Origin of the sequence: Rhodanobacter sp. A1T4 (assembly GCF_014207185.1) — a bacterium.
In the GTDB taxonomy this organism is placed as follows: domain Bacteria; phylum Pseudomonadota; class Gammaproteobacteria; order Xanthomonadales; family Rhodanobacteraceae; genus Rhodanobacter.
This window is the reverse complement of sequence record NZ_JACHCP010000009.1, coordinates 115344-173014: the sequence shown is the minus strand read 5'-3', so window position 1 is coordinate 173014 and position 57671 is coordinate 115344. Positions and strand designations below refer to the sequence as shown.

Sequence of the window (57671 nt, the reverse complement as noted above, 5' to 3'; positions counted from 1 at the left end):
GGCTGCCTTCGGTGTGATTCTGGCGTTGGCGCGCTCGGGCTTCGAATGCGAGGAAATCTCCGATCTGAAGGGACTCAATCAGAAGTCACCGTGGATGGCTTTCCTGATGCTGCTGGCGATGTTCTCGTTGGCCGGTGTGCCACCGTTGTTTGGTTTCTGGGCCAAGGTACTGGTGCTGGAGTCGGCGATCCACGCCAACATGCTGTGGCTGGCTATCGTCGGCGTCGTGTTCGCGATCATCGGCCTTTACTACTACTTGCATGTGATCAAGGTCGTGTACTTCGACAAGCCGGCTGAGGGTAGCGTGCTGGCAGCAAAGCCGGATATCTCGCTGCGGGTGGTGCTATCGCTGAATGCGCTGGCACTGCTCGCTCTGGGACTTTACTGGGGGCCGTTGCTGAGTTGGTGTCGCAGTGCCTTCGGGCTCTGATACCTCAGATTCGCAGTAACTCTGATTTCGTTCTGTGCATGTTTATGACTTTTTTTACCAGCGATCGCTTGCAAGAAACCGGCCAGACCGTTAAACTCCTCGGACTCTGATGCGGGGTGGAGCAGTCTGGCAGCTCGTCGGGCTCATAACCCGAAGGTCGCAGGTTCGAATCCTGCCCCCGCTACCAGATCTTTCTTGATGCAAAGAAAGCCTCCTCGTGAGGCTTTTTTGTTGGGCGCTAGGATGCGCCGTGCCGGAATGAAGTTGGTCATCGGCGCCTGAAAGAGCTGTAGAGCAGATACATCGGCGAGGTAAAGGAATGGGCCGTTGGAGCCCATTTTTTGTTTCTGCGGTTCTGAATTTAGTGATTTGATCAAAGGCGGTCTGGGAGACAAACCCATGGATACACAGGCACTGGCACAACGTTTCAACGAAGTTCTGGCCGATCTGAGGCTGGAATGCATCGGCGTGGAGTTCACCCCGTCACACGGGCAGAGTACCCTTCGGGTTTACTTGGACTTACTCGACAAGAGCGAACCCGGTGAGGCTGGCGCAGACGGTGATCGTCGCGAGGTCGGTATCGAGGATTGCGAGACGGCCAGCCGCGAGTTGTCGGCTCTGCTCGATGTAGAGGATCCGATTCCCGGTAACTACGTGCTGGAAGTTTCCTCGCCAGGTCTGGATCGACCGCTATTTACCGCCGTGCAGTTTGCGAAGGTCGTTGGTCAGGAAATAAAGCTGTTGTTGAAGGCGCCGCTGGAAGGTCGTCGTCGCCTGCGCGGCAAGCTGGTGTCGGTACAGGACGAGCAGATCACGCTGGAAGCGGAAGGCAAGACGTTCGCGTTCGAGCATTCGCTGGTGGATACCGCTCGCGTCGTGCCGGACTGGGTGGCACTGGGATATGCGCCCCAGCCGAAGCGTGGCGGCAAGCCGGCGGCCTCCAAGGCACCCAAAGATTAAACACGACAAACCAAGTACGTATTGAAAAAGCACAAAACAATCAATCAGAACGATGGGACGCCGCTGGGCGCCTATGGAGTTGCTGCAATGAGCAAAGAACTTTTGCTGGTCGTTGATGCCGTCGCCAATGAAAAGGGCGTGCCGCGCGAAGTCATTTTCGAAGCCATGGAGGCCGCGCTGGCTTCGGCGGCGAAGAAACGCTACCCGGACGAAGAACCCGACATTCGCGTGTCGATCAACAATGACACCGGCGAATACGAAACCTTCCGTCGCTGGGAAATCATTGCCGACGATGGCGAGATGGAATCGCCCTCCTACCAGCTGCGTTTGATGGATGCGATCGACGAGCGCGAAGGCGCCGAGGTCGGCGAATTCATCGAGCAGCAGGTCGAGAACGCCGAGTTTGGCCGCATCGCCGCACAAGCTGCCAAGCAGGTGATCGTGCAGCGCGTGCGCGAAGCCGAGCGCCAGCAGGTCGTCGACGCCTTCGCCGATCGCGTGGGCGAGCTGGTCACCGGTATCGTCAAGCGCGTCGAGCGCGGCAATATCTACCTCGATCTGGGCAGCAACGCCGAGGCGTTCATTCCGCGCGACAAGACGATTCCACGCGAATCGGCCCGCGTCGGTGATCGCGTTCGCGGCTATCTGTACGAAGTGAAGTCCGAAGTGCGTGGTCCGCAGCTGTTCGTTTCGCGCGCCGCACCGGAATTCATGATCGAGCTGTTCAAGCTGGAGGTGCCGGAAGTCGGCCAGGGCCTGGTCGAAATCAAGGGCTGCGCCCGCGATCCGGGCGATCGCGCCAAGATCGCCGTGCTGGCCCACGACAGCCGCACCGATCCGATCGGCGCCTGCATCGGCATGCGTGGTTCGCGCGTGCAGGCGGTGTCGAACGATCTCAACGGCGAGCGCGTCGACATCATCCTGTGGCACGAAAACCAGGCGCAGTTTGTCATCAATGCGATGGCGCCGGCCGAAGTGCAGTCCATCATCATGGACGAGGAAAAGCACTCGATGGATATCGCGGTAGCCGAGGACAAACTGTCCCAGGCGATCGGTCGCGGTGGCCAGAACGTACGTCTGGCCAGCAAGCTCACCGGCTGGCAGCTCAATGTGATGACTCAGGATCAGGTCACCGCCAAGAGTGAGTCCGAGCAGGAGGCCGCGCGCCAGCTGTTCATGGACAAGCTTGAAGTGGATCAGGAAATCGCCATTATCCTGGTACAGGAAGGCTTCTCCAGCGTCGAGGAAATTGCCTACGTACCTAGCGCCGAGCTGCTGGCGGTCGAAGGCTTCGACGAGGACATCGTCGAAGAACTCCGTGCCCGTGCCCGTGACGCACTGCTCACCGAGGCACTGGCAGCGGAGGAGGGTGTGGGTGACCATCAGCCTTCCGACGAGCTGCTGGCGCTCAAGGGCATGGACGAAGCGACGGCCTATGCACTGGCTGCGCGCGAAGTCAGCACGGTTGACGACCTCGCGGATCTGGCTGTTGATGACCTGATCGATATCGAAGGCATGGACGAAGCGCGGGCTGCCGCACTGATCATGGCTGCACGAGCGCCGATGATCGAGCGACTGGAGAAAGGCGGCTAACCCGCGGACAAGGCTGCGCCCTGGATGGGCGCGCCGAGAAAGGTTTCCTTCGGGGCCTTTCACCATGGATGGCGGTGGCGGTGCAACTTATCGCGGCACAGTCGATAAGGACCGATGAGGTCCGAGGGCCGAAGAAGGCCCAAGCGCGGAAACGGCGGAGCAACAAAACGATGTCGGACACGATCAAACAACTCGCCCATACACTGGGCATGCCCGTCGACCGGCTGCTCAAGCAGCTTGGTGAAGCCGGCATGGAATTCTCCGACCAGGAGCAGACCATCAGCAGCACCGAAAAGGTGAAGCTGCTCGGATTCCTGCGTCGCACACACGGCAAGAACGAAGTGACTGCCGAGGCCGATGACAGTGCACCGCGCCAGATCACTCTCAAGCGCCGTACCGTTGGCGAACTGAAGATCGCCACGCCTGGCGCCCGCGGCACGGTGGGCACAGCCAAGACAGTCAACGTCGAAGTCCGCGCCAAGCGTACCTACGTCAAGCGTAGCGTGATTGCTGAAGACGCCAGCGTCGACGGCGAGCGCGAAGATGCCGTACGCAAACTGCAGGAATCCCAGCAGCAGCGTGATGCCGAGGAACAAGAGCGTGCCGACGCCGAACAGCGCCGCCAGCACGAAGCGCAGCAGCGCGCCCTGGAAGAGCAGCAGCGCCAGCAGGAGCATGCGCAGCGTCAGGCTGACGCCGCCGCTATCGCCGCCGAGCCGGTGGTCGCCAGCGAAGATCAGGCTGAGGCTGAGCAGGCATCATCGCCTGTCGTCGAGGTGCCGTCGACGCCGAGCGCTGATGAACCGTTTGTCACCCAGCGTATGGATACGCGCGAACTCGGCATGATCCTGCCGCGTATCCACGAACCGCGCAAACGCGAAAAGCTGGTCAAGCCGGTGCCCGCACCTGCGCCGGCACCAGCACCAGCACCAACGCCAGCTGCTGCTCCGGCAGCCGCACGGGTGAGCCCTGCCGGCACTCCCGCATCGCCAGCCGCTGCCCCTGCGGGCGGTGATGCCAGCCGCAAGCCCAAGCATGCGCGCGAGCGCAACGAGAATCCCGGCAGCGGAAAGGAAGAGCGCGATGGCAGCAAGCGCTTTGCCGGTGGCCAGATGCATTTGAGCGAGGCCGATCGCGCCCGCCGTTCGTCGTCCAGCAACAAGCGTGGCGGCAAGGCTGGTCGTACTTCAGGTCGCGAGATGTCGCGCGGCAGCAGCAGTGCGCCGACTGGTCCGCACGGCTTCTCCCGCCCGACCGCGCCAGTGGTACGTGAAGTGGTGGTGGCCGAGACCAATAGCGTGACCGATCTGGCCCAGAAAATGGCTGTCAAGGGTTCGGAGGTGGTCAAGGCACTGTTCAAGATGGGCGTCATGGCGACCATCAACCAGACCGTCGATCACGACACGGCCGTACTGGTCGTTGAAGAGCTGGGTCATACGGTAGTGGCTGACAATCAGAGCAACGCCGAAGACACGTTGGCCGCGCACACCCAGAACGTCGAGCTGGAAGGCGACAAGATCACCCGTCCGCCGGTGGTGACCATCATGGGTCACGTCGATCATGGCAAGACCTCGCTGCTCGACTACATCCGTCGCACCAAGGTGGCCTCGGGCGAAGCGGGTGGCATCACGCAGCATATCGGCGCGTATCACGTCGAAACCTCGCGTGGCGTCATCACCTTTCTCGACACGCCCGGCCATGCTGCGTTTACCTCGATGCGTGCTCGTGGCGCGCAGTCGACCGATATCGTGGTGCTGGTGGTGGCAGCCGATGACGGCGTCATGCCACAGACTGTCGAAGCGGTGAAGCACGCGCGCGCCGCCAAGGTGCCGCTGATCGTCGCGGTCAACAAGATGGATAAGGACGGCGCCAACCCGGAGAACGTCAAACAGGGTCTGGTGCAGTACGAAGTCGTGCCGGAAGACTGGGGCGGCGACGTCCAGTTCATCCCGGTTTCGGCCAAGACCGGTACCGGTGTCGATGATCTGCTCGATGCGATCTCGATCCAGGCCGAAGTGATGGAGTTGAAGGCCGTGGCCGATGGCCGCGCCTCCGGCGTGGTGATCGAATCCAGCCTCGATCGTGGCCGTGGTCCGGTCGCGACCGTGCTGGTGCAGCAGGGCACGTTGAAGAAGGGCGACTTCATTGTCTGCGGCGTTGAATACGGCCGCATGCGCGCGCTGATCGACGAAACCGGCAAACAGGTGCAGGAAGCGGGTCCCTCGATTCCGGTGCAGGTGCTTGGCTTGTCCGGTGTGCCGGAGACCGGCGACGACTTCGTCTGTGTCGATGACGAGCGTCTGGCGCGTGAAGTGGCTCAGGAGCGCGAGCTCAAGCGCCGTGAAACGCGCATGGTCAGCAAGAGCAATCGTCTCGAGGACATCATCGCGAAGATGGGGCAGGGCGTGGAGCAGCAGACGCTCAATATCCTGGTCAAGGGCGATGTGCAGGGTTCGGTCGAGGCATTGCGCGAGTCACTGACGCAGATCGGCAACGAGCGCGTGCGCGTCAATGTGGTTTCGTCGGGCGTTGGCGGTATCAACGAATCCGATGCCACACTAGCCGTCGCGTCCAAAGCCCTGGTTATCGGCTTCAACGTTCGAGCGGACGCCTCGGCGCGCAAAGTCATCGAAACCGCCGGTCTGGACGTGCGTTATTTCTCGATCATCTACGACGTTATCGATCAGGTCACTCAGGCGGCAACCGGCCTGCTCGGCATGGAAGTGCGCGAGGACGTCATCGGTATCGCTCAGGTTCGCGACGTGTTCCGCAGTTCCAAGTTCGGCGCCGTCGCAGGCTGCATGGTGACTGAGGGTTCGGTGAAGCGCAGCAAACCGATCCGCGTGCTGCGCGACAACGTGGTGATTTTCGAAGGTGAACTCGAATCGCTGCGCCGCTTCAAGGAACTGGTCGACGAAGTGCGTAACGGCATGGAGTGCGGTATTGCCGTCAAGCAGTACAACGACGTCAAGCCGGGCGACCAGATCGAGTGCTTCGAGCGTACGGAAGTCGCGCGGACGCTTTGACTTATGAACTCCCTCTCCCCTGCGGGGAGAGGGTTGAGGTGAGGGGCCAAGGCCTGGCATAAGCTTCCTTTGTTCGAGCTTTTCGCAACGCCAGCCCCTCACCCGTACCTCTCCCCAGTAGGGAGAGGGGACAAGGTCATCGCCGCTATGCGGCGCTGTACCTTTATTTGATTGGAGTCTCTTATGCCATCCCGTGATTTCAAACGTACCGACCGTATCGGTGCCGAGCTGCGCCGCGAACTGGGTTTGCTGGTGCACGCGGCGGTGCGCGATCACGGCTTGCCGTCGGTCAGCGTGTCCGATGTGGAGATCACTCGTGATCTGGATTGGGCCACGGTGTGGGTGACTGCGTTGATGCCTGAGCAGGGTCTGCCGGCGGTCAAGGCGCTGAACGAGATCGGCCACGAAATCCGTCATTCGCTGGCGCACAGCGGCATGCGCATGCGGCGGGTGCCGGAGCTCAAGTTCAAATATGACGATTCGGTCGACAAGGGCGAGCGCATCGAGTCATTGCTGCGCGATCAGGCGCGTGATCTGTTGCCGCCTGCTGGCGACAAGAAAGACTGAAACATCAACGTGGTGACACTGAATTGATGAGTCGTCTGAATCGTCCACCGCGGATTCAAAACCGCGATCTGCACGGCATCCTGTTGCTCGACAAACCTCTGGGCCTGAGTTCCAACCAGGCGCTGCAAGCGGTACGCCGCCTGTTGTGCGCGGCCAAGGGCGGCCACACTGGCGCCCTCGATCCGCTGGCCACTGGCCTGCTGCCTTTGTGTTTCGGCGAGGCAACCAAACTGGCCGGGAGCCTGCTGGGTTCGCGCAAGGCCTATGTTGCCGAATGCCAACTCGGCGTTACCACGGATACGGCGGACAAGGAGGGCGAGGTTTTGCTGAGCCGCCCCGTGCCCGCACTGGACGAGGCTGTCATCGAAAAGGCACTGGCCAAACGGCGTGGTCGCATCCTGCAGGTGCCGCCGGTGTATTCGGCGCTCAAGCAGGACGGCGAGCGGCTGTACGTCAAGGCGCGTCGGGGCGAAGCCGTCGATGTGCCACCGCGCGAGGTCGACGTTTATCGTCTCGATCTGCTCTCCCGGACCGCCGACACGCTGACTCTGCACATCGAATGCGGTTCGGGTACCTATGTCCGCTCGCTGGCGGTGGATATCGGCGAGGATTTGGGCTGCGGTGCACATGTCACCGTGCTCCGGCGCCTTTGGGTCGAACCATTCCGCGAGCCACAGATGGTGACGATCGAGGCGCTGCAGCTGGCTGCTGAACAAGGTGACGAGGAACTGCTGAAATGGCTGCTTCCGGTGTCGGCTGGCTTGTCCGACCTGCCTGTCGCCCACCTTGATGATGCGCAAAGCATGGCCATTTCACGTGGCCAGAAAATCCAGCTGAATCCCGTTCCGCCGGTCGGTCAATGTGCCGCTTATGCCAGCGATGGCGCCTTGCTTGCGTTACTTGAGGTCGATATCGACGGATTTACCCGTATCGTGCGCGGTTTCAACCTGCCGCCGGGCTAGCGGATTTATCGTGATAATCCGCTGCGCACTTGTTGTAACACCACTCCGGTCAGTAGAATAGACAGGTTATTTAAACGCTTTCATTCATTAGGCGAAGCTTACGCAACGTCATTCGTGGTGACGTTGCGTAAGCTTCGCATCGCTTTTCAAGGAATACATACTCATGTCTCTCACCGTAGAACAAACCGGCAAGATCATTGCTGATTTCGGCCGCGTCCCCAACGACACCGGTTCGTCGGAAGTCCAGGTTGCGCTGCTGTCAGCTCGTATCGACCATCTCACCAGCCACTTCAAAGAGCACAAGCAGGATCACCATTCCCGCCGTGGCCTGCTGAAGCTGGTCAACCAGCGCAAGCGTCTGCTCAGCTATCTGAAAGATCGCGATCTTGCGCGTTATCAGACCCTGATCGAACGCCTCGGCCTGCGTAGGTAATTCGTGCGTTCGTCATGAACGCAAAGATCAAGAGGCGCTCATCCATGAGCGCACTTCTCAATCAGATCAGGACAAATCAACGTGGCAAAAGTAACCAAGTCATTCCAGTACGGTAGTCACGAAGTCACTCTGGAGACGGGCGAAATTGCCCGCCAGGCGTCCGGCGCGGTGATGGTCAGCATGGGCGGTACGGTGGTGCTGGTCACTGCCGTCGCCGCAACCAAGCAGAAAGAAGGTCAGGATTTCTTCCCGCTGACGGTGGATTACGTCGAGAAGTTCTATTCCGCCGGTCGTATCCCCGGCGGTTTCTTCAAGCGCGAAGGTCGCCCGACCGAGAAGGAGACGCTGACCTCGCGTCTGATCGATCGTCCGGTGCGTCCGCTGTTCCCGGAAGAATTCAAGAACGAAGTGCAGGTCATTGCGCAGGTCGTGTCGCTGAACCCGGAAGTCGACGGCGACATCGCCGCGCTGCTCGGTGCTTCTGCAGCATTGAGCCTGGCCGGTATCCCGTTCAAGGGTCCGATCGGCGCTGCGCGCGTGGGTTATGCCAACGGCCAGTACCTGCTCAACCCGACCCACACTGAGTTGAAGACGTCCGACCTCGACCTCGTCGTTGCCGGCACCAGCGGTGCGGTGCTGATGGTGGAGTCCGAGGCCAAGCTGCTTTCGGAAGACGTGATGCTGGGTGCGGTGATGTTCGGTCACCAGCAGATGCAGGTGGCTATCCGTGCCATTGCCGAGCTGGCTTCTGAAGCCGCCAAGCCGTCCTGGGACTGGAAGGCACCGGCACAGAACGAGTCGCTGATCGCTGCCGTCAAGGGCGCCGTCGGCAGCAAGCTGGAAGAGGCTTTCCAGGTGCGTGACAAGCTGCAGCGCCGCGACGCGATCTCCGCGATCAAGGCCGAGGCTCTGGCGTCGATCAAGGGTCAGGCCGAAGAAAGTGCATGGCATCCCGCCGAGCTGTCGAAGGAATTCGCCGAGCTCGAGTACCACACCATGCGCGACAGCGTGCTCAAGACCAAGGTGCGTATCGACGGCCGTCAGCTCGATGACGTGCGACCGATTACCTGCCGCGTGGGCGTGTTGCCACGTACGCACGGTTCGGCGCTGTTCACCCGCGGCGAAACCCAGGCGCTGGTGATTGCCACGCTCGGCACCACCCGCGATGCACAGATCATCGATGCGCCGGAAGGCGAGTCGAAGGACCCGTTCCTGTTTCACTACAACTTCCCTCCGTTCTCGGTGGGCGAGGCCGGCCGCTTCGGTGCGCCGAAGCGTCGTGAGATCGGCCACGGCCGTCTCGCCAAGCGCGGCGTGCAGGCTGTCAAGCCCAGCATCGAGGAATTCCCGTACGTGGTGCGCGTGGTCTCGGAAATTACCGAGTCGAACGGTTCCTCGTCGATGGCGTCGGTGTGCGGTTCCTCACTGGCGATGATGGACGCTGGCGTGCCGTTGAAGGCGCCGGTGGCTGGTATCGCGATGGGTCTGGTGAAGGAAGGCAACGACTTTGTCGTGCTGTCCGACATCCTCGGTGACGAAGATCATCTCGGCGACATGGATTTCAAGGTGGCCGGTAGCGCCAACGGTATCTCCGCGCTGCAGATGGACATCAAGATCGACGGCATCACCGAAGAGATCATGAAGGTGGCGCTGGAGCAGGCCAAGCGTGGTCGTCTGCATATCCTCGGCGAAATGGCCAAGGTCATCACCACGGCTCGTCTCGAGATGAGCGAGTACGCGCCGCGCCTGATCACCATCAAGATCCACCCGGACAAGATCCGCGAAGTGATCGGCAAGGGTGGCGCGACCATCCGTTCGATCACCGAGGAGACCGGTGCCACGATCGATATCAATGATGACGGCACCGTCATCATCGCGTCGGTCAACCGCGAAGCGGGCGATGCAGCGAAGAAGCGCATCGAGCAGATCGTTTCCGACGTCGAGCCGGGCCGCATCTACGAAGGCAAGGTCGCCAAGCTGATGGACTTCGGTGCATTCGTGACGATCATGCCGGGCAAGGATGGTCTGGTGCATGTGTCGCAGATCTCCAGCGAGCGCGTCGAGAAGGTTTCCGACAAGCTGAAGGAAGGCGACATCGTCAAGGTGAAGGTGCTCGAAGTGGACAAGCAGGGCCGTATCCGCCTGTCGATGAAAGCCGTCACCGAAGACGAAGCCGCCGCCGGCGCCTGAGTCCAAGGTTCAGCGTGACATAGCGAGGCCCGGCTTTTATGCCGGGCCTCTTGCTTTTGCGATGGACGTTTTTCTGCGGGACGCTTTTGCTAGGATGAAGCGACATGAGTGACGAGAAATAGCGCGTGAACAAGCAAGCAGATGATTTTTTCAAAGCCGATGCCATGAAGGCCGATCTTATTAAGGATTATCAGGAGCTGGCTCGCCAGTCCTGGGAAACTTTTGCTGCCCAGATGCAAAAGCAGTTCGGCACGGCAGGTGCGGAGGGTTTTTCCAGATCGTCCTCCGCAAAAAACTCGTCAGCCAATGTCACGGTTGACCATGCATTGGCCGGTTTGAAGAGCTATGCGGACTGGTTGCAGGGTGCCGCAGCGAGCGTTTCAACGCCGCAAAGCGACTGGCGCCAGCAAATGCAGCAGCTTTTCGGAGGAGCCAGCCAGCCGTTCTCTCACGGCTTCGGAGGTACCGACAGTTCGGGCGCCAAGGCGTTTGTCGAACAATGGCAGGCGTGGCTGAATTCCAATCAAAAAACGGGTGCTTCCGGAGCGCAGCCGCAAGAGCAAGGATCAACGACTGGATTTGGCTTTGGCCATGAGCAGCACGCACAGCATCAGGCTCTCGCGGATGCGATCGCCCAGCATCTGGAGGCTTCACAGCGTTATCAGGTACTGATGCAGCGTTCCAATGCCCAAGCCATCGAAAAGATGCAGGCAAAATTATCGAAGCTCGCCAAGCCGGGTCAGCAGATCGAATCGCTGAAGGTTTTGTATGACCTGTGGGTCGACTGTGCTGAAGAAGCGTATGCCGAGACCGCGCTTTCGGAGGAATTCCGAGAAGCTTATGGCGAGATGGTCAATACGCAGATACGCGTGCGCGAGTTGCAGCAGGAACAAACCGAATATATCTGTCAGCAGCTCGGCATACCGACGCGCAGCGATGTGTCGAGCCTTGGCGAACGACTGCAGTCGCTGCGGCGCGAGGTGCGCAATAGCAAGACGTCGTCTGCTGCCAGCCATGCCGAAGAGATCGAAGCCTTGCGTCGTGATGTTGCTGCGCTCAAAGAGCAGTTGCTGGCCAGCAAGGCGTCACGATCCGTCGTCAGGAAAAGCCACGCAGCCAAGGCAGCCGTGGCCAAGGCTCCACGTTCGGCCGTAAAGAAGTCCGTTACCAAGGCGTCATCGGCAAAATCACCCAAGACCGCTGCCAAGAAAACGGCGGCTTCCACATCGCGCGAAAAGCCCGCTGCGCTGGCCAAGACACGCAAGCGCAAGTAAGGAGAGGTAGTGGTGCCGCACTCGCCGTTTCGGATGGACCCCGCCAAAATCATGGACGAAGTCAGCGCCTTCCAGCGCAAGCTGGCATCAGGCATGGGCCAGCTGCGGGGCGCGCGCCAGCCCGGATACGCGAATACGCCACGCGAACTCGTTTATAGCGAAGACAAATTGAAGGTCTGGCACTTCAAGGGCGAGAAAAAGCCTACTTCGAAGACGCCGTTGCTGATCGCCTATGCGCTGGTCAATACCGTCTGGATGACTGATCTGCAGGCCGATCGCTCAATGGTTCGCAACCTGCTGGAGCAGGGTGAGGACGTCTATCTGATCGACTGGGGTTATCCTGACGCTGTCGACCGTTGGCTGACGCTGGACGACTACATCAACGGCTATCTCGATCGCTGCGTCGACGCGGTGCTTCAGCGCTGTAAGCTCGATGCGATTGATCTGCTGGGTATCTGCCAGGGCGGTGTGTTTTCGTTGTGCTACACGGCGCTACATCCACACAAGATCCGGAACCTGATCACCATGGTCACGCCGGTCGACTTTCAAACGCCGGACAATATGTTGTCGCACTGGGCGCGCCTGCTCGACGTCGACCGGTTTGTCGATACCGTAGGCAATATCCCCGCCGCGTTGATGAATTACGTTTATCTTTCGCTCAAACCAGTGCGCTTGAATCAGCAGAAGTATGTGGGGTTGGTCGATATTCTCGACAGCCCGATCGAGCTGGAGAACTTTCTGCGGATGGAGCGCTGGATCTTCGATTCACCCGATCAGGCCGGCGAAGCGTTCCGTGAGTTCATCAAGAAGTTTTACCAGGACAATGGACTCGTCAACGACTCACTGGAGATCGGTGGTCGGCGTGTGCATCTTGGTGCGATTAAGCATCCTGTGTTAAATATTTTTGCGGAGCAGGATCATCTGGTGCCCCCGGATGCTTCGCGCGCAATGGGCAGGCACCTGGGCACCAAGGACTATACCCAGCTGGCGTTCAAAGGTGGCCACATCGGCATTTATGTATCCGGCCGCGCGCAACGTGAGGTGCCACCGGCGATCCATCAGTGGCTGCGTGCGCGCGACTGACTACTTTCAAGATGGGAGAGCTTGATGAATACAGAAAAGCGGTTGTATCGGTCGCGTACCAACAGGACTCTTGCTGGCGTTTGTGCGGGGATTGCTGATTATTTCGGATGGGATCCGACGCTTGTGCGCATTGCATGGATTCTCCTGACCTTGCTTGGCGGCTCCGGCATTCTGATTTACGTGATCCTCTGGCTGGTGGTGCCCGAGGCCTCTTGAAAATCACGCATTCGCTGCGTGCCGGGCGGATAGGTGCAGTTGGAATAGTTCGCTTTGAAGTTGAGCTGGATGTCGTCGCCGGGCGGTGGCTTCGGCGATAATGTGGGAATGACAACATCCGACAAAAACCTCGACTCCATCCGTGCCGTGCAGTGGCAGGGCGACCATCTGCGATTGCTTGATCAACGGTTGCTGCCATCGGAAGAGCGCTGGATCGATTGCCGCGATGCCGGACAGGTAACACAGGCAATCCGCGATCTGGCCGTACGCGGTGCGCCGGCCATCGGTATTGCCGCGGCCTGGGGCGTGGCCATGGCCGCACAGCAGAAAATCGATCTTGATGACGTGCTGTCTACGCTTCGGGCGGCGCGGCCAACCGCAGTCAACCTGATGTGGGCGCTCGACCGGATGAAAAAGCGCATTGCCGCCGGTGCGGATGCCGATGCCTTGCTGCGCGAAGCACAAGCCATCCAGGATGAGGATCTGGCAGCCAATCGCCGGATGGGTGAGCTCGGTGCCTCGTTGATTACCGCGCATTCTGGCGTGTTGACCCACTGCAATACCGGTTCGTTGGCCACCGCCGGTTACGGCACGGCGCTCGGCGTGATACGCGCCGGCGTGGCGGGCGGCCAGATCGATCACGTCTACGCTGGCGAAACGCGGCCGTGGCAGCAGGGCGCACGGCTGACCATGTGGGAGTTGGTGCGCGACGGTATTCCCGCGAAATTGATCGCCGATTCGGCTGCCTCACATCTGATGAAATCCGGCGCCGTGCAGTGGGTGATCGTCGGCGCCGATCGTATCGCCGCCAACGGTGATACCGCCAACAAGATCGGCACCTATCAATTGGCGATTGCAGCGAAATATCACGGGGTGAAATTCATGGTGGTAGCTCCCTCGTCCACCGTTGATATGGCGACGGGCACCGGTGAGGAAATCGAGATCGAGCTGCGTGATGCAACCGAGCTGCTCAGTACGGCAGGGCAGCGCACCGTGGTGGAAGGCGCGCAGGCTTGGAACCCGGTATTCGACGTCACCCCGGCCGAACTGATCGATGCGATCGTGACCGAGCGTGGCGTCATCGAGCGGCCTAACAGCATTGCCATGCAGGCGATGTTCGGATGGTAAAGCTGTCGCGGGAAATTTTTCTGTTCGCCGTGGGCGGTGTCGGCGGCCTGATTATCGACGCTGGCATCGTGCAGTTGCTGGTGAGTCTTGCGGGCTGGAATCCCTATCTGGCGCGCGTGCTTTCGTTTGTCACCGCAGCCACATTTACATGGTGGTGGAGTCGTCATTACACGTTTGCTTCGCGTCAAAGTAATCGCTCTGCTCATGCCGAATGGCTGCACTGGATGGGGCTGATGAGCATTGGTGCGGTGATCAATTACGGGGTATATGCGCTGCTGCTGCTGAACTTTTCGATCCTGTACCGCTGGCCGGCAATCGGCGCAGCAGCAGGTTCAGCGGTTGCAGCATTTGTCAATTTTGTAGCCGCCCGCAAGCTGCTTTTCAAAAGCCCTAAGGCATCAACATAAGTCATTGATTAATAAGATCTAAATCTTATCTTTTTGATGCCGTTCGTGTTACACTTTTAAGGTTGAATTCGGGTCATCTGCGGACGTGCTTGAGGCACGTCATCGCCGACCTTTTTTGTCCCCCAGGAAAGCTAATTCATGGCAGAGCTCGCCAAAGAAATCATTCGCGTCAACATCGAAGATGAGATGCGTCAGAGCTATCTCGATTACGCCATGAGCGTGATTGTGGGCCGCGCCCTCCCGGATGTCCGCGATGGTCTCAAGCCCGTCCATCGCCGCGTGTTGTTCGCGATGAATGAACTGGGCAACGTGTGGAACAAGCCATACAAGAAGTCGGCCCGCGTGGTCGGTGACGTCATCGGTAAATACCATCCGCATGGCGATCAGTCGGTCTACGACGCGATCGTGCGTATGGCGCAGCCTTTTTCGCTTCGCTACCTGCTGGTCGATGGCCAGGGCAACTTCGGCTCGGTCGATGGGGACAATGCTGCGGCGATGCGATACACCGAGGTGCGCATGTCGCGCCTCACGCACGAGTTGTTGGCTGATATCGACAAGGAAACCGTCGATTTCGGTCCCAATTACGATGAAAGCGAGCACGAACCGCTGGTGCTGCCGGCACGTGTGCCGAACCTGTTGATCAATGGTTCGGCTGGTATTGCGGTCGGCATGGCCACCAACATTCCACCGCACAATCTCAATGAAGTGATTGCGGCGACTCTGGCACTGATCGAAGATCCGTCACTCGGTATCGACGATTTGATGCAGCACATTCCCGGGCCGGACTTTCCGACCTACGGCATCATCAACGGTTCCTCCGGCATCATCGAGGCCTATCGCACGGGCCGCGGTCGTATTCTCGTTCGCGCCAAGGCCGAGGTGGAAACCGAGGCGAACGGTCGTGAAACGATCATCATCCACGAGCTGCCTTATCAGGTGAACAAGGCGCGGCTGATCGAGAAGATCGCCGAGCTGGTCAAAGAAAAGAAGCTCGAAGGCATCAGCGAACTGCGCGACGAATCCGACAAGGACGGCATGCGCGTCGTCATCGAAATCCGTCGTGACTCGATGGGCGACGTGGTGCTCAATAACTTGTTTCAGCAGACCCAGCTGCAGGTCACGTTCGGCATCAACATGGTGGCGTTGCTGGACGGCCAGCCCAAGCTGCTCAATCTCAAGGACATCCTCGAGGCGTTCATTCGCCATCGGCGCGAAGTGGTCACACGCCGCACGATTTTCGAATTGCGGAAGGCGCGCGCACGCGCGCACATTCTCGAAGGCCTCACCGTCGCGCTGGCCAACATCGACGAGATGATCGAGCTGATCAAAACCTCGTCATCGCCGGCCGAAGCGCGTGAGCGCATGGTTGCGCGACATTGGGATGCCGGTCTGGTGCGCTCGCTGCTGTCGGCGACCGGCGCGCAAGCCTCGCGGCCGGAAGAGATGGATCCGCGCGATGGCCTGAAGGATGACGGTTATCAGTTGTCAGAGGCACAGGCGCTGGAAATTCTGGCCATGCGTCTGCATCGCCTGACGGGACTGGAGCAGGAAAAGCTTTCCGACGAGTACAAGCAGATTCTCGAAACGATCCGTGGCCTCATCGAAATCCTCGAAAACCCCGAGCGTTTGCTCGAAGTGATTCGCGGCGAACTCGAGGCGGTCAAGGAAGAGTTCGGCGATGCACGTCGCACCGAGATTCAGCATTCTCAGGAAGATCTCAACGTACTTGACCTGATCACGCCCGAAGACGTGGTGGTCACGCTATCGCATACCGGTTACATCAAGCGTCAGCCGGCTAGTAGCTATCGCTCGCAACGTCGCGGCGGCAAGGGGCGTTCGGCATCCGCGCTGAAGGACGAGGATTTCGTCGAGCAGCTGTGGGTGGTCAATACGCACGACACCCTGCTGACCTTTACCAGCACCGGACGCGTCTACTGGCTCAAGGTCTACCAGATGCCGGAAGCCGGCTCGGGTGCGCGTGGCAAGCCGATCGTGAACCTGTTGCCGCTTGGCGAAAACGAGAAGGTACAGGCCGTACTGCCGGTGCGCGAGTACACGGAGGATCGCTTCGTGTTCTTTGCCACGCGCCACGGCACGGTCAAGAAAACACCACTGACCGAATTCGCGTTCCAGCTGCAGAAGGGCAAGATCGCGATCAAGCTCGATGAGGGCGATGCGCTGGTCAACGTGGAACTGACCAACGGCAACAGCGACATCTTGCTCTTTGCCTCCAATGGCAAGGTCAATCGTTTCGATGAGAACACTGTGCGCTCGATGGGGCGCACAGCGGGTGGCGTACGCGGCATGCGTCTGGCCAAGGACGAGAACGTGGTGTCGCTGATCGTGGCGGACGAGGGCGCGGCTTCTGGTGGAGATATCCTCACCGCCACCGAACGTGGCTACGGCAAGCGCACACAACTGGCCGAATTCCCAAAGAAAGGACGCGGCACTCAGGGCGTGATCGGCATCCAGTGCTCCGAGCGTAATGGTGCCCTGGTCGCGGCGACGCAGGTCACCGAAGCGCACGAGCTGATGCTGATCTCGAATCAGGGCACGCTGGTCCGTACACGCGTCGCTGAAGTGTCGCAGCTCAGCCGCAATACCCAGGGCGTTACCTTGATCAAGCTGCCGGCGGATGAAAAGCTGGTCAGCGTGATGCGGCTGGATGCGGAAGAGGGCAACGGCGAGGAGGGTGAGATAGTCGATGGAACCGCTCCTGTCGACGGAAGCGGCTCCGCTGACGTTGAGCCGACGCCTGCCGAGGACTGATAGAAAGTTCCTCGTGAACAAAAAAGCCCCGGTCATGCCGGGGCTTTTTTGTTGCTGCTGCTAGTGGGTCATGTACATTCACATAGTTTTTGGTTGCGTTATTTGGGCAGCGACGCCAACCAACGCAATACGGCCTGGGATAATTCCGTGCGCTGATCGGAATAGGCATGATCGGTCGCCAAATGCACCGCAGTCACCTTGGTGTCGCCGGCCTGATGAAGAGCCTCGGCAAATGTCTCGTTCTCTGTTGCCAGGCCATCGTCCGATGTCACGATCAGGGCCGTGCGGTCTTTCAATGCGTCGACTTTCGCCTGGAAGCTCCAGCTGGCTGCGTGGTCAGCGACATCGTGTGCCAGCCCATTTGGCGTGCATCCGCTAAGAGGTGCCATGCCCTCCTGTGCCAGGCCTATGCCCAAATTTTCAATGGCGGCCAATTTTTGATCCTTGTCCAGTGATTTCAGAAAGCGCCCTCCGAAATCTGCGGCCGAGATGGTTGCAAAAGCCTTGATGGCTGGGTCTTTCGCCGCGGCTTCGACTGCCATGAAGCCGCCCATGCTGTGTCCGATCAACACGATGCGCCTCGGGTCCAACCGCAGCTTCTTGGCGACTTCCGGTTGCCGCAGGTAATTCAGCGCGTCGGCCGTATCTTCAATACCGTGCGAGAACGAGAAATTTCCCGGCGTGCCCCACGACCCACGGTAGTCGAAGTAGAGAACATCCCAACCGGCGCGGCGCATATCCTGCGCCAGATCCAGATTGCGTTCGTTACCTGGAAAGCCGTGCAGCAGGATCACGGCCGGATGCGGTCCTGCTCCTGCCGCCACGTAAACCAGGGCGTTCATCAGCGATCCGTGACTCGGAATCTGCATCGTCTCCATCGAGGCACGGTTGCTGCCGCCGGGTGTTGCTGTGAGCTTGCCTGTAGTTGCCGACTGGGCCTGTTCGTTAGCGTGAACTGCATTCAATGCCAGACAAGCCGAAAGAAGCGTTGCCAGAGAAAAATGTATCGACGGCTTGGTCATGTGTTCTCCAGAATATTTGGACGGCCATAAGCGAAACGCTTCGAAGGTAGATGCACTGCTAGCCCCTCTCAATGATCGATCGCTGTCAGTATCGCCTCGGCTGTTGAAACCCGAAACTCGCCGGGTGCCTCGATCTGCAGCAGACGCACAACGCCGTCTTCCGCAAACAGGGCAAAGCGTTTGACGCGCACGCCCATGCCGAAAGCCGTACCGTCCAGTTCCAAGCCCATCGACTGGGTGAAAGCGGCATTTCCGTCAGCGATCATCAACAGCTCCGCCGGCACCTGCAGCGACGCAGCCCAGGCCTGCATCACGTGTGCATCGTTGACCGCAAGGCACATCACCGTGATATCGCGCTCGCGGAAGTCGGCCAGATGATTCACATAACCTGGCAGGTGTTTGTTGGAACAGGTCGGCGTGAATGCTCCAGGTACACCAAACATAACCACCTTCCTCACCGCGAACAGCTCGCTGGTTCGGCACTTCCGCACTTCGCCGTCGATCACCTGGACGGAGGCATCTGGGATCATTTTGCCGGGCTGGATGGTCATGCAGATCTCGGATGGAGGGACGGGATACTCCATGCTAGATCGCTTGCCCGTCGCTGTCGCGCTGAATCGCAGGCTGTCGTCGTCCTCGCTGAGCCGGTCCATCGACTTGAATCACCCGCGACCGCACCTATTTTCCAGTACAGGCGGTGGTCGCACCGCAACCCATTCAAGGAGACAGTGTATGTACGTGACCCGTCACTCCCTATTCAATACTGGCCATTCCGCGCCCTTTGCAATTCGTCAGGCGTTTGACAGCTTTCTGCCGGTACAGGACAACGACATTTCAAATGCAGCGCCAAAGCAGTGGTCGCCGCGGGTGGACATTCGCGAAGACGAACAGCGTTTCGTGATTCTTGCCGATATCCCGGGCATTGATCCGTCGCTGATCGAGGTGAGCATGGACAAGGGGGTGCTCAGCATCAATGGCGCCCGTGAGAGCGGCAGTGGTGGCACGGCCAGCGATGGCCAGGCAGCCAGATTTACACGTGTGGAGCGCGTGCAGGGAAAATTCCAGCGCCGGTTTTCGCTACCGGAAAGTGCCGACGCCGAGGGCATCACCGCTACCGGTAGCCATGGCGTGCTGGAAATCACCATACCGAAAAAGGCGCTGCCGACGCCGCGACGCATTACCATCAACAGCGGCCACTGAGCGGGCAGTTATTTAAGTCGGGTACGTTGCAACACTTACCGCGGCGGTGAAAGATTCCGCCGCGGGTTTGCGTCAGTTGGGGAGTGGCAGTGGAATTTAAAGATTATTACGACATTCTGGGCGTGAAGCCGGACGCGAGCGAGACCGACATCAAGTCGGCGTATCGCAAGCTTGCGCGCAAGTATCATCCCGACAAGAACAAGGAGGCTGGTGCCGAAGACAAGTTCAAGTCGATCAATGAAGCCAACGAAGTGCTCAAGGACGCCGAAAAGCGGCGCTCTTACGATGAGTTGCGCGCGGGCGGTTACCGACAAGGCGAGCAGTTCCGTCCACCGCCGGGTTGGCAGGGACAGCATGGTGATGCTGGCGATGGCGATTTCAGTGATTTTTTTGAAAGTCTGTTCGGCAGAAATGCCACAGGTGGCCAGCGTGGCCAGGTACGTCCACGGCGCGGGCGTGACGTGCAGGCGCAGGTGCAAATTGATCTGCAGACCGCATTCGACGGTGGCCGTACGCGCCTCTCGATGCAGGATCCTGCCGGCGGCGAGCGTGTGCTTGAAGTAAAAATTCCGGCAGGCATCCAGTCGGGGCAGACGATTCGACTATCGGGCCAGGGGCAGGCGGGTATGGCCGGCGGGCCGAACGGCGATCTGTTGCTTGAGGTCGGTCTTCGCGAGGATCCGCGTTTTCGTCTGGATGGCCGTAACGTAGTGCATGTGTTGCCGATTGCACCGTGGGAAGCAGCGTTAGGTGCCACCGTAGCCGTACCAACTTTGGCAGGAGCCGTGGATTTGCGCATACCTGCAGGTTCACAGTCAGGCCGCAAATTGCGTCTGAAAGGACGCGGTATGCCCGGTGCGAATCCTGGCGATCAACTGGTGGAGCTGTCGATACGCGCTCCCTTGGCCGAAAGCGATACCCAGCGTGCGGCCTACGAGGCATTGCGTGATCAGTTCGGCGGTTACGATCCGCGCGGCTGACCATTGCGGATAACGAACGTAAAAACGGCGCCTGTGAGGCGCCGTTTTCTGTTCCATGAATACGTCCATTCGCGCGCTATTACGGTGCATGCGCGCCGGGCAGAAACTCATTCAAGGTCTTGACCAGATCCTCTTCCTTGATCGGCTTGGTGACATAGGCTTTTGCACCTTGGCGCATGCCCCAGACCTTGTCGGTTTCCTGATCCTTGGTGGTTACCAGGATGATCGGAATATGCGCCGTTTCCGGGTTCTTGCTGATCGTGCGGGTAGCCTGGAATCCGTTGAGGTTCGGCATCACCACATCCATCAGGATCAGGTCAGGCAGTTCCTGTTTGGCAACCTCGACGCCGGCAGCGCCGTCTTCGGCGGAAAAGGCTTCGTGCCCGAGTTTTTCAACGATTCGCTTGATGCCCAGCAACTGGGACGGAGAATCGTCGACGATCAAGATGCGTGCCATTAGATGTGGGTTCCCTTCGAGTTTCGTGAATTCTAAGCTTTGGCTGCGGTAGTTCCAAGCGCGCCTTCATCAGGGTGCACTGTCTACACAGAATGGTGCGGCCAAACGAGTCCCCCGTCAGCATACGCGGAAATACCTTTGGTAGTTCTGCGAGGCTGATCTCGCGCATGGCGATGCTGTGGTTTCCACTCATTGCCCAGCCGATGCCAGAGTTCGTCGCGAATGGCTTACTGCAGCCATCGCGGTTTCGGAAAGGCCGCTGCCGGTGCGATGCACGGCAGCGCCTTCCTTGAACTCCGCCGCGGTGGGAGCGACCACATGAACGGCGATATCGATGTTGACGTTCAACGGATCATTCCGTGATGCTCAGGCGTCGACGCTGCGGCGATCGATCCATTTCGGTACGTGATGAACCTTGTAACCCTGCATCCACTCGAATAACTGGTCCTGGTCGTCGCCGAACCAGATCTGCGCACGTTGTTCGGCGCGCACGAAGCCTTCGCCGACCATGTGATCCATCATTCCGCGCAATGGCGTGAAGTAGCCGCGTACATCGAGAAACGCACAAGGGTATTCATGCAGACCCAGTTGCGACCAGGTCAGCATCTCGAACATTTCGTCGAGCGTGCCGAAGCCGCCAGGCAAGGCAACGAAGGCGTCGGCCAGCTCGAACATGCGCGTCTTTCGTTGATGCATGGTGTCGACGACCTGAATTTCGCTCAACCCTTGATGGGCCACTTCCAGCTCCACCAGTTGACGTGGAATGACACCGACAACCCGGCCGCCGCCGGCCAGCACCGCATCGGCCACCGTACCCATCAAGCCGACCTTGCCACCACCGTAGATCAGCGTGATGCCGCGTTGGGCCAGCGAGCTACCGAATGCCCGGGCGCGCTCGACGTATACCGGATCAGTGCCGCTGCTCGATCCGCAATAGATGCACAGTGCTGTGATCTTGGTCATCTCTACTCCCTGAAGTGCGAAACCCGTCCTTGAGGGACGGGTCGCAGGTGCTGCTCGATGTGTGATGTGACTGGTGCGATCAGTTGCCTTTGTGGATCGCGCGCTTGTCGACCGACAAGGCCGCTTCGTGCACGGCTTCGGACAGGGTCGGATGCGCATGGATGATGCGTGCCATATCCTCGGCGGAACCCTTGAACTCCATTGCCACCACACACTCGGCGATCAACTCGGACACGCCGGGGCCAACCATGTGTACGCCGAGGATACGATCGGTTTCCGCATGCGCGATCATCTTTACCTGACCGATTGCCTCGTTCATTGCCACGGCGCGGCCGATCGCAGCAAACGGGAAGCTGCCGACCTTGTACGGGATGCCTTCTTCCTTGAGCTGCTTTTCGGTCTTGCCGGCCCAGGCGATTTCCGGCTCGGTATAGATTACCCACGGAATCGTGTCGTAGTTAACGTGGCCAGCCTTGCCGGCGATCCACTCGGCAACTGCCATGCCTTCCTCGAAACCCTTGTGCGCCAGCATCGGTCCGCGCACGGCGTCGCCGACGGCCCAGACGCCATCGACGCCTGTGTGGCAATGCTCGTCGACAATGATGCGACCGCGTTCGTCGAGCTTGACGCCGCTGTCTTCAGCCAGCAGGCCGTCCGTATAGGCGCGCCGCCCTACGGCAACCAGCAACTTGTCGACGACGATATCGTGATCGCCATCCTTGTCGTTGTAGGTCAGCTGCACTTCACTCTTTTTCACTTCAGCCTTGGTCAGCTTGGCGCCCAGCTTGATGTTCAGGCCCAGCTTGCCGAACTCCTTGGACGCAACCTTGGCGATATCCGCATCAGCGGTACCGAGGAAATCCGGCAATGCCTCCAGCACGGTGACTTCAGCGCCCAGACGGCGCCATACGCTGCCCAGTTCCAGTCCGATCACACCGGCACCGATCACGCCCAGGCGCTTCGGCACGGCGTCGAGTTCCAGCGCGCCGGCGTTGTCGATGATGAATTTGTTGTCGAACTTGGCAAACGGCAGCTCGATTGGCACCGAACCCGAAGCGAGGATGACGTTGGTGGCGCTGATGGTCTGCTTTTCACCGTCGTTGCCGGTGATCTCGACCGCGTTGCCCCCGCTTTTATCACGGCCGAGCAGCTTGCCCGTACCGAAGTAGCTGGTGATCTTGTTGGCCTTGAACAGCTGCGCCACGCCGCCGGTGAACTGCTTGACGATCTTTTCCTTGCGGCCGATAAAGGTCTTCAGGTCGACCTTGGCGTTCTCCACGCTGATGCCGTGCGCGGGCAGGTTGTGCGCCAGGTTGTAGAACTGTTTGGACGAATCCAGCAACGCCTTCGACGGAATGCAACCGACGTTGAGGCAGGTGCCACCCAGCGCCTGTTTGCCGTCCTTGCCGACAAAGGCATCAATCACGGCCGTCTTCAGGCCGAGCTGTGCGGCGCGGATGGCGGCGTGATAACCGGCCGGGCCGCCGCCGATAACGATGACATCGAATTTGTCGCTCATGACTTGGTTCCTTGCTGGCGAGTCAGCGCTCGCTGGTGAGGCAGATATGTGTTCCGGCCGCTGTCAAAACAACTCGAAAAACGCTTGCATCAGCGATATTTCGGCACCAGAGCTTCGTTATCTATTTTCTAATCGCCGGGGGCGGCGATTAGAGATTAGAGACCTAGCAACATCCGCTGCGGATTCTCAAGCTGATCCTTGATGTCGACCAGGAACAGCACGGCATCTTTGCCATCGATGATGCGGTGGTCGTAGGAGATGGCGATGTACATCATTGGTGCGACGATGACCTGGCCGTTCTCGACGATGGCGCGATCCTTGATCGTATGCATGCCCAGGATGGCGCTCTGTGGCGGGTTCACGATCGGGGTCGACAGCAGCGAGCCGAAGGTTCCACCATTGGTGATGGTGAATGTGCCGCCCTGCAGATCGTCCAGGCCCAGCTTGCCGTCACGCGCCTTCTTGGCGTAGTTGGCGATACCTTGTTCGATCTCGGCAAAGCCCATGTTCTGCACGTCGCGCAGCACCGGCGTCACCAGGCCCTTTTCAGTGGACACGGCGATCGAGATGTCCTGGTAGCCGTGATAGATCACATCGTTGCCATCAACCGAGGCATTGACTACCGGGTGGCGCTTCAGCGCTTCGGCTGCCGCCTTGACGAAGAAGCTCATGAAACCGAGTTTGATGCCGTGGGTCTTCTGGAACGATTCACCCAGTGCCTTGCGGATCTTCACTACCTCAGCCAGGTTCACTTCGTTGAACGAGGTCAACATGGCAATCGAGTTCTTCGACTGCATCAGGCGTTCGGCGATCTTGGCGCGCATGCGCGTCATCGGCACGCGTTCTTCCGGACGTGAGCCTGGGGTGGGCTTGGCGGGGGCCGGAGCAGCCTTCGCAGCGCCGCCGTCCTTGCTGTAATTGACCAGATCTTCCTTGGTCACGCGGCCATCGCGACCGGTGCCTTCGACCTTGGAGGCGTCGATCTTCTGTTCGGTGGCCACACGCAGGCCGGCGGGTGACAAATCGTCGTTACCCTTGCTGGACGTCTTTTCGGTTTTTGGCTCTTCGGCCTTGGCCGCGGCAGGCTTTTCGGCCTTCGGCTCTTCCTTGGCTGGCGCAGCGGCGGCGCCTTCCTCGATGATCGCGATGATCTGCTCGCTGTTCACCGTGTCGCCAACTTCGTGCCTGATTTCCTTCAGTACGCCGTCAACCGGGGAGGGTACTTCCAGCACCACCTTGTCGGTTTCGAGATCGACCAGGTTCTCGTCGCGCTTCACCGCGTCGCCGGCTTTCTTGTGCCAGGTGGCGATGGTCGCGTCGGAGACCGACTCAGGCAGAACGGGGACTTTGACTTCGATGGACATTAGTAATCCTAAGTTTTATTCGTTTATTCGACTGAGTGATCGGTGCCGACCGGCGCGACAAGCGCCTGCTCGACCAGTGCTGCTTGTTCGGCAACGTGAGTGTTGAGGTGGCCGGCAGCCGGTGCAGCCGAGCGGGCGCGTCCTGCGTACGAGAGGCTGTGCTTGCTGCTGACGCAGGCCTGCAGGTGATGACGGATCTGGAACCACGCGCCCTGATTCATCGGTTCTTCCTGGCACCAGAACACTTCCTTGGCGCCCGGATACTTATCGAGTTCGGCGGTGACTTCGGCACGCGGGAACGGATAGAGCTGCTCCACGCGGACGATGGCGACATCTTTCAGTTCGCGCTTCTCGGACTCTTCCAGCAGGTCGTAATACACCTTGCCGGAGCAGAGCACGACGCGCTTCACTTTCTTCGCAGGCAGATCGCGATGCTCGCCGATCACCAGCTGGAAGCTGCCGTTGGCCAGCTCGTCCATGCTCGACACGGCCAGCTTGTGGCGCAGCAGGGATTTTGGCGTCATCACGATCAGCGGCTTGCGCACCGGGCGCAGCATCTGGCGACGGATCATGTGGAAGTCCTGCGCCGGTGTGGTCGGCACGCAGACCTGCATGTTCTCCATGGCACACAGCTGCAGAAAGCGTTCCAGACGCGCGGATGAATGCTCCGGGCCCTGGCCTTCGTAGCCGTGCGGCAATAGCAGTACCAGACCGCTCAGGCGATTCCACTTGGCTTCGCCGGAACTGATGAACTGATCGATCACCACCTGCGCGCCGTTGGCGAAATCGCCGAATTGCGCTTCCCAGATGTTGAGCGTGTCCGGATCGGTGGTGGAGTGGCCGTATTCAAACGCCATCACCGCTTCTTCGCTGAGCAACGAGTCGATCACCTCGACGTCAGCGCCGTCGCGAATCGTAGCCAGTGGCAGATAGGTGTGGCCATCCTTCTGGTCATGCAACACGGCATGGCGATGGAAGAACGTGCCGCGGCCGGAATCCTGGCCGACCATGCGCAGGTCGTGGCCGCCATCGATCAACGTGGCGTAAGCCAGGTTCTCGGCGAAGCCCCAATCAGCGGCCTGTTCACCGGCGGCCATCTTGCGGCGGTCGTCATAGATCTTGGCCACACGCGCCTGTAGCGTCATATCGGCAGGCAGGGTCAGGATCTGGTCGGCCAGTTCCTGCAGTTTCTTTTTCGGCACCGTCGTATCGGTTGGCGTCGACAGCTTGCCACCGACAAAGCGCGCCCAGTCGACCGGATCATCGCGGTTCGGCGACGGGTCGAGGTCAGCCATCGGTGCACCGGCTTCCAGCCGATCGCGATAAGCCTCGAGCTGCTTCTGTGGCTCACCGTCAACCAGCAGGCCTTCCTTCACCAGTTTCTGCGCATAGAGGTCACGCGTCGTTGGCCGCTTGCGGATGATCTGATACATCACGGGTTGCGTTGCCGCCGGTTCGTCGGCCTCGTTATGGCCGTGGCGGCGATAGCAGACCAGATCGATGACGACGTCCTTGCGGAACGTCTTGCGGAATTCATAGGCCAGCCGAGTGACTTCGATCACCGCTTCCGGGTCGTCACCGTTAACGTGGAACACTGGCGCGTTGACCATCTTGGCCAGGTCGGTGCAGTACAGGGTGGAGCGGGCGTCTTGCGGGTTCGAGGTGGTAAAGCCAACCTGGTTGTTGATGACGATGTGCAGGCTGCCGCCGATCTTGAAACCACGGGCCTGTGACATGTTGAACAACTCCATGTTCACGCCCTGACCGGCCATCGCGGCATCGCCGTGGATGATCACGGCCATCGACTTCTCGTGCATCGTGTCGCGACGACGGGTCTGGCGCGAGTGCACGGAACCGGAGACGACCGGATTGACGATTTCCAGATGCGACGGATTGAAAGCCAGCGCCACGTGCACACCGCCCTTCGGCGTCTTGATGTCGGCGGAGAAGCCCATGTGGTACTTCACGTCGCCCGAGTGCGCCGGATCGTCCGGGTGCTCGAAGCGGCCCTCGAACTCGTCGAACAGGGTCTTGGGCGCCTTGCCGAGGATATTGACCAGCACGTTGAGGCGGCCGCGATGCGCCATGCCGATCACGAGCTCCTTGATGCCGTTGTCGCCGGCGGCACGTACCACGTCGTCGATCATCGGGATCAGGCTGTCACCGCCTTCCAGCGAAAAGCGTTTCTGGCCGACATACTTGGTGTGCAGGTAGCGCTCCAGACCTTCAGCGCCGTTGAGGCAGTCCAGCACGCGCTGCTTGCCAGCCTTGTCCAGGCCGCTCTTGCCAGCCTTCTGTTCGAGGCGGCTGTAGATCCAGTTACGCTGCTCATGGTTGCTGATGTACATGAACTCGGCGCCGATCGTGCTGGCGTAGGTTTTCTGCAAACGCGTCAGCAGCTCGCCCAGCTTCAGTCGCTGTCCATCGCCCGCATAGTTGCCGGTATCGAATTCGGTGCTGAGGTCGGCGTCGCTGAGGCCATGAAATGCCAGCCCAAGGTCCGGTGCCGGCATTTTTTCGGTCAGGCCCAACGGGTCCAGCTCGGCGGCGAGATGACCACGCGAGCGGTAAGCCGTGAGCAATCGCAGCACACCCGCCTGCTTGCGCGCATGCTCGTCGTCGCTGGCAGATACCGGCGTGGCGCCGTTGTGACGTTGCTTCTGGGCGGCCTCGATGCGTGCAATCGCCGGCACGTGGGAAACATCACCCGACTCACGGCCCTTGAACGTTTCGAAGTAGCGGCTCCAGTCGGACGACACCGACGATGCGTCGGTGAGCCAGGAGTCGTAAAGGGATTCAACGTAATCGGCGTTGCCGCCAGCGAGCTGCGAAGAGTCGAAAAACTCGCGGATCAGATTAGTACTCACGTCACCACCGGCAGGGAAGGAATGCTTGCAACCATCCGTGTGACTGTGAAGTCGCGGTTGTCTGCCAGTAATGCAAGCCCGGCAGGACTCCCCCAACGGATGACTGGGAGAAAGCCGAACAATTATACCCTTTGCCTGCTGCGGCGCGGCAACCCAAAAACGCTAGAAAGTGTCAAGTACGCAGGTATCGGCGCTGGCGTATCTGGGGCATGTTCCCGGCAACCAGTGTTTTTACACGCTTTGTGACTCCCGCCGACGTTATACCAGCAAAAACCTTGGGCCAGCTCATGTTCAGCCGATTGCCTATCGATAACTCGATGAGGCTTAGATATTGAGCGTCTGCAGCACGCCGGCGCGCTCCGATCGCTCCCACAGCTCATCAAAGTGCTTCTGCAGAGGCGCGGCGGAGGCGCGATCATTTCGCGCCGCGCGACCTTGTGGGCGGTCGGCTTCGGGCAGGAACACATAGCCGCCAACATCGTTGAGCAGATAGGCCGAGATGTCGCCGAGGTCAGCCTCTTCGGTTGGCATGCGGATCTGCATGGTACTGGGCAGGCGCTGCACCAGGGCGATCAGGCGATGATCGTTGCGTAGCGCCGCAGCCGGATCGTGCAGCAGGATGCGGATCTGCGCGTGACGACCGGAGATTGCAATACGCCGGAATTCGGCCAGTTCATCTGCGCTGGCATAGATGTCGTTGCCGAGCAGAGGCAAGTGGATGGAGAGCCGGTAGCGCGCATCGCTCAACACTTGCTTGCGTGCGGCTGCGGTTTCGATGCGGTTGGTGACTGGCAGTGCCTCGATATCGCGAACCGGTTCTGCTTCATCGCTGGCGGTGGTCGCAAGCTTCAACGACATGGAACGATGCGCCAGGCCGGCATCGTCGAACACGTCACCATGGGCGATGAAACCCTCGCGCTCATAGAAACCCATCGCACTGACCTGCGCCGCGAGGGTGACTTCGCCCCAGCCCAGCGTGCGGGCGCGTGCTATGAGTTCGCGCAGCAACGCCATGCCGACGCCTTGGCTACGCCATTCGCTCAGCACCGCCATGCGGCCGATCTTGTGCTCGGGCGACAGTCGCGCGCAGCCGATAGGCTGGCCGGCTTCGTTGCGGGCCAGCACATGCCAGCAATCGGGATCTAGCCCATCGCGTTCGCGCGCTTCAGGCACGCCTTGCTCAACCACGAAAACCTGTTGGCGAATGCCGAGTAACGCTTCGTGATCGCGCTCGCGCGACCAGTGGGCGACATCGACATGGAAGTTCTGCAGTTTCACCGGCGACGGGGTTTCCTGACCAGCAGGTGGCCATCGTTGACCAGCGCCAGCAGCAGCGTGCGTTCGACGACATTGGGTTTGTGTATGACAACAAACTCGCGTTGTTCGCACAGTTGTTGCGCAAGTGCCGTTGTAGCCGGATACGCGTGACCGCTCACATAAAGCGTGCCGTTGGACTTCGCGCGTGTCCACGCCATGCGCGACCACGGATGTCGCAGCAGGGTGGCGCCGGCATCGAGCTGTTTGCCGAGCGCGGCATCGTCGAGTGGTTTGTCCAAAGGCACCGGAACCTGAGCGTTGCGGTAGCGGGTGATGAATCGACCAAACCAGTCGCGCAGCATCGCATCGTTCAGCGCGGCGGCGAACGGCAGGGCGGTTTTCAGGCGTTCCATGGCCGCGCGGTCGATCTCGCCGGTTGCTTTGGCTGGCGTCAGATCGGGGTCGGCGTACCGTAGTTCTTCCGGCAGATGCTCAGCGATATGGTCGGCGAGGTCGCCAGTAAGTTCGGCTTGCGACGGCGCACGCATGCCTATCGAGAACGTCATGCACGGTCCGCCAAACGCCACGCCGTCATGTGGCACGCCGGGTGGCAGATAAAGCATGTCGCCCGGATCAAGCATCCATTCGTGGGTCGATTCGAAATGGGCGAGCTGCTTCAGCTCCACGTCGTGGCGAAAATCCTTCGGCGCGCCTGGATCGGTGCTGATGGCCCAGTGCCGTTGGCCCAGACCCTGCAACAGGAACACATCGTACTGGTCGACATGCGCGCCGACGCCACCGCCTTCTTCAGCGTACGAAATCATGATGTCGTCGACGCGCCAGCTCGGCAGGAAACTGAAAGGCTCCAGCAACGTGGCCACGTCGGCGTCCCATTTATCGACGTCCTGGACGAGTAGCGTCCAATGGTCTTTCGGCGTTTTGGCGAAATCATCTTCGCTCAGGGGGCCGGGATTGACGTGCCAGCGATCGCGCTTTTCATCGTGCACGATCAGTCGCGCCAGGACGGTGGGTTCACAGGCCAGTCCGGCCAGATCGTCCGGTTGCAGCGGCGGCTCAAAATCGGGGAACGCGTTGCGGATGAGTAACGGTCGCTTCTGCCAATAGTCGCGCAGAAAGTGTGCCGGACTCATGCCGAGCGGATGCTTCGTGCTGCCGCGAACTTCGAGCGGCAGTGACTTTGGGGGTAGTTTGGAGTTGGCCATCCGCAGATTGTAGCTGTGCGTGATCAGACCGGGCAGATCACTCGTTTAATGCCTGTGGCGGCCTGCGTCCAAAGGCGGCAGATCAGATCGCTTTGGCCAGTTCATCCGCCAGACCGATATAACTGCCCGGCGTGAGTGCCAGCAACCGCTGTTTTGCATCTGCCGGTAGATCAAGGCCACTGATAAAGGTGTGCATCGACTCGCGGGTAATACCCTGACCGCGGGTCAACGCCTTCAGCTGCTCGTACGGCTCGGGCAGGCCATAGCGGCGCATCACGGTTTGCACGGCTTCGGCCAGCACTTCCCAGCTTGCGTCAAGATCGGCAGCGAGGCGATCGGCGTTGACGGTCAGCTTGCCCAGTCCCTTCTTCAACGATTCGAGCGCGATCAGCGTGTGGCCGAACGCGGTGCCCAGCGCACGCAGCACGGTCGAATCGGTGAGATCGCGCTGCCAGCGGCTGATCGGCAGTTTTTCCGCGAAGTGGCCGAGCAGGGCGTTGGCCAGTCCGAAGTTGCCCTCGGCATTCTCGAAGTCGATCGGATTGACCTTGTGCGGCATCGTGGAGGATCCCACTTCGCCAGCTTTCAGCGTCTGCTTGAAATAGCCCAGCGAGATGTAACCCCAGATATCGCGTGCCAGATCGATCAGGATGATGTTGGCTCGGCGCACCGCATCGCAGTATTCGGCCACGCCATCGTGTGGTTCGATCTGGGTGGTATAGGCGTTCACTTCGAGCCCGAGGCTTTCGATGAAGCGCTGCGAAAATTGCTGCCAGTCCACTTCCGGATAGGTAATGGCGTGCGCGTTGTAATTGCCGACGGCACCGTTGATCTTGCCGGAAATTTCCACCGCGGCGAGCTGCTTGCGTTGACGCTGCAGGCGCGCGACCACGTTGGCGATTTCCTTGCCTAGCGTGCTGGGCGAAGCGGTCTGGCCGTGCGTGCGCGACAGAATCGGCAGCGCGGCGTTGGCGTGCGAAAGCTCGCGCAGCTGCGTAATGACTCCCTCGAACATTGGCAGCAGCACCTGTTCGCGTGCGTCGCGCAGCATCAGTGCGTAGGACAGATTGTTGATGTCCTCGCTGGTGCAGGCGAAGTGTACGAACTCCAGTGCCTGTTTCAGGCTGGCGTCGGCGCCCAGTTTTTCCTTGATGAAATACTCGACCGCTTTGACGTCGTGATTGGTGGTGGCCTCGATCGCCTTGATACGTGCGCCATCATCGACACTGAAATCGGTCGCGATGGCCTTGAGCGTCTTGATCTGCGTGGCGGTGAACGCTGGCAGTTCGATAATTTGCGCATCGGCCGCCAGCGCCAGCAGCCATTCGATTTCAACGTGCACCCGGCGATGCATCAGGCCGAACTCGCTGAAGATCGGACGCAGCGGCTCGACCTTGCTGGCGTAGCGGCCATCCAGTGGGGACAGGGCGGTCAGGGCGTGGGATGACATCGACGGTTCCGTTAGGCGGCAAAGCGCACATTCTACAACGTGCGGATGCTGCGCCGTTTCGTATCGTCGGGGGCTGGCTCTTGAATTGTCGAGGATCAGGCCTATCGTGAAAGAACGCTCCATCGATTTTTCTTCAAGACACCCTTTTCGAAAAACAGGACGGCAGCAATGAGCAAATTCCGGATCGAGCACGACAGCATGGGCGAGCTGCAGGTGCCTATTGATGCGCTGTATGGTGCACAAACCCAGCGCGCGATCGATAACTTTCCTATTTCCGGCTTGCACTTGCCGCGTGAATTTATTCGTGCGCTCGGCTTGATCAAGGCCGCCGCCGCCGACGTCAACCTATCGTTGGGCTATCTGAAAAAAAACCAGGCCAGCGCGATCGGAAAAGCCGCGCTGGCGGTGGCCAATGGCGAATACGACGCACAGTTTCCGATCGATATCTTCCAGACCGGCTCGGGCACCAGCACCAACATGAATGCCAACGAGGTCATTGCGCATCTGGCGGTGAAGGCTGGAACCAAGGTGCATGCCAACGATCACGTCAATTATGGGCAAAGCTCCAACGATGTGATTCCCACCGCGATCCACGTCAGCGCCACGCTCACCGTCAGCGAAAAGCTGTTGCCGGCACTGAAACACTTGCAGCGCGTGCTGGACCGTCGTTCGCGCCAGCTCAAGAAAGTCGCCAAGACAGGCCGCACGCATTTGATGGATGCGATGCCGATTACCTTCGGTCAGGAGTTGTCCGGCTGGTCGGCACAGATTGCCTCGACGATCGAGCGTATCGAGGACAGCCTCAAGCGTATGCGTCGCCTGCCGCAGGGTGGCACCGCGGTAGGTACCGGCATCAACGCCGATCCGAAGTTCGGGCCGGCGATGGCGGTGCAGTTGAAAAAGCTCACCGGCGTGAAGTTTGAATCGGCCAGCAATTATTTCGAAGGTATGGCTTCTCAGGACGCTGCCGTGGAGTTGTCCGGCCAGCTGAAGACGCTGGCCGTCGCGCTGATGAAGATTGCCAACGACCTGCGCTGGATGAATTCCGGTCCCCTGGCTGGTCTGGGCGAGATCGAGCTGCCAGCGCTGCAGCCGGGTTCGTCGATCATGCCGGGCAAGGTCAATCCGGTAATTCCCGAGGCGACCGCGATGGTTGCCGCGCAGGTGATCGGCAACGATGCATCGATCACGATTGCGGGACAGTCCGGTAATTTTCAGCTCAACGTGATGCTGCCGCTGGTCGCGCATAACCTGCTGCAGTCGATCGGCATCCTGGCCAACGTGTCCCGCCTGCTGGCCGACAAGGCCATTGCAGGCTTCAAGGTGAATACCGACCGGGTGAATCAGGCGCTGGCTATGAATCCGATTCTGGTGACGGCGCTCAACCCGGTGATCGGCTACGAAAAGGGCGCCGCGACCGCCAAGCAGGCATACAAGGAGCATCGCCCGATCATCGACGTGGCGCTGGAAACTACCGGGCTATCGAAGGACGAGTTGAAGAAGCTGCTTGATCCGCTGAGCTTGACGCGTGGCGGCATTCACGACAGGTGATCGTCGCATCGATGTGAAGGAAACCAATGCTGTCGCTGCATCAATGTCGCGTTATTGATCGTGCCGGTTACCTTTAACGTTGTGCAGGCAGTCATCTGCCTCGTCGCCCTTGATTACCGCGTAAGCTTTGAACGCATCGAGTTGAGTCGCCAGACTTTCCTGAGCAGCATAAGCTTGCGCCAGGTCGCGACAGATATTTTCGGCCTGGGCTTCGACCTTCGCCCTGCTGGCACTCACCTCTGCATCGATATTCTTGGTCTCGCCATTGGCCAGACCCTGGGCGACGCTGCTCAACGCGGTTCCTGCTATTCCTGCGGCGGCCGCACCGGTGGCAATACCGTGATCACGGATTGCCAGCACGCCGCTGTAGTAGTTTTTGAACAGGCTGCGTTGGTCTGGCGAAACTACAACTGCGTCGCCGTCGATGGTGAAGTCGCCAGCGGCGCTGATGATGGCTTGCGGAACGCCGTCGGGTCTGAGTACGACCGTATTGTCTTTCAGCGAAATATAGCCATTCATCATGCTGGAGTTTTCGGTGACTACGGTCGTTGTTGTTGTGCGGTCTTGGCAGCCCGACACCAGGGCGATGAGTGCGAATATCAGGCACTTGCTATGCAAGGCGGGCATGAGGATTTGCTCCAGTTTCTTTATTGGTCGATAGTCGAACGCGGTTCTGGCAGTCCAGGCCAGTCTTTTGTTGGTCAGCGCTTACCTGCGTATCAATGGCGATCTGAAGAAGTTGCTCGGCTGACGACAAACGAATAAAGACTTTGTGCGCTAAGCGTCGTTGATAGCAGCAGTCCAGAGATCAACAGTTTGGCAAGCGTGCGTGGTTTCATAAAGTGATTGGCCCTTAATGAGTTGTCTTGAGCCCGATAACGTAAGTGATCTTTATTGCATCGTTCCAGCGGTAGTAGCGGTGGGGGCGCGTGGCTTGTCTTAGCATTGACTGAGCTCACTTCGACCTACCGGAGCCTAGTGCTTGTGCCGATCAGTCGGAGAACACCGCGACGCCTTTCTTGCCGTCCCTGTCCTTCATGTCCTTGCCGCAATCGTCGACGTCCTTCTGCTGCATGGTTGCGTAAGGCCGAAACTCGGACATCGCCGCGGCCAGTTTCTGTTGGGCGGATAGCAGGTCGGGCAGGCGCAGGCAGAGCTTGGCGGCGGAGGCTTCGATCTTGTCAGTTTGTGGCTTGATCGCTGCTTCGATGTCCTTGTCGCTTTTGCCGGTTAGCGCGCCCCACACGGCTTGCTTGGCAGCGTTGACGCCCAGATCGGCGCCCTGTGTGCCGATGTCCATGCCGGTTTCGGCAATACCGACAATCTGCTTGCGGTAGTCCAGCAGCAGCGTCTGTTGTGCCGGCGTGGCCGCCACCTTCTTGCTCGCGATCAACAGATCGCCCTGAGGTGTGATCTCGGCCTTGGGACGCGAGTTGTCGTTGCTATGGTGGTTACCGCTGATGTGAACGCTATCGACATCGATATTCTTGGTGGCCAGCTCCTGCTTGGCTTCCTGCATCGCCTTCTGGATCTCTCCGGAAATGACCGACGAGGTTTGTTCGCTGGCGTCCTTTGTTGCCGATGCTGCATTGTCGGCAGCGCCAGGCTGTGAGCCGGATTGGCCACAAGCGGTCAGGGGCAGTAGCAGGATGAATGCGAGGGCGCTGTAAGTGATGGGTTTCACGAGTGTTCTCCTTGTCTCGAATTCGATCGAAAATCAGAAAAATCAGCTGTCGTCGCGCCAGCGGCGGAACCAGATCGCGGTGGTGATCAGTGCGATGCCGGCGACGGCGCCAATCCACAGATCGGGCGAGGCGAGGGCGGCGTAGTTGTGGGCCAGCCCGATGTGATCGAGCAACACCGATGGATCGTGCGGCTCGTTGTCGATCGGTGTGGTGTCACGAATCCAGCCACCCGGTATCAGGCTCAACAGCATGCGGCTGACAATGTTCTTCCAGAACCAGCCCGAGCCGAGATTGAACAGGCCCATCAGACCAAACCAGCTCACGATCACGCCGGCGGCCAGCGGTGCCAGCAGAGCCCAAAGGAACGGCTTGCTGCGCGTCCAGGCCGAGCAGAACATCAGCCAGCCCACGGTCGGCAATGCCCAGATCGCATACAGCGGAATCAGCGTGATCAGGTTGATGGCGACCATTAGCGGGTGCGAATTCATCAACAGTTGCCACATATTCAAGCCATGCAGCGAGGCGGTGAATGCGGCGATCAGCAGCAGTAGCAGGCCGGCGCAGGTACCAAACAGGCAGGCAATGGCCGGCGCAACGATCGTGGCACTGACGACTTTAGACAACACGGTATCGCGATTCGAAATCGGCAGTGATTTCCAGAACAGGATGCTGCGGTCACGGCGGTCATCGTATAGCGAGCCGAGGCAGTAGAAAAACACGATGATCGCCATGATCATCAGTACCAGTCCGGCGGCCACGTACATCGCAATGTCCAGTCCCGCCCCGATCTTGCCCAGCATGTCGGCATCCAGATGGCCGTTGAGGTTCAGGCCACCGGCAATATTGAAGTGCGTGCTGCCACGACCACCGAGTACTTCGCCGGTGATCAGCGCCATGATGTTCAGCACTAGAAAGACACCGCCGCTAATCAGGGGCGCCCAGAAAAAACCGCCGCGGTGTTCCCAGAATTCGCGTTTAACGAGCCAGTAGAAGGTTTTCATGCGTAGGTTCCCTTCATGGTGGCGACGAACAAGTCACTGACGGATGGTCGACGGACTTCGCCCATTGCCTCCAGGGTTGACCGCTCGACGCCGTCGAACAGAAAAATGCTTTTGCCGAACACCTGACGCTCGTCGAGCGGCTTCAGGGCGCGGGCTGCCTCGGCACGATCGCCGTTGACCATCACTTCGATAAAGCGCTCGCCAATCGCATCCATGTCGGAATCCAGCACGATCTTGCCGTCGCGGATGAACATGAGGTCGGTGAGGATATGTTCGACTTCTTCCACCTGATGGGTGGTGACGATGATGGTCTTGTTTTCGTCGAAGTAGTCTTCCAGCAGGTTTTGATAGAACTGCTTGCGATAGAGGATGTCTAGGCCCAGCGTCGGCTCGTCGAGTATCAACAGGCGGGCGTCGATAGCCATCACCAGCGCCAGATGCAGCTGCACGATCATGCCCTTGGACATCTGTCGCACACGCATCGAAGGCGTGAGCTTGGTGCGGGCGAGAAAGGCTTCGCACTTGGCGCGATCAAACCGCGGATGCACGTTGGCGACAAAATCAACCGCCTCGCTTACTCGCAGCCAGCGCGGTAGCACCGCCACGTCGGCGATGAAGCAGACCTGTTCCATCAGCTTGTCGCGCTGCTTGCGCGGATCGAGGCCGAGTACGTTGAGCTGGCCGGAGAAGTCGGTCAGGCCGAGAATGGCTTTCAGCGCCGTGGTCTTGCCGGCGCCGTTGGGTCCGATCAGGCCGACGATCCGTCCCGCGGGAATCTGGAAACTCACGTTGTCCAGCGCCACCGAGTTTTTGTAGCGCTTGCTCAGGCCAGTGGCCGTAATCACCGCGCTCATGATGGTTCCTTGTCGTTGACGTTGGCGTCGCCATGCGTGCCGGCTTCGCGCAGCAGGGTCTTGAGATCCAGGCCCAGCCGCTGCAGTCGTGCAAACAGCACGGGCCACTCTTCGCGCAAAAAGCGCTCGCGTTCCGATTTCAGTAGCGCTTCACGAGCGCCTTCAATAACGAACATGCCCAAGCCCCTCCGTTTTTCAACCAGTTGTTCGTCGACCAGCTCCTGGTACGCCTTTGAAACGGTCAACGGATTGATCTGAAAATCCGCGGCCACCTGGCGTACCGACGGCAGCGGGTCACCTTCGTTCAAGGCGCCGTCCAGGATCATCGCCACGACACGCTGGTGCAGTTGGCGGTAGATCGGGACGCTGTCGTTCCAGGTAATGGTCATTCAATTATTCCTTGCTGATACGGCCGAACTTGTTGCCAAACGAATAGTAGGGCATGGCCAGTTGCGAGCCGAGCAGGCTCAGCTGCGTGGTGCCGCCATCCTCGCCAACTCGCCCGAGTGATGACAGCGAGGCGAAGCCAGCGGCGCCGATGTCGGTGAGAAGGCTGGCAGAACGCAGGTCGCTGGCGCTTGGATGAACAATGACCTCGTGCAGATTGGTGACTTTGAGGCCATGGATTTCGTTGGCATTGATCTCTTGGGCGGCGGCATTTTGTGGAGCCATGCTCAAGGTGGCCGTGGTCATCAGACTGGCGGAAGTCAGCAGTACGGCGGCGACGGTGGCGATCAGTTTCTGATTCAGTGCTTTCATGACGACTCTCCTTGGTGAACTCGTTAACCGGTGTTGTAGTTAACTATAACACCAAAACAATAGTCGTCAATAGTAGAGACGCACTTTGGCAACATGACTGATGGCCTATAGATCCACATCACTGTTTTTATTGATGTTTAGAAAGGCCTAAACGAAAAACGGCCCCGCAGGGCCGTTGGTTTCGTGCTCGATTTGTTGAACTCAGGCGGCTTTTGCCAGCTTTGTAACGATCGAAGGTATCGAGCTTTGCGCCGATTTAAGTGCTTGCTCTTTGTTTTCAGGGCTGATGGCGACCCCTTCGGCGCGTACGAAGGTGAGGTCGGTGACGCCGATGAAGCCGAACACCGCGTGCAAGTAGGTTTCCTGATGGTCAAAAGCTGCAAACGGGCCCTCGACGTACATTCCACCGCGGCTGGATGCAATGATCACCTGCTTGCCTTTGGCCAGGCCTTCAACGCCGTTTTCCGTGTAGCGAAAGGTCTTGCCAGCCACAGCGACGCGATCAATCCATGCCTTCAACTGGCTGGAAATACCGAAGTTGTACATCGGCGCGCCTATAACGACGACGTCCGCCGCTAAAAACCCTTCCACCAGCGCATTACCCAAGGTGGCTTCGGCGGTGCTGGCGTCTGCGACGGCAGGTGTCCAATGCGCGAGCGGCTCAGCGGCAAGGTCGAGGTAGCTGATTTCAACATCAGGAGTCTGACGCTTGAGCTCGGCTACGATATCGGCGCTTAGCTGGCGCGAAACCGAGTAACCGCCTAATGCGCTGGAATCAATATGAAGAAGTTTCATTGGAGTGTCTCAGTGCGCCGGTTGCCCGGCAATACAATCACCATACATTCAGAACAATGTGGCGATAAGATGGCGATAATCGAACGAGTCGTTCTTTCAAGGAAACGATCATGACGGTATTGGCGGGTGCCTTGCAGGACCTCAACGACCTCTACTTTTTTGCCGCCGTGGTCGATCACGGTGGTTTTTCTGCAGCGGGCAGGGCGTTGGGCGTACCCAAGTCGCGGCTCAGCAAGCGCGTGGCCCAGTTGGAGGAAAGGTTGGGTGTGCGCCTGCTGCAGCGAACCACACGTCGTTTTGTCGTCACCGAAGTGGGTGAGCGGTTTTACGGACACTGTCGCGCCGTGTTGGAAGAGGCCCAGGCCGCACAGGACGCCGTCGATGAACTGCGCGCCGAGCCGCGTGGCGTGGTTCGGCTGAGCTGTCCGGTCTCGCTGGTTCAGACCGTGCTTGCCCATGTATTGCCGGATTTCCTTGCGCAGTATCCGAAAATGCTGGTCCGCGTAACATCGAGTGACCGTCGTGTTGATGTCATCGGCGAAGGCTTCGATCTGGCCATTCGGGTCCGCTCAAAGCTTGATACGGATGCCAATCTGGTGGTTCGCAGCTTTGGCCAGGGCAATACTTTGTTAGTAGCCAGTCCGATCCTTCTCGATAGTCAGGGGCGTCCGACAAAGCCTGATGAACTCGCTCAACTGCCAGCGTTGTCCATGCGGGAGCATGAGGGCGCGCAGGTATGGGAGCTGATTGGCGCCGATGGAAAGCAGGTCAGCGTGGAGATGCAGGCTCGCCTGATTACCGGTGACTTCGCTTTGTTGCTGGAGGCCGCACGACGTGGCATGGGCATCGCGCTGTTGCCGGAATTTGTCTGCGCGCCAGCGATCACCCGAGGCGAATTGGAAGTTGTGTTGCCCGAGTGGAGTGTGCCCCAGGGCATCATGCATTTTGTCTACCCCAGCCGGCGCGGCATGCTGCCGGGTGTGCGCGCGCTGGTCGATTTTCTGGCCGAGCGTCTACCGGCAGCCACATTGATCAAGCATCAGCAGTGCAAGAAGCGTCCGCTAGAGGATCTTCCTGTGACATCGACGCCAGCTTCCTGACTTGCGCGCAGCGATCCATGCGCTACGCTAAATGACCCAATCTATCTATAGACATCCATACGGCTGAATGATGATCATCGATACCAAGCTTCCCAAGGTCGGCACCACCATCTTCACGGTCATGAGCCAACTGGCGATGGAACACAAGGCGGTCAATCTAGGTCAGGGTTTTCCGGATTTCGAGCCGCCGCAGCCGTTGCGCGATAGTTTGAATCGGGCCATGAACGAAGGCCGCAACCAGTACGCACCGATGCATGGCATCGCTCCGTTGCGTGAGCAGATCGCGCTGAAGACGGAACGGCTTTACGGTCGCAAGGTCAACGTCGATACGGAAATTACGGTGACATCCGGTGCTACCGAGGCACTGTTTTCCGCCATCGCCGCCGTGGTGCGCGCGGGCGATGAAGTAATCATGTTCGATCCAGCCTACGACAGTTACGAACCGGCGATCGAGCTGCAGGGCGCTCGGGCGGTGCACATTCCACTGACCGTACCTGCCTTTTCGATCGACTGGCAGCGTGTACGCGATGCGATCACGCCCAAGACCCGGATGATCCTGATCAACAGCCCGCACAATCCCAGCGGTGCCGTGCTTTCGTCGGCCGATCTCGAAGAACTCGCTTCCATCGTTCGCGATACCGACATCGTGGTTTTGTCCGATGAGGTTTACGAGCACATCGTTTACGACGGCGCCCAACATGAGAGCGTGTTGCGGCATCCCGAGCTGGCCGATCGCAGCTTCGTGATTTCCTCGTTCGGCAAAACCTATCATTGCACTGGCTGGAAGTTGGGCTACGCGATTGCACCGGCCGCTTTCTCGGCGGAGTTCCGCAAGGTGCATCAGTACCTCACGTTTTGTACCTTTCATCCGGCCCAGGTCGCGTTCGCGGAATTCATGGCGAACCATCCTGAGCACTATATGGAATTGCCTGCGTTCTACCAGACCAAGCGCGATCGCTTTCGCGACTTGCTGAGACCATCGCGATTCAAGCTGCTTGACGTACCGGGTGGTTATTTCCAGCTGGTGGATTATTCAGCCATCCGTGATGAGGACGATCTGGCTTTCAGTCGTTGGCTGTTGCTGCAGGGTGGGGTGGCCGCGATTCCGCTGACGCCGTTTTACGAAAGCGCTCCAGGCACACGTTTGCTTCGCCTGTGTTTTGCAAAAAGCGACGCGACCATGGATGCGGCCGCCGAAAGGCTGTGCCAGCTATGAATACGCCTGTGCCGGAAATAATGTCGTCCGAGATGCAAAGTCTGAAGGTATCGCTGGTGCAAGGCGCCACACGCTGGCACGACGCGCCGGCCAATCGCGAGTATTACGGCGCACTCGTCAGGCAGGCGGCAGGCAGTGACCTGATTGTGCTGCCGGAGACTTTTCTATCCGGCTTCAGCAACGACACGCGCGCCAGCGCCGAGACTATGGACGGCGCGAGTGTGACATGGCTGCGCTCGCTTGCGATTGAAGTCGGTGCGGTGATCTGCGGCAGCCTGGCGATCCGCGAGAACGATACCGTCTACAACCGGCTTTTGTGGGTGATGCCTGATGGCAGCTACCTGCAGTACGACAAACGTCATCTGTTTCGCATGGCTGGCGAGCACACGCGTTATGGCGGCGGCAATCAACGTTTGATTGTCGAGTTGAAGGGATGGCGCATCCTGCCGCAGGTTTGTTACGACCTACGCTTTCCGGTATGGCTGCGCAATCGGCGGTTGGCCTCCGCAACAGGTGGCATGGACTACGACCTCTCGATCTTTGTGGCCAACTGGCCGGCGCCACGTCGGCAGCCGTGGCGTACGTTGCTGCGCGCGCGGGCTATCGAGAATCTGAGTTACGTGATTGGCCTGAACCGTGTCGGTGTCGACGGCAACGAGCTTCCCTATGCTGGCGATAGCGCGGTGATCGATCCGCTGGGTGACCCGCTGCTCGAATTGGGTGTGCAGGAGCAGGTGGTAACAGTCACTCTCGATCCAGTGTCGTTGCTCGCCCATCGCGAACGCTTTCCAGCCTGGATGGACGCCGACGAGTTCAGCCTTACTTTGTAGTTTTTTTCTGATGTCGTTGCAGTGCAATTCCGAGTTGATACGCCGGAAGGCAAGGTCATTGCGGCTGCGTTTCTGGATTCCTATAACCAGCTGGCGCAGGCCGTCCGCGCCTACGCACCGCAGAGCGTTGAGGGTGGCCTTGGGACGGGCGGCAAGCTTGGGGTAGATGGGGCGCCGAAGTCGCCCGACGATTTCTCTATCGCTGACACGGGTTTGTACAAGAGCAAAGTCGACGGCGGTTCCGGGCCTGGTACATCGACCGCAATCAGCCAGTTTCAGAAAATTCGCGGATTGCCGATTACGCGCCAGTTCGATGATGCGACGATTGGCGCTCTGAAGCAGTGAAGAAACGTCTGGCTATCAGCTAGCTGATGGGTTTATTAATGGAAAAACAAAAGCCGCCATCAGGCAGCTTTTGTTTTCGGCTGAACTGAACTACGCGAGCTGGTCAGCGATTGCCGCCGCGGTTGCCGCCACGTCCCTGCGGACGTCCACCACCAGGACCACCTTGACCCTGGCCCTGCGGTCGACCTGCGCCCTGTGGACGATTGCCGCCCTGGCCCTGCGGCCGCCCAGCACCCTGCGGTCGGTTTCCGCCTTGGCCTTGGGGACGACCTGATCCTTGCGGACGAGCACTGCCTTGGCCGCTTGGACGTCCATTGCCATATGCCTGATTTCCGTTGGCCTGATTGCCATTACCCTGACCTTGTGGACGGGCTCCTTGAGCGGGGCGACCTGCGGCGCTGCGGTTGCCGCTGTTACCCCGTGAATCGCCACCGAACCCGCTGTAGGGGGCGCCGGTACCGCGACTTTCGCCGCCCGGTCGAGCGCCGAACGGCTTGCCACCGCCGGGTCGACGATTTCCAGCGGCTGCGCCACCGCGTGGACCTGTGCCGCCAGGTCGGCCGCCACCAGCACCATCGCGGCTTTCACCGGCAAACCAGGTGCGCACCGATGGCAGTTCCTGACCTGGCGCTACGCGTCGCCCCTTGCCACCGGCGCCGCGCTCAGGGCGAACGACGTTGCCGTTGACTTCCTTGCCGCCGCGATTGGGCGGCTTGCGGCCGCGACTCGGTTCTTCGCGGATACGGTCGTAGGCGCGCAGCTCGCGACCTTCATCCTGGCTGGCTGTCCAGGCAGTGCTGCTACCGCGCTCAGGGCGATATTCGGTCACGCTGCGGTTGGCGCGGCGCTGGTGCAGTACCGGGCTGAGCGTCAACACGGGCTGCGGCATGCTGGTGCCTGTGGTCTGGCGCAGTTGCTTTACGGCCGCCTCGTCGAGGTTTTCGCAATCGCCACGGCGCAGGCCGCGTGGCAGTTCGATGCTGCCGTAGCGGATGCGCTTGAGGCGGCTGACCAGGAAACCCTGGGAATCCCACAGGCGGCGCACTTCGCGATTGCGGCCTTCGCGGATAACTACCCGAAACCAGCTGTGACTGCCACCGCGGCTTATCACGGCGATATCGTCGAAACGGGCGGGGCCGTCATCCAGTTCCACGCCGGATTTCAGCTTTTCGATGATCTCGTCAGGCACTTCACCATGCACGCGGCAGAGATACTCGCGCTCGAGGCCACTCTTGGGGTGCATCAACGCATTGGCAAGTTCGCCGTCGGTCGTGAGCAGCAGCAAGCCGGTGGTGTTGATGTCGAGTCGGCCGACGGCGACCCAGCGCGCACCCTTGAGGCGCGGCAGCTGCTCGAACACGGTCGGGCGTCCTTCCGGATCATCGCGGGTGGTCAGTACGCCCTCGGGCTTGTGATACACCAGCACTTCGGTCTCATCGCGGTTATCGGTGGCAACGACGAACTGTTTGCCATCGATGACCACGCGGTCACCGGCATGTACGCTGGTGCCGATCTCGGCAGGCTTGCCATTCAACTCGACTTCGCCGGATTGAATGCGCAGCTCGAGCATGCGGCGCGAGCCGAGTCCGGCGTTGGCCAGCACCTTGTGCAGGCGCTCTTCCAACTGGGCTTCGGCTTCGTTGCGTGGCTCGCGCTTCAGGGATAGAACGGATTTTTGCGGCGCATTCATGCGCGGTACTCCTCGGTATCTTGTTCGGCGTCGTCGGGTTCGACGTCCGCGGGGGTCGCTGCCTCATCGGCAGTGGAAGGGGGAAGCTCAGTGCGCGCGCTCGTTTCGGAGCGGTGCTCGTCTAATTCGATTGGGTCGACCGTCGCCTCAGCGTCGGCTTTGGGTTCAGTGTTTTCGTGATAACGGCTAGCATCGGTTGATACGTGTAATGTCTCGTCGTGCTTCGTATCGTCGGATTCGGAGGTTTGCGCGACGTCCGTTTCGGTAAGGTCTTCACCATCTGGATCTATGGGCAGGTCGCGCGCAATACGCACGGGCAGGGGCTCCTGCTCGAAGCGCAGCTGCGGATCTTCCATGTCGCGGATTTCCGACAACGGTGGCAGCTGGTCCAGCGATTTCAGATTGAAGTAGTCGAGGAAGGCGCGGGTCGTGCCGAACAGCGCAGGCTTGCCAGGCACATCGCGGTAGCCAACCACGCGGATCCATTCGCGCTCTTCCATTGTCTTGATGATGTTCGACGACACCACCACACCACGAATCTGTTCGATTTCGGGACGCGTGATCGGTTGGCGATAGGCGATCAACGCCAGTGTTTCCAGCAGGGCACGTGAATAGCGGCTGGGCTTTTCGCTCCACAGCCGCGATATCCAGGCGTGTACGTCCTGACGCACCTGATAACGAAAGCCGGACGCTACTTCCTTGAGTTCGACACCACGACCGTCGCAGTCACTGCCCAGCGCTTCGAGTGCACGGGCAATGAGTTCGGGGCTGACGTCATCGGTTTCGTTGAAGATGTCGCCCAGCTGATGAACCGTCATCGGCTGACTGGAGGCCAGCAGGGCAGCCTCGATAATGGGTTTGAGTTGCTCGATCTGCATGTGCCTTAGGTCGGATGCCGATTCAATGGTTGTTGCCTGGTTGATTGCCGCTTCATTTGGATCACGATTATTTGGAGTACAGCTATTTGGAACCCGATTCGATGAGCGAAGGCTCGACCGATGCCGAATCTCGCCGCGCGTCATCGGTATCCGTCTCCGTGTATTCCTCGGATTGACTCACTTTCGCCTTCACGTAAATCGGCGCCAGCGGCTCCTCCTGCACAATATCCACCAGCAATTCCTTGGCCAGTTCCAGCATGGCCAGGAAGGTCACCACGATGCCGAGGCGGCCTTCGCTGATGTCGAACAGATTTTCGAAACGGTGAAAATTGCCGTCATCCAGCCGGCTCAACAATTCGCCCATGCGCTGACGCACGCTGAGCGCCTCACGCTTGATGGCGTGATGCCCGAACAACTCCGCCCGATGCATCACGTCTTTCAATGCCAGCAGCAGCTCGGTCAATTCCAGCGGCGGCGGCAACTTGATGACATTGCGCTCGCCCACCTCCGCATGCGCCACGACAGTGTCGCGTTCGAGCCGAGGCAGCGTTTCGATATCTTCCGCTGCCCGCTTGAACCGTTCGTACTCCTGCAAACGTCGCACCAATTCAGCCCGTGGATCGAGCTCCAGCCCCTCTTCGGCCGGCGGTCGCGGTAGCAGCAGCCGCGATTTGATCTCGGCCAGAATCGCGGCCATCAGCAGGTATTCGGCCGCCAATTCCAGTCGCATCACATCGCGCATCAGCTCGATGTAGGTCATGTATTGCCGGGTGATCTCGGCGACCGGTATGTCGAGAATGTCCAGGTTCTGCCGGCGAATCAGGTACAGCAGCAGATCGAGCGGTCCCTCGAACGCTTCCAGTATGACTTCAAGCGCATCCGGCGGAATGTAAAGATCCTGCGGCATCTGCAGCATCGGCTGCCCGCGAACGATAGCCAGCGGCATTTCCTGCTGCTGCGGTATCGACGCGAATGCGTCAGCTGGTGTGGCTACCGGGCTCTCGGGCTCGACTGGCTCAGTGCTCATCAATACATATCGTTGGGCCGCCTTCAGCGGCTGGCAGTGCATTCATCAGATCGGAATCATTCCGGGATCGATACCACCCGGGGAATATCCGTACTCGAAACGAGACGGCGGAGGGGCGTCCCCGATTACACCTGTTTCAAAAATCAGTTCAGTCGACACGCGTCAAGCGTCATCGTCGCGACGGGCAAGATGAATCCACGCAGTCGTGGTTCGGTCAGGCGGGCCGCGGGCGACCGTTGTGCGCCAGATCCGGGTTGTCAGCCGCGGTAAGTACGCAGGTCAGTGAGGCTAAATGGAAGCCGCTGACTGTTCAATCGATCGATTTAAGAGCATCGGCAGTTGCCATTGGCTATCGAGTGTTGTCGACATGCCTAGTTCCCATGGAACCGCGCGCAACCAGAGAGTAGCGGCTGCTTTGCGACAAGTCCAGTCAATGCGCTTAATTTGCACTTACAACTTGGTGGCTGCCAGCTTCAGCCCTTCCTTTACTTGATCGATAAATATCGTGTTACCTCGTTATGCAGTAGCGCGAGTGGATGGGCCGGATGTGACCTAAAGCGTCTGTCCACGGCATGGCGTGACGTCTGATGCCGTTGGGTGAGGCGAAATACGAGCCTGCATTCGGAGCGAAGGGATTTGAGTTGGTATAACGCTTCACGATTTCCGATTCACTGGGAAAGTTGCTGTGTTTTTGTACTGTCAAATGGGCATAAATGATGCATTTCGTCGAGTGGCACGCCGATTGCTTAGCCATTCGCCATAACAGCAAAATTGGTTTTTGGTTTCAAAATTCAGGCATCAGCGTTTCACGCAAATGACTGTGGCGGATGCGATGATTGGGAGTGGACGAGAGTTACCCAATGACGCAGAGGCCGCTTTCAGGAAGATGGGGTCAAGCGTTTGTCGAGGCTGGCAAGCGTGAGCGCAAAATGGACGGTAGACGATGACGATCAATGAAAATGGAAATAGTGGGAAAGAGCCGGATCAACTGCGTCCTGCTCGAATGCAAATCGAGACAACAGTGTTGATGAGCCGACATGACGAGTCGCACCCGACCGAGCTGGTGGATATCTCGGCAACCGGAGCCCTACTGCGACGCCCGCTCGGCTGGGCCGGCGAGCTGGGGCAGCGCTGGGTGCTCGATATGATATTCGGCCACAACCTGCACATCCATCTCGAGGCGTCGGTTGCCCGGATTTCCGATCATCACATCGGCTTTTCCTACAGCCACATTCCCGAAGACAAGCAGGTGCCGTTGTGGAATCTACTGGGTGGTTACGCCGACATACTCGAATACTGGAAAGACAGTTGAGTGACGCCATGCTTCTGCGGCATGGCGTTCTTATAAAGATCGACTGATAAATCTCAGGCTGCCGTCTTTTTTTCGTCGCGCAGCTCGCGACGAAGAATCTTGCCGACGTTGCTTTTCGGCAGCTCATCGCGGAATTCGATCAGTTTTGGTCGCTTGTAACCGGTAAAGTTTTCGCGACAGAACTCCTTGAGCGCCTCGACCGTGAGGTTAGGGTCCTTGCGCACCACGAACAGCTTCACGACTTCGCCGGAGTGTTCGTCCGGCACACCGACGGCAGCTACTTCGGCCACGCCCGGATTCTGCATCACGGTATCTTCGATCTCGTTGGGATACACGTTGAAGCCGGACACCAGAATCATGTCCTTCTTGCGATCCACGATATAGACGAGGCCGGTCTCGTCGATGCGGCCGAGGTCACCCGTACGCAGCCAGCCATCGCTGCTGAGTACTTTGCTGGTTTCGGCAGGCTGCTCCCAGTACCCCTTCATGACTTGCGGTCCGCGGATGCAAATTTCGCCAACTTCGCCCATCGCCAGCGGTTTGCCATCGTCGTCTTGAATGCCGATTTCGGTGGAGGGAATGGGTAGCCCGATCGAACCGCTGAAACGGGCGCCATCGACCAGCGGATTGATGGTGGCGACCGGCGAGCTCTCGGTCATGCCGTAGCCTTCAACCAAGGCGCAGCCGGTAACCTTTTGCCATTTTTCGGCCACCGTACGCTGCACGGCCATGCCACCACCGAAGCTCATGCGCAGGTGAGAGAAATCCACTCGATCAAAACCGGGTGTGTTCAGTAAGCCGTTGAACAAGGTATTCACGCCGGTGATCGAGGTGAATTTCACGCTGGCCAGTTCCTTCACGAAAGCCGGCATATCGCGTGGATTGGTGACGAGAATGCTCTGTCCGCCAAAGCGCAGAAAGATGAAGCAATTACAGGTCAGCGCAAAGATGTGATACAGCGGCAACGCAGTGATGATGATCTCTTCGCCTGGCCGGATCTTGGCCGAAAACCACGCGCCGGCCTGCAGCATGTTGGCGACCATATTGCCGTGCGTCAGCATGGCGCCCTTGGCTACGCCGGTGGTGCCGCCTGTGTATTGCAGGAAGGCGATATCGTCGTGACTCAGCTGCACTGGTTTCAGCGGATGCGCCTTGCCTTGTACGAGAGCGTCGCGGAAGCGCACGGCGTGCGGAATGTTGAACGCAGGCACCATCTTCTTGATGTGCTTGAGCGCGAAGTTGATCAACACACCCTTCGCGCCCAGCAGATCGCCAAGGCCGGTCGTAACGACATGTTGTACGTGGGTCTGCGCGAGCACTTCCTGCAGCGTCGCGGCGAAATTGTCGAGTACCAGAATGGCCTTGGCGCCGGAATCTTCCAGTTGATGCCGCAGCTCACGCGCGGTATACATCGGGTTGGTGTTGACTACCACCAGACCGGCACGCAAGGCGCCAAAGAGCGCGATCGGATACTGCAGCACATTGGGCAGCATGATCGCGATGCGATCACCTTTGCCGAGCTTCAGCACACCGGTGAGGTAACCGGCAAACTGCCGACTCGACTCGTCAATTTCGCGATAGCTGAGCGTCTTGCCGAAATTGGTGAAGGCAGGGCGATCAGCAAAGTTCGTGAAAGCCTCGTCGATCACCGCCGCGACCGAAGCGTAATCGTCGATATTGATCTGCGCTGGCACGCCGGCCGGGTAGTGATCCAGCCACGGACGTTCATTGCTCATGCTTGGTTTCTCAATTCTTGATCGGTAACAACGGGATCGATTAAGTTCGGCATCGATGGCAACTCAAAGTTGCCGATGGATCGATGGTGGAAGAAGTTGCATTGGTCCATACGCTCACGCATTGGAGCATAGCCCCTGCAGAGCGGCAAGCCGCGCCGCAGCGAGATTTTCAGATGATTCGATGGCTTCAAATAGCGGGTCTCACGCTCTGCGTTGCGCTGTCGACGGCGCTTCTGTCGGGCTGCCGGCACACGCCGGATGAGGAGCAGGTTCGTCAGGCGATTGCTTCCGTGGCAAACGCTGCCGAAACCGGTGACACAAGTGGCGCGGTCAAGCCGCTTAGTAATGATTTCGACGGTAACGCTGGCGACCTGGACAAGCGCTCCCTGGCCAACATGATGCGACTGGTCGCGCTGCGCGGCGATCATATCGGGGTCACCACCGGTCCAGTCACCATCGAGCATCGGGGTGATCGGATGATGGCGACTCTCACGGTTACTTTGACCCGTGGCAGTCACGTGCTTCCGGACAAGCTGGGCGTTTATCAAGTCGAGTCGGCATGGCGCAAGGACGACGGCAAGTGGGACTGCTATACGGCGAGTTGGAAGCAGCTGATGCAATGATGAGCCATGCGCGACGTGGTTAACGTCCTTAAAAAACAGCCCCGGGATTCCGGGGCTGTTTTCATTTCCGGCGGTTACTCATCCACACCGACTCAGGCGGCTTTCTTGTTCGCCAGCTGACGCAACACATACTGCAGAATGCCGCCGTGGCGGAAAAATTCGCGCTCTTTCGGAGTCAGCAACATCACCTGCACGGTGAACTCCTTCTTGCTGCCGTCCTCGCGGGTCGCGACTACCTTGGCTTCCTTCGACTTGCCGTCATCCAGACCGGTGATGTCGAAAGTTTCCTTGCCGGTCAGGCCGAGTGACTGCGCATTCTCGCCGTTCTTGAACGTGCACGGCAGCACACCCATGCCGACGAGGTTGGAGCGATGGATGCGCTCGAAGCTCTCGGTGATCACAGCCTTGACGCCCAGCAGCAGTGTGCCCTTGGCCGCCCAGTCGCGCGATGAACCGGTGCCGTACTCTTTGCCTGCCAGCACGACCAGCGGCGTCTTGTCGGCCTTGTACTTCATGGCCGCGTCGTAGATCGCCAGCTGTTCGCCGCTCGGCACGTGCCGGGTATAGCCGCCTTCGACGCCATCCAGCATCAGGTTCTTGATGCGGATGTTGGCAAAGGTGCCGCGCACCATCACGTCATCGTTGCCGCGACGCGAGCCGTAGGAATTGAAGTCGTGCGGCTCGACGCCTTTCTCGATCAGGAAACGGCCCGCCGGGCTGTCCTTTTTGATCGAACCGGCCGGCGAGATGTGATCGGTGGTGATCGAGTCGCCGAACAGGCCGAGCACGCGCGCGCCATGAATGTCCTCGATGGTGCCGGCTTCCTTGCTCATGCCGTCGAAGTAGGGAGGATTCTTGATGTAGGTGGAATCATCCCATGCATACGTCGCACCGTCGGGCGATTCGATCTGGTTCCAGCGGCTGTCGCCCTTGAACACGTCGGCGTAGTTCTTCTCGAACATGGCCGGGTTGATCGAGCTGGCGATCGCGTCGGAGATTTCCTGGTTGGACGGCCAGATGTCCTTCAGGTACACCGGCTTGCCATCGCTGCCTTCGCCGATCGGGTCCTTGCTCAGATCGACATGCAGCGAGCCGGCCAATGCGTAGGCGACGACCAGCGGCGGCGAAGCCAGGTAGTTCATCTTCACTTCCGGATGCACACGGCCTTCGAAGTTACGGTTACCTGAGAGCACCGATGCCACAGCGAGGTCTCCCTTGCTGATGCCTTTGCTGATTTCTTCGGGCAGCGGGCCGGAGTTGCCGATGCAGGTAGTGCAGCCGTAGCCGACGATGTAGAAGCCGATCTTCTCGAGTTCCTCCAGCAGCCCGGTCTTCTTCAGATAATCGGTGACCACTAGCGAGCCGGGTCCGATCGAGGTCTTCACCCACGGTTTGGCTTTGAGGCCACGCGCAGCAGCTTTCTTGGCCAACAGACCGGCACCGAGCATCACGGCCGGGTTGGAAGTGTTGGTGCATGAAGTGATTGCGGCGATGACTACCGAGCCGTCGTACAGGCTGAAGGATTCGCCGTCTTTCTCGACGCGCACGCCACCATGGCTGACCGTATTGGCCAGATTGCCAACCGCCGTAGCTCCGCCTTCATTGGCGAAATCGGCAGTCGCTTCACTGGACTGCTTGCGGTTGGCGGTGAGACCACCAACGGCATCGAGGTAGCTCTGCTTGACGTCTTCAAGCAGTACGCGGTCCTGCGGACGCTTCGGACCAGCCAATGACGGGCGCACATCAGCGAGGTTCAGTTCCAGCGTGGTGGTGAACTCGGCGTGCGGGGTATTTTCGTCGTGCCAGAGACCTTGCGCCTTGGCATAGGCTTCAACCAGCTTGATCTGTGCATCGGCGCGGCCGGAGAGGTGCAGATAGTTCAGCGCCTCCTGATCGATCGGGAAGATGCCACAGGTCGCGCCGTATTCGGGTGCCATGTTCGCGATGGTGGCGCGGTCTGCCAGCGGCAGGTGCTTGAGGCCATCACCGAAGAACTCGACGAACTTGCCCACCACGCCGAGCTTGCGCAGCATCTGCGTCACGGTCAGCACCAGATCGGTGGCGGTGACGCCCTCGGGCAGCTTGCCGGTCAGCTTGAAGCCGACGACCTGCGGAATCAGCATGGAGGACGGTTGGCCCAGCATGGCGGCCTCGGCCTCGATACCGCCTACGCCCCAGCCCAGTACACCGATGCCATTGATCATGGTGGTGTGCGAATCCGTGCCGAACACGGTGTCCGGGTAGGCCCAGCTCTCGCCGTCCTTGTCAGCGGTAAACACCACGCGAGCCAGATGCTCCAGATTGACCTGATGCACGATGCCCGTGCGTGGCGGCACGACCTTGAAATTGTTGAACGCTTTTTGCCCCCAGCGCAGGAACGAGTAACGCTCCTGGTTGCGCTCGAACTCGATCTCGACGTTCTTTTCCAGCGCAGACTCGGAGCCGTAGACGTCGACCTGCACGGAGTGGTCGATGACCAACTCGGCTGGTGCCAGCGGGTTGATCTGATTTGCATCGCCGCCCAGCTTCACCACGGCATCACGCATCGCGGCCAGGTCAACCACGCAGGGTACGCCGGTGAAATCCTGCAGCACCACGCGGGCGGGCATGAAGGCGATTTCGATCTCGGGTTCGGCCTTGGCATCCCATTTCGCGATCGCCTCGATTTCCTTCGAGGTCACGTTGACGCCGTCTTCGTGGCGCAGCAGGTTCTCCAGCAGGATCTTCAGCGAATACGGTAGCCGCTTCAGGTCGAAACGCTCGCCGAGTTTGGTCAGGCTGGCGAATACGTGGTGCTGGCCATTGACCTCGAGAGTGTCGCGTACGGAAAAAGTGTCTTTCATGGGTAGGTTCCTGGCTGATCCTGCGGCTGGGATGACTGCAAGCGTGGCGAGAGCAATTCGCCGGCTTGGTAAAAACGCAATTATCGCCCAAACGCCGGATGGTCGCGACCTTGATCGCAGGTCATGTCGTTCCCGGCGCGCCTGAAAACGGGTACGACGAGTAGACTTTGCCAACGCTTGTGGCTGAACTTCACGGTCCAGCATGAACCCGATGACTACCTCACACAAACGCCTTTGATGACATGCAGCGTTCGATGATTTCGATGACTTTATCCGCCGTCTCGCTGCGCGATCTTGCGCTGGTGCAGGCAGTGCATCAGCACGGCAGTTTCAACAGTGCCGCGCGGGCGATGCACATCAGCCCGTCGGGACTCTCGCATCAGGTGCAGAAGGTGGAGCAGGCGCTCGGTTCGCCATTGTTTGAGCGCGGTGGTCGGCGCATCGTGCCGACGGCTGGTGGTCATCAGTTGCTTGCGCAAATTGCCGCCGTGCTCACTGCGGCCGAGCATCTCCAGCAAATGGCGCGCGCGGGCGCGGTAGCCTTCGGTGGCGAGTTGAGGCTCGGTTTGCCGGCGTCACTCGGTCCCTATCTGCTACCGCATTTGATCGAGCCCTTTCCGCAGCACTTTCCCGGTGCGCGTCTGGGCATTTCCGAAGGCAAGCCGCGCGGCCTGCTGCGTCGTCTGCATGAAGGTGAGCTCGACGCGGTGCTGGCGCCGGCAGGGCCGGCCATCAGCGGTATCGCGGTGCGGCCGCTGTTTTTCGAGCCATGGGAATTGATGCTGCGCGCCGATCACCCGCTGGCCGGCAAGCGCAGCCTGTCGCTGGAGCAGCTCGATCCGGCCGAAGCGATACTGATGGCCGAAGGTCACGCGGATGGCTTGAACGGCACGGGTAGCGAGAGTGCGCAGACGTCGCGTGGCTATGTGCAGGACGTCAGCCTGGAAAGCCTTGCCGCCTTGGTCAGTCTACGCGGCGGCTATGCCCTGATACCCGCGTTGGCGCATGAGCGCCTGGCTTCGATGCCGAACATTGTGCTGGCCAAGCTCACCGGGCAGGCGCCGGGCAGAGAGATTGCGTTGCATTGGCGCGATGCGTCGCCATGGCATGTCGACCTGCAGGCTTTTGCCGAACTGCTGCGCAAGTTGGCTCGACAGCGGCCGGGTTTGCGGGTGGCACCTGAGAAATCCAAGGTGACTGGACGCTGATCAAGGCGCAGATAAGACTTTCTGCGGCGGCTTTTGATAGTCAGTGCGAGGTTTCTGTGCGTTGCGCTGCATGCATCAGGCCGCGTGCAGGCCCAGCAACGACTTGGGTTCCAGGTATGCGTCAAGTCCAAAGGTGCCGTACTCGCGTCCCAGGCCGGACTGCTTGAAACCGCCGAATGGTGCTTTTGGCTCGTGTGCCAACGTATTGATCAGCACGCGTCCCGCGTCGATGCGTCCGGCGACTCGATTCGCTCGTTCGATATCGGTCGACATCACGTAACCCTGCAGGCCGTAGGGAGTGTCATTGGCAATGGCGATACCGTCTTCTTCGTCCTCATATGAAATGAGGCATAGCACCGGTCCGAAGATTTCTTCGCGGGCAATCCTCATGTCGTTGCGCACGTCGGCAAACAAGGTGGGCCGGACGAACCAGCCAGCAGCTAAGCCGTCTGGCAATCCCGGGCCGCCCGCAACGAGGCGAGCCCCTTCTTCTATGCCCAGGTTGATATAGCGCTGCACGCGGTCCCACTGTTTCTGGCTGACCATGGGGCCGATGTCGGTGCCGAAATGACGCGGGTCGCCCACCACGGTAGCTTCCACAGCCGCCTTTGCAATCGCCTCGGCCTCGGCCATGCGCGAGGCGGGCACCAGGATGCGCGTGCCGGCGATGCAGGCCTGACCGCTGTTCATGAAACCCGCCTGGATGGCCATTGGTATTGCGATCGCGAGGTCGGCATCGTCGAGCACCAGTACCGGCGATTTACCACCCAGTTCGAGGGTGATGCGCTTCAGCGTTTCGGCGCCGGCGCGCAGGATGGATTTACCCACCGTTGTTGAGCCCGTAAAGGAAATCTTGGCGACATCCGGATGGGCGCTGATCGTCGCGCCCACGGTCTCGCCGCGGCCGGTGACAATATTGAAGACGCCTGGTGGCAACCCAGCCTCATGCAATGCCTCGGTGACGATACGGGTCTGGATCGCGCTCATTTCGCTGGGTTTGATCACGGCGGTGCAACCGGCCGCAATGGCCGTGGCGAGCTTGCCGCAGATAAAACCGGCATTGCTGTTCCATGGCGTGATCAGGCCGACCACGCCGGCCGGTTGCATCACCACCTCGGCGCTGCCGACGCGGCGGTTGAAGTCATAGTTTTCCAGCACCAGCGACATATCGAGAAAAACGCTTGCGGCGTGTTTGGCCATCCATCGTGCCCGCGACACCGGTGCGCCGTATTCCTCGATGATCGCCTCGTTGAGCTCATCTTCGCGTGCCTCGATTGCCGTGTGCATGCGGCTGAGCCAGTCGAGCCGCTCGGCCCTGGACGTGCGGGCAAACGCGCGGAATGCGTGTTTGGCAGCGGCGATAGCCTGGTTGGCATCCTGTTCGTCCGCTAGCCGTACCTGGCCGATGACTTCGCCCTTCGCCGGGTTGAACAGGTTGAAGCGCTCTTCGCCATGAGGCGTGACGAACGCGCCGCCGATGTAAATGGTCTCGATGTTCTGCATGGCCGATCTCCGCGAACGCCGGTTGATCCGGCATGCGCACAGTCTGGGCGTCGACGATTGTTTTGATAAGATAGGTCTTACTGGATAGGTCATTCTGGAAATCGGGACAATGCATCGCTCGGGACTGGTCGAACTGGAGGCTGTGCTGGCCGTGGCGCGACGCGGCAGCTTTCGCGGCGCGGCGGCTGAGATGGGCATGTCAACCTCGGCGGTCAGCAACGCCATTGCGGGACTGGAAGCGCGGCTGGATTCGCGGCTATTCCATCGCACCACCCGTAGCGTGTCGCTGACCGAGGCGGGACGACGTTTCACCGACCGGATCACCCCGGCGCTGGTCGAAATTCGCCGCGCGTCCGAGGAAATCAACCCGCAGGATCAGTCACTGACCGGAACGCTGCGCATCAATGCATCGACCGGTGCTGCGCAGATGATCTTCGCGCCGCTGGTACTCGCTTTCGTGCAACGCCATCCGGGCATGACGGTGGACATTGTTACCGAGGCGCGCCTGGTGGATATCGTCGCGGCCGGCTTCGACGCGGGCATCCGGCTGGAGGAATCGGTGCCGCGCGACATGATCGCCGTACCGATTGGTGGTGACCAACGCTTGGTCGTGGTCGGTGCGCCGTCGTATTTTGAGCATCACCCGCCGCCGCAGGTGCCAGGCGATCTGGCCGCGCATGCGTGTATTCGTCTGCGTATGTCGCACGGCGGCATTTACCGCTGGGAGCTCGAACGTCACGGTGAATCGTTAGCGGTCGACGTGCAGGGGCCGCTGATTCTGGATGAGCCTCGGATGATCGTGCAGGCCGTTCGCACTGGCATTGGCCTGGCTTTCATATCCGAGTGGTATGTTGCGGAGGATCTTGCTGCGGGCCGACTGGTGCAGGTGCTGGACGACTGGACACCACCGTTTCCCGGCATGCGTCTGTATTACCCGGGGCATCGTCACGTCCCTGCTGCGTTGCGCGCCTTTATCGAGTTGATTCGCGAGGGCGTGGTTCTGTAAGCGTCAGTTGTCTTGAATCAAGCAGAAACCGTTTTAAGGAGTCTCCTCGGAGTTTACACGTCGCCTGAAGCATTGGGCAGAAAGACGGTGGCGCGCAGGCCATGCGGCTGGCGGTTTTCCAGGGTGAGTTCGCCGCCGTGGTTACGCATGATCGAACGGGCCGAGGGCAGCCCCAGACCAAAGCCGCCGGTTGCGCGATTGCGTGAGGCTTCGATCCGGAAAAAGGGCAGAAAAAGCTTGGGTATCAGGCTGGGAGGGACGCCGGGGCCGTCATCGTCGATGGTAATGATGACCTGGCTGTTCTGCGCGCTCAACGTGATGCGGGCTCTGCTGCCGTACTTCACTGCATTGTCGATAAGATTGGTCAGCACCCGCTTGAGTGCCAGCGGGCGACCTAGGTAAACCAGCGGCATCAAATGAGCGGACTCTACCGGCTGGCCCATGTCACGGAAATCATCCACCACGGTATGGATTAGTTCGCCCAGCTCGAAACGGGTCATTTCCTCTTGCTGACCATCAAGTCGGAAGAACGCCAGACTGGCCTCGACCATGGCCTGCATTTCGTCGACGTCGCGAAACAGTTTTCGCTGTTGCTCGTTATCTTCGATGAACTCGCCGCGCAAGCGCATGCGTGTAAGCGGTGCGCGCAGATCATGCGAGATCGCCGTGAGCATTTCGGTGCGGCTGTCCATCAACTGCTGGATGCGTTCCTGCATGGCGTTGAACGCTGCCGCTGCCTCGCGGATTTCCAGCGGGCCGACTAGCTGCAATGGCTCGGCACGCGAGCCGGCGCCGAAGGTTTCGGCGGCATCGGCAAATCGTTGCACGGGCCGTGCCAGCCGCCGGCCAGCTGCACTGGCGATGATGCCGCTCGAAAGCAGAAGGAACAGAATGGTTAGCAATATCTGTAAACCGCGAGCGATACCCCAACTGCGCTGGGCCGTATCGAACATGATCCAGCTGTGGTCGGACAGCTCGATGGCGATGGCATATTTGCGCAGTACGGGTTCGGCTTTCGCAGCGACGTCATCGGGACTGGAGGCCAGCACGCCGGCATCGGGTCGGCCCAGCATGCTGGTGAGCTTGGTCCAACGGGCATCGTGTTCTTTCTTATCATGATCAGTCGATATCGGAACCTGGTCGCGGTGTGGATACCAATGCATATCGTAGGCGGCTGAAGCGAGCTTCAGGGCCAGCTGCGAGCGCTCGGTGGCGGGGACTTTATCGATCGTGCGGGCAATGCCTGCTACCTGTTCGATCAACCCTGCGCTCTCGACTGAGGGCTGCGCCCAGACGCCGGCGAATTGCACAATGATCATGCACATCAACAGTGCGATCAGGATGGCGGCGGCTACATTGAGCGCAAACCACCAGGCAATGCTGTCGAATACGTGATGGCGTTTCATTGAGCGTGTTCGACCGGCATGGTGAAGATGTAACCGGCGTTGCGCACCGTGCGTATCATTTCCGGATTGCGCGTATCGGTTTCAATCTTTCGCCGGATGCGGCTGATCTGGACGTCGATACTGCGATCGAACACTTCGTGGGCTGAGCCTCGCGCGTAGTCGATCAGTTGCTCACGCGTCAGCAAGCGCTGTGGATGTTCGAGAAAGGCCAGCAGCAGCTCGAACTCACCGCTGGACAGCGGCACCAGAGTCATGTCGCTGGAACGCAATTCGCGCTTGGCCAGGTCGAGTCGCCAGCTTCCGAACAGCAGGCCGGGGTGATGATCGGCACTGGTCTGGCGCAGCGTAGCCCGGCGCAGCAAAGCACGGATCCGTGCCAGCAGCTCGCGCGCGTCGAAGGGCTTGGCCAGATAATCATCCGCACCCAGCTCAAGGCCGACAATGCGGTCGGTGGTTTCCGTCACTGCGGTCAGCATGATGATGGGCAGGCTGCTCGATGCGGCTCTTACCCGCTTGCACAAGCTGAAGCCGTCTTCGCCAGGCAGCATTACATCGAGAATCAGCGCGTCGAAATCCCTGCTGGCCATCGCTGTATCCATCTGCGAGCCCGAGCCTGCGACTTCGACTTTATAATCGTATCGCTCAAGGAATTTCTTGATTAATGCAAGAAGCTCTTCGTCGTCATCGACGACTAGGATGTTGGGCACGGCGATCACCTTGCTTCCCCTGGATCTGATGCCCGCTGTTATACGGCAACACCAGCAGATAAGCACATATTTCAGTGATGAAACATTGTTGCGGTAGGATATTTTTCGGGACAAACGCGGGACATATCGCATTGTCAGTATGCGCTACCTCCCCAGCCGCCATGGCACTCCCGATGCCTGCGACATTCCGCAACTTGCTCCAGCGACGTTCGCCCATTCTGCTCGGCGACGTGCCGCCTCCCGCGCCCATGAAGAG

The 57671-nt window shown here is 59.6% G+C and carries 51 protein-coding genes and 1 tRNA gene (1 of these 52 only partly in view); 26 read left to right on the top strand and 26 right to left on the bottom strand.

What is annotated here, in order from left to right; translation table 11 throughout:
- From nuoN to gyrA, 15 genes are all read left to right on the top strand, one after another.
- Positions 1 to 430 carry the final stretch of an NADH-quinone oxidoreductase subunit NuoN gene (gene nuoN, locus HDE80_RS18015; RefSeq protein ID WP_184673180.1) on the top strand. The gene continues 1025 nt to the left of window position 1, outside the view, so the window shows 430 of its 1455 coding nt (coding positions 1026-1455); the start codon falls outside the window, past its left edge; its stop codon occupies positions 428 to 430.
- Positions 431 to 540: 110 nt separating this feature from the next.
- A tRNA-Met gene (locus tag HDE80_RS18010) sits at positions 541 to 617 on the top strand.
- A 212-nt stretch (positions 618 to 829) separates the two neighbouring features.
- Complete coding sequence (gene rimP, locus HDE80_RS18005) at positions 830 to 1390, top strand: ribosome maturation factor RimP (protein ID WP_184673178.1); 561 nt, start codon at positions 830 to 832, stop codon at positions 1388 to 1390.
- 87 nt (positions 1391 to 1477) lie between these two features.
- Positions 1478 to 2983, top strand: a complete 1506-nt coding sequence (nusA, locus tag HDE80_RS18000) for a transcription termination factor NusA (protein WP_184673176.1) — start codon at positions 1478 to 1480, stop codon at positions 2981 to 2983.
- Between the two features lie 170 nt (positions 2984 to 3153).
- Entirely contained in the window at positions 3154 to 6009 is a 2856-nt protein-coding gene (gene infB, locus HDE80_RS17995) for a translation initiation factor IF-2 (RefSeq protein ID WP_184673174.1), read from the top strand.
- 183 nt (positions 6010 to 6192) lie between these two features.
- Entirely contained in the window at positions 6193 to 6576 is a 384-nt protein-coding gene (gene rbfA, locus HDE80_RS17990; protein WP_184604729.1) for a 30S ribosome-binding factor RbfA, read from the top strand.
- Between the two features lie 26 nt (positions 6577 to 6602).
- Positions 6603 to 7538 carry a tRNA pseudouridine(55) synthase TruB gene (gene truB / locus HDE80_RS17985; RefSeq protein ID WP_184673172.1) on the top strand — a complete coding sequence of 312 codons (936 nt, stop codon included), beginning with the start codon at positions 6603 to 6605 and terminating at the stop codon, positions 7536 to 7538.
- A 163-nt stretch (positions 7539 to 7701) separates the two neighbouring features.
- A complete protein-coding gene (rpsO, locus tag HDE80_RS17980; protein WP_179481595.1) occupies positions 7702 to 7971 on the top strand; it encodes a 30S ribosomal protein S15 in 270 nt (89 codons plus the stop codon).
- A gap of 81 nt (positions 7972 to 8052) precedes the next feature.
- A complete protein-coding gene (gene pnp, locus HDE80_RS17975; protein ID WP_184604726.1) occupies positions 8053 to 10161 on the top strand; it encodes a polyribonucleotide nucleotidyltransferase in 2109 nt (702 codons plus the stop codon).
- 125 nt (positions 10162 to 10286) lie between these two features.
- On the top strand, positions 10287 to 11435 hold the full coding sequence (locus HDE80_RS17970; protein WP_345776475.1) for a poly(R)-hydroxyalkanoic acid synthase subunit PhaE: 1149 nt from the start codon (positions 10287 to 10289) through the stop codon (positions 11433 to 11435).
- 51 nt (positions 11436 to 11486) lie between these two features.
- The gene (gene phaC, locus HDE80_RS17965) at positions 11487 to 12518 is read left to right on the top strand and encodes a class III poly(R)-hydroxyalkanoic acid synthase subunit PhaC (RefSeq protein WP_255483923.1); all 1032 of its coding nucleotides are present in this window, start codon (positions 11487 to 11489) and stop codon (positions 12516 to 12518) included.
- Positions 12519 to 12539: 21 nt separating this feature from the next.
- Positions 12540 to 12734, top strand: coding sequence for a PspC domain-containing protein (locus tag HDE80_RS17960; RefSeq protein WP_343206009.1), 195 nt, complete (start codon positions 12540 to 12542; stop codon positions 12732 to 12734).
- A gap of 108 nt (positions 12735 to 12842) precedes the next feature.
- Positions 12843 to 13862: an S-methyl-5-thioribose-1-phosphate isomerase gene (gene mtnA, locus HDE80_RS17955; RefSeq protein ID WP_184673168.1), complete on the top strand. Its 1020-nt coding sequence runs from the start codon at positions 12843 to 12845 to the stop codon at positions 13860 to 13862.
- Positions 13856 to 14269, top strand: a complete 414-nt coding sequence (locus HDE80_RS17950) for a GtrA family protein (RefSeq protein WP_184673166.1) — start codon at positions 13856 to 13858, stop codon at positions 14267 to 14269. Before mtnA ends, HDE80_RS17950 begins: the two co-directional genes overlap by 7 nt.
- Positions 14270 to 14407: 138 nt before the next feature.
- A complete protein-coding gene (gyrA, locus tag HDE80_RS17945; protein WP_184604716.1) occupies positions 14408 to 17038 on the top strand; it encodes a DNA gyrase subunit A in 2631 nt (876 codons plus the stop codon).
- A 98-nt stretch (positions 17039 to 17136) separates the two neighbouring features.
- On the opposite strand, the gene HDE80_RS17940 is transcribed toward gyrA, so the two are convergent.
- A complete protein-coding gene (locus HDE80_RS17940; protein WP_184673164.1) occupies positions 17137 to 18060 on the bottom strand; it encodes an alpha/beta fold hydrolase in 924 nt (307 codons plus the stop codon).
- 68 nt (positions 18061 to 18128) lie between these two features.
- The gene (locus HDE80_RS17935) at positions 18129 to 18611 is read right to left on the bottom strand and encodes a peroxiredoxin (RefSeq protein ID WP_184673162.1); all 483 of its coding nucleotides are present in this window, start codon (positions 18609 to 18611) and stop codon (positions 18129 to 18131) included.
- Positions 18612 to 18792: 181 nt separating this feature from the next.
- Here HDE80_RS17935 and HDE80_RS17930 point away from each other — a divergent pair, with 181 nt between their 5' ends.
- The gene (locus tag HDE80_RS17930) at positions 18793 to 19260 is read left to right on the top strand and encodes an Hsp20/alpha crystallin family protein (RefSeq protein ID WP_184604710.1); all 468 of its coding nucleotides are present in this window, start codon (positions 18793 to 18795) and stop codon (positions 19258 to 19260) included.
- Between the two features lie 89 nt (positions 19261 to 19349).
- Complete coding sequence (locus HDE80_RS17925) at positions 19350 to 20240, top strand: DnaJ C-terminal domain-containing protein (RefSeq protein WP_184604708.1); 891 nt, start codon at positions 19350 to 19352, stop codon at positions 20238 to 20240.
- A gap of 79 nt (positions 20241 to 20319) precedes the next feature.
- Here HDE80_RS17925 and HDE80_RS17920 read toward each other — a convergent pair whose 3' ends face one another.
- The 9 genes from HDE80_RS17920 to purB all read right to left on the bottom strand — a co-directional run bounded on the left by HDE80_RS17920 (position 20320) and on the right by purB (position 31340).
- On the bottom strand, positions 20320 to 20697 hold the full coding sequence (locus tag HDE80_RS17920) for a response regulator (RefSeq protein ID WP_184604707.1): 378 nt from the start codon (positions 20695 to 20697) through the stop codon (positions 20320 to 20322).
- 189 nt (positions 20698 to 20886) lie between these two features.
- A complete protein-coding gene (locus HDE80_RS17915) occupies positions 20887 to 21045 on the bottom strand; it encodes a hypothetical protein (protein WP_184673159.1) in 159 nt (52 codons plus the stop codon).
- Positions 21046 to 21063: 18 nt separating this feature from the next.
- Positions 21064 to 21651 (bottom strand): TIGR00730 family Rossman fold protein, encoded by a 588-nt coding sequence (locus HDE80_RS17910; protein ID WP_184604845.1) that lies wholly within the window; start codon positions 21649 to 21651, stop codon positions 21064 to 21066.
- Between the two features lie 88 nt (positions 21652 to 21739).
- A complete protein-coding gene (gene lpdA, locus HDE80_RS17905; RefSeq protein WP_184673157.1) occupies positions 21740 to 23179 on the bottom strand; it encodes a dihydrolipoyl dehydrogenase in 1440 nt (479 codons plus the stop codon).
- 155 nt (positions 23180 to 23334) lie between these two features.
- Complete coding sequence (gene odhB / locus HDE80_RS17900) at positions 23335 to 24543, bottom strand: 2-oxoglutarate dehydrogenase complex dihydrolipoyllysine-residue succinyltransferase (protein ID WP_184673155.1); 1209 nt, start codon at positions 24541 to 24543, stop codon at positions 23335 to 23337.
- Positions 24544 to 24566: 23 nt separating this feature from the next.
- A complete protein-coding gene (locus HDE80_RS17895) occupies positions 24567 to 27410 on the bottom strand; it encodes a 2-oxoglutarate dehydrogenase E1 component (RefSeq protein ID WP_184673153.1) in 2844 nt (947 codons plus the stop codon).
- A 324-nt stretch (positions 27411 to 27734) separates the two neighbouring features.
- Entirely contained in the window at positions 27735 to 28688 is a 954-nt protein-coding gene (locus HDE80_RS17890) for a GNAT family N-acetyltransferase (protein ID WP_184673151.1), read from the bottom strand.
- Positions 28685 to 29890: a cupin domain-containing protein gene (locus HDE80_RS17885; RefSeq protein WP_184673149.1), complete on the bottom strand. Its 1206-nt coding sequence runs from the start codon at positions 29888 to 29890 to the stop codon at positions 28685 to 28687. The genes HDE80_RS17890 and HDE80_RS17885 overlap by 4 nt, the downstream gene beginning before the upstream one ends.
- A gap of 82 nt (positions 29891 to 29972) precedes the next feature.
- Entirely contained in the window at positions 29973 to 31340 is a 1368-nt protein-coding gene (purB, locus tag HDE80_RS17880; protein WP_184673147.1) for an adenylosuccinate lyase, read from the bottom strand.
- A 168-nt stretch (positions 31341 to 31508) separates the two neighbouring features.
- Between purB and HDE80_RS17875 the strand changes: the two genes are divergently transcribed.
- A complete protein-coding gene (locus tag HDE80_RS17875; RefSeq protein WP_184673145.1) occupies positions 31509 to 32891 on the top strand; it encodes a class II fumarate hydratase in 1383 nt (460 codons plus the stop codon).
- 51 nt (positions 32892 to 32942) lie between these two features.
- On the opposite strand, the gene HDE80_RS17870 is transcribed toward HDE80_RS17875, so the two are convergent.
- From HDE80_RS17870 to HDE80_RS17840, 7 genes are all read right to left on the bottom strand, one after another.
- Positions 32943 to 33518 (bottom strand): hypothetical protein, encoded by a 576-nt coding sequence (locus tag HDE80_RS17870; RefSeq protein WP_184673143.1) that lies wholly within the window; start codon positions 33516 to 33518, stop codon positions 32943 to 32945.
- 364 nt (positions 33519 to 33882) lie between these two features.
- Entirely contained in the window at positions 33883 to 34575 is a 693-nt protein-coding gene (locus HDE80_RS17865) for a hypothetical protein (protein ID WP_184673141.1), read from the bottom strand.
- A gap of 42 nt (positions 34576 to 34617) precedes the next feature.
- Positions 34618 to 35577 carry an ABC-2 transporter permease gene (locus HDE80_RS17860; RefSeq protein WP_184673139.1) on the bottom strand — a complete coding sequence of 320 codons (960 nt, stop codon included), beginning with the start codon at positions 35575 to 35577 and terminating at the stop codon, positions 34618 to 34620.
- Positions 35574 to 36431, bottom strand: a complete 858-nt coding sequence (locus HDE80_RS17855; protein ID WP_184673137.1) for an ABC transporter ATP-binding protein — start codon at positions 36429 to 36431, stop codon at positions 35574 to 35576. Before HDE80_RS17855 ends, HDE80_RS17860 begins: the two co-directional genes overlap by 4 nt.
- Positions 36428 to 36820: a GntR family transcriptional regulator gene (locus tag HDE80_RS17850; protein ID WP_184604685.1), complete on the bottom strand. Its 393-nt coding sequence runs from the start codon at positions 36818 to 36820 to the stop codon at positions 36428 to 36430. The genes HDE80_RS17855 and HDE80_RS17850 overlap by 4 nt, the downstream gene beginning before the upstream one ends.
- A gap of 4 nt (positions 36821 to 36824) precedes the next feature.
- Entirely contained in the window at positions 36825 to 37190 is a 366-nt protein-coding gene (locus HDE80_RS17845) for a hypothetical protein (RefSeq protein WP_184673135.1), read from the bottom strand.
- 201 nt (positions 37191 to 37391) lie between these two features.
- Positions 37392 to 37985: an FMN-dependent NADH-azoreductase gene (locus tag HDE80_RS17840; protein ID WP_184673134.1), complete on the bottom strand. Its 594-nt coding sequence runs from the start codon at positions 37983 to 37985 to the stop codon at positions 37392 to 37394.
- A gap of 110 nt (positions 37986 to 38095) precedes the next feature.
- Between HDE80_RS17840 and HDE80_RS17835 the strand changes: the two genes are divergently transcribed.
- The 4 genes from HDE80_RS17835 to HDE80_RS22390 all read left to right on the top strand — a co-directional run bounded on the left by HDE80_RS17835 (position 38096) and on the right by HDE80_RS22390 (position 41476).
- Entirely contained in the window at positions 38096 to 39085 is a 990-nt protein-coding gene (locus HDE80_RS17835; RefSeq protein ID WP_184673132.1) for a LysR substrate-binding domain-containing protein, read from the top strand.
- 70 nt (positions 39086 to 39155) lie between these two features.
- Entirely contained in the window at positions 39156 to 40301 is a 1146-nt protein-coding gene (locus tag HDE80_RS17830) for a pyridoxal phosphate-dependent aminotransferase (RefSeq protein WP_184673130.1), read from the top strand.
- Positions 40302 to 40321: 20 nt separating this feature from the next.
- Entirely contained in the window at positions 40322 to 41131 is an 810-nt protein-coding gene (locus tag HDE80_RS17825) for an amidohydrolase (protein ID WP_184673300.1), read from the top strand.
- Between the two features lie 21 nt (positions 41132 to 41152).
- Positions 41153 to 41476 (top strand): peptidoglycan-binding domain-containing protein, encoded by a 324-nt coding sequence (locus tag HDE80_RS22390; protein WP_184673128.1) that lies wholly within the window; start codon positions 41153 to 41155, stop codon positions 41474 to 41476.
- Positions 41477 to 41579: 103 nt separating this feature from the next.
- On the opposite strand, the gene HDE80_RS17815 is transcribed toward HDE80_RS22390, so the two are convergent.
- The 3 genes from HDE80_RS17815 to HDE80_RS17805 all read right to left on the bottom strand — a co-directional run bounded on the left by HDE80_RS17815 (position 41580) and on the right by HDE80_RS17805 (position 44990).
- A complete protein-coding gene (locus tag HDE80_RS17815) occupies positions 41580 to 43166 on the bottom strand; it encodes a pseudouridine synthase (protein WP_184673126.1) in 1587 nt (528 codons plus the stop codon).
- Positions 43163 to 44044, bottom strand: a complete 882-nt coding sequence (gene scpB / locus HDE80_RS17810) for an SMC-Scp complex subunit ScpB (protein ID WP_184673124.1) — start codon at positions 44042 to 44044, stop codon at positions 43163 to 43165. Before scpB ends, HDE80_RS17815 begins: the two co-directional genes overlap by 4 nt.
- 82 nt (positions 44045 to 44126) lie before the next feature.
- The gene (locus HDE80_RS17805) at positions 44127 to 44990 is read right to left on the bottom strand and encodes a ScpA family protein (protein WP_255483938.1); all 864 of its coding nucleotides are present in this window, start codon (positions 44988 to 44990) and stop codon (positions 44127 to 44129) included.
- Between the two features lie 1024 nt (positions 44991 to 46014).
- Here HDE80_RS17805 and HDE80_RS17800 point away from each other — a divergent pair.
- The gene (locus HDE80_RS17800; protein WP_184673120.1) at positions 46015 to 46383 is read left to right on the top strand and encodes a PilZ domain-containing protein; all 369 of its coding nucleotides are present in this window, start codon (positions 46015 to 46017) and stop codon (positions 46381 to 46383) included.
- 53 nt (positions 46384 to 46436) lie between these two features.
- Here the strand turns inward: HDE80_RS17800 and HDE80_RS17795 are convergent, their stop codons facing one another.
- The gene (locus tag HDE80_RS17795) at positions 46437 to 48119 is read right to left on the bottom strand and encodes a long-chain-fatty-acid--CoA ligase (protein ID WP_184673118.1); all 1683 of its coding nucleotides are present in this window, start codon (positions 48117 to 48119) and stop codon (positions 46437 to 46439) included.
- 173 nt (positions 48120 to 48292) lie between these two features.
- Here HDE80_RS17795 and HDE80_RS17790 point away from each other — a divergent pair, with 173 nt between their 5' ends.
- A complete protein-coding gene (locus HDE80_RS17790) occupies positions 48293 to 48742 on the top strand; it encodes a hypothetical protein (RefSeq protein WP_184673117.1) in 450 nt (149 codons plus the stop codon).
- Between the two features lie 92 nt (positions 48743 to 48834).
- On the opposite strand, the gene acnA is transcribed toward HDE80_RS17790, so the two are convergent.
- Positions 48835 to 51585, bottom strand: a complete 2751-nt coding sequence (acnA, locus tag HDE80_RS17785) for an aconitate hydratase AcnA (RefSeq protein ID WP_184673116.1) — start codon at positions 51583 to 51585, stop codon at positions 48835 to 48837.
- Positions 51586 to 51827: 242 nt separating this feature from the next.
- On the opposite strand from acnA, the gene HDE80_RS17780 reads away from it, so the two are divergent.
- The gene (locus HDE80_RS17780; protein ID WP_184673115.1) at positions 51828 to 52793 is read left to right on the top strand and encodes a LysR family transcriptional regulator; all 966 of its coding nucleotides are present in this window, start codon (positions 51828 to 51830) and stop codon (positions 52791 to 52793) included.
- A 75-nt stretch (positions 52794 to 52868) separates the two neighbouring features.
- Here HDE80_RS17780 and HDE80_RS17775 read toward each other — a convergent pair whose 3' ends face one another.
- Positions 52869 to 54296 carry an aldehyde dehydrogenase family protein gene (locus HDE80_RS17775; protein WP_184673114.1) on the bottom strand — a complete coding sequence of 476 codons (1428 nt, stop codon included), beginning with the start codon at positions 54294 to 54296 and terminating at the stop codon, positions 52869 to 52871.
- Between the two features lie 109 nt (positions 54297 to 54405).
- On the opposite strand from HDE80_RS17775, the gene HDE80_RS17770 reads away from it, so the two are divergent.
- The gene (locus tag HDE80_RS17770; protein ID WP_184673113.1) at positions 54406 to 55302 is read left to right on the top strand and encodes a LysR family transcriptional regulator; all 897 of its coding nucleotides are present in this window, start codon (positions 54406 to 54408) and stop codon (positions 55300 to 55302) included.
- Positions 55303 to 55355: 53 nt separating this feature from the next.
- Here HDE80_RS17770 and HDE80_RS17765 read toward each other — a convergent pair whose 3' ends face one another.
- Positions 55356 to 56708: an ATP-binding protein gene (locus tag HDE80_RS17765; protein ID WP_184673112.1), complete on the bottom strand. Its 1353-nt coding sequence runs from the start codon at positions 56706 to 56708 to the stop codon at positions 55356 to 55358.
- Positions 56705 to 57415 (bottom strand): response regulator, encoded by a 711-nt coding sequence (locus HDE80_RS17760; protein ID WP_184604654.1) that lies wholly within the window; start codon positions 57413 to 57415, stop codon positions 56705 to 56707. The genes HDE80_RS17765 and HDE80_RS17760 overlap by 4 nt, the downstream gene beginning before the upstream one ends.
- Positions 57416 to 57671 lie beyond the last annotated feature (256 nt).

What these genes read in the sequence shown, in the direction of transcription:
- HDE80_RS17935 (WP_184673162.1), bottom strand. Translation starts at nt 18,611, where the DNA reads ATGACCATCCAGCCCGGCAAAATGATCCCAGATGCCTCCGTCCAGGTG.
- phaC (WP_255483923.1), top strand. Translation starts at nt 11,487, where the DNA reads ATGGACGAAGTCAGCGCCTTCCAGCGCAAGCTGGCATCAGGCATGGGC.
- HDE80_RS17845 (WP_184673135.1), bottom strand. Translation starts at nt 37,190, where the DNA reads ATGAAAGCACTGAATCAGAAACTGATCGCCACCGTCGCCGCCGTACTG.
- HDE80_RS17800 (WP_184673120.1), top strand. Translation starts at nt 46,015, where the DNA reads ATGACGATCAATGAAAATGGAAATAGTGGGAAAGAGCCGGATCAACTG.
- mtnA (WP_184673168.1), top strand. Translation starts at nt 12,843, where the DNA reads ATGACAACATCCGACAAAAACCTCGACTCCATCCGTGCCGTGCAGTGG.
- HDE80_RS17770 (WP_184673113.1), top strand. Translation starts at nt 54,406, where the DNA reads ATGCATCGCTCGGGACTGGTCGAACTGGAGGCTGTGCTGGCCGTGGCG.
- HDE80_RS17940 (WP_184673164.1), bottom strand. Translation starts at nt 18,060, where the DNA reads ATGACCAAGCCGTCGATACATTTTTCTCTGGCAACGCTTCTTTCGGCT.
- infB (WP_184673174.1), top strand. Translation starts at nt 3,154, where the DNA reads ATGTCGGACACGATCAAACAACTCGCCCATACACTGGGCATGCCCGTC.
- HDE80_RS17870 (WP_184673143.1), bottom strand. Translation starts at nt 33,518, where the DNA reads ATGCCCGCCTTGCATAGCAAGTGCCTGATATTCGCACTCATCGCCCTG.
- HDE80_RS17855 (WP_184673137.1), bottom strand. Translation starts at nt 36,431, where the DNA reads ATGAGCGCGGTGATTACGGCCACTGGCCTGAGCAAGCGCTACAAAAAC.
- HDE80_RS17875 (WP_184673145.1), top strand. Translation starts at nt 31,509, where the DNA reads ATGAGCAAATTCCGGATCGAGCACGACAGCATGGGCGAGCTGCAGGTG.
- HDE80_RS17775 (WP_184673114.1), bottom strand. Translation starts at nt 54,296, where the DNA reads ATGCAGAACATCGAGACCATTTACATCGGCGGCGCGTTCGTCACGCCT.
- HDE80_RS17765 (WP_184673112.1), bottom strand. Translation starts at nt 56,708, where the DNA reads ATGAAACGCCATCACGTATTCGACAGCATTGCCTGGTGGTTTGCGCTC.
- HDE80_RS17885 (WP_184673149.1), bottom strand. Translation starts at nt 29,890, where the DNA reads ATGGCCAACTCCAAACTACCCCCAAAGTCACTGCCGCTCGAAGTTCGC.
- odhB (WP_184673155.1), bottom strand. Translation starts at nt 24,543, where the DNA reads ATGTCCATCGAAGTCAAAGTCCCCGTTCTGCCTGAGTCGGTCTCCGAC.
- HDE80_RS17790 (WP_184673117.1), top strand. Translation starts at nt 48,293, where the DNA reads ATGATTCGATGGCTTCAAATAGCGGGTCTCACGCTCTGCGTTGCGCTG.
- HDE80_RS17850 (WP_184604685.1), bottom strand. Translation starts at nt 36,820, where the DNA reads ATGACCATTACCTGGAACGACAGCGTCCCGATCTACCGCCAACTGCAC.
- HDE80_RS17815 (WP_184673126.1), bottom strand. Translation starts at nt 43,166, where the DNA reads ATGAATGCGCCGCAAAAATCCGTTCTATCCCTGAAGCGCGAGCCACGC.
- scpB (WP_184673124.1), bottom strand. Translation starts at nt 44,044, where the DNA reads ATGCAGATCGAGCAACTCAAACCCATTATCGAGGCTGCCCTGCTGGCC.
- HDE80_RS17860 (WP_184673139.1), bottom strand. Translation starts at nt 35,577, where the DNA reads ATGAAAACCTTCTACTGGCTCGTTAAACGCGAATTCTGGGAACACCGC.
- HDE80_RS17840 (WP_184673134.1), bottom strand. Translation starts at nt 37,985, where the DNA reads ATGAAACTTCTTCATATTGATTCCAGCGCATTAGGCGGTTACTCGGTT.
- HDE80_RS17920 (WP_184604707.1), bottom strand. Translation starts at nt 20,697, where the DNA reads ATGGCACGCATCTTGATCGTCGACGATTCTCCGTCCCAGTTGCTGGGC.
- gyrA (WP_184604716.1), top strand. Translation starts at nt 14,408, where the DNA reads ATGGCAGAGCTCGCCAAAGAAATCATTCGCGTCAACATCGAAGATGAG.
- acnA (WP_184673116.1), bottom strand. Translation starts at nt 51,585, where the DNA reads ATGAAAGACACTTTTTCCGTACGCGACACTCTCGAGGTCAATGGCCAG.
- HDE80_RS17830 (WP_184673130.1), top strand. Translation starts at nt 39,156, where the DNA reads ATGATCATCGATACCAAGCTTCCCAAGGTCGGCACCACCATCTTCACG.
- HDE80_RS17780 (WP_184673115.1), top strand. Translation starts at nt 51,828, where the DNA reads ATGCAGCGTTCGATGATTTCGATGACTTTATCCGCCGTCTCGCTGCGC.
- HDE80_RS17835 (WP_184673132.1), top strand. Translation starts at nt 38,096, where the DNA reads ATGACGGTATTGGCGGGTGCCTTGCAGGACCTCAACGACCTCTACTTT.
- rpsO (WP_179481595.1), top strand. Translation starts at nt 7,702, where the DNA reads ATGTCTCTCACCGTAGAACAAACCGGCAAGATCATTGCTGATTTCGGC.
- HDE80_RS17950 (WP_184673166.1), top strand. Translation starts at nt 13,856, where the DNA reads ATGGTAAAGCTGTCGCGGGAAATTTTTCTGTTCGCCGTGGGCGGTGTC.
- HDE80_RS17825 (WP_184673300.1), top strand. Translation starts at nt 40,322, where the DNA reads ATGTCGTCCGAGATGCAAAGTCTGAAGGTATCGCTGGTGCAAGGCGCC.
- HDE80_RS17930 (WP_184604710.1), top strand. Translation starts at nt 18,793, where the DNA reads ATGTACGTGACCCGTCACTCCCTATTCAATACTGGCCATTCCGCGCCC.
- truB (WP_184673172.1), top strand. Translation starts at nt 6,603, where the DNA reads ATGAGTCGTCTGAATCGTCCACCGCGGATTCAAAACCGCGATCTGCAC.
- nusA (WP_184673176.1), top strand. Translation starts at nt 1,478, where the DNA reads ATGAGCAAAGAACTTTTGCTGGTCGTTGATGCCGTCGCCAATGAAAAG.
- lpdA (WP_184673157.1), bottom strand. Translation starts at nt 23,179, where the DNA reads ATGAGCGACAAATTCGATGTCATCGTTATCGGCGGCGGCCCGGCCGGT.
- purB (WP_184673147.1), bottom strand. Translation starts at nt 31,340, where the DNA reads ATGTCATCCCACGCCCTGACCGCCCTGTCCCCACTGGATGGCCGCTAC.
- rbfA (WP_184604729.1), top strand. Translation starts at nt 6,193, where the DNA reads ATGCCATCCCGTGATTTCAAACGTACCGACCGTATCGGTGCCGAGCTG.
- HDE80_RS17805 (WP_255483938.1), bottom strand. Translation starts at nt 44,990, where the DNA reads ATGCCGCTGGCTATCGTTCGCGGGCAGCCGATGCTGCAGATGCCGCAG.
- HDE80_RS17795 (WP_184673118.1), bottom strand. Translation starts at nt 48,119, where the DNA reads ATGAGCAATGAACGTCCGTGGCTGGATCACTACCCGGCCGGCGTGCCA.
- rimP (WP_184673178.1), top strand. Translation starts at nt 830, where the DNA reads ATGGATACACAGGCACTGGCACAACGTTTCAACGAAGTTCTGGCCGAT.